Origin of the sequence: Mucilaginibacter kameinonensis (assembly GCF_003675385.1) — a bacterium.
In the GTDB taxonomy this organism is placed as follows: Bacteria; Bacteroidota; Bacteroidia; order Sphingobacteriales; family Sphingobacteriaceae; genus Mucilaginibacter; species Mucilaginibacter kameinonensis.
In genome coordinates this window covers 1-57671 of sequence record NZ_RCWZ01000007.1, presented here as the reverse complement: position 1 = coordinate 57671, position 57671 = coordinate 1, and the positions used below count along the sequence as shown (strand labels likewise).

Annotated in this window: 47 protein-coding genes and 1 tRNA gene (1 of these 48 running past the window's edge); 33 read left to right on the top strand and 15 right to left on the bottom strand. The window is 42.9% G+C overall.

The genetic code is table 11. The features are described 5' to 3' along the window. The 4 genes from ilvC to ilvD form a co-directional block, all read right to left on the bottom strand. A protein-coding gene (gene ilvC, locus EAH55_RS28690; RefSeq protein WP_091213120.1) for a ketol-acid reductoisomerase crosses the window boundary here: on the bottom strand, positions 1 to 24 show its start. 1035 nt of this gene lie to the left of the window's left edge; the window shows 24 of its 1059 coding nt (coding positions 1–24); the start codon lies at positions 22 to 24; its stop codon lies beyond the left edge, outside the window. A gap of 224 nt (positions 25 to 248) precedes the next feature. Beyond that, positions 249 to 851: an acetolactate synthase small subunit gene (gene ilvN, locus EAH55_RS28685; RefSeq protein ID WP_112572997.1), complete on the bottom strand. Its 603-nt coding sequence runs from the start codon at positions 849 to 851 to the stop codon at positions 249 to 251. A gap of 22 nt (positions 852 to 873) precedes the next feature. Continuing rightward, positions 874 to 2610, bottom strand: a complete 1737-nt coding sequence (gene ilvB / locus EAH55_RS28680; RefSeq protein WP_121812708.1) for a biosynthetic-type acetolactate synthase large subunit — start codon at positions 2608 to 2610, stop codon at positions 874 to 876. A gap of 146 nt (positions 2611 to 2756) precedes the next feature. Beyond that, positions 2757 to 4463, bottom strand: coding sequence for a dihydroxy-acid dehydratase (ilvD, locus tag EAH55_RS28675; protein WP_208644975.1), 1707 nt, complete (start codon positions 4461 to 4463; stop codon positions 2757 to 2759). A 704-nt stretch (positions 4464 to 5167) separates the two neighbouring features. Between ilvD and EAH55_RS28670 the strand changes: the two genes are divergently transcribed. Continuing rightward, positions 5168 to 5947, top strand: coding sequence for a Fic family protein (locus tag EAH55_RS28670; RefSeq protein ID WP_121812707.1), 780 nt, complete (start codon positions 5168 to 5170; stop codon positions 5945 to 5947). Between the two features lie 111 nt (positions 5948 to 6058). Next, complete coding sequence (locus EAH55_RS28665; RefSeq protein ID WP_121812706.1) at positions 6059 to 6262, top strand: hypothetical protein; 204 nt, start codon at positions 6059 to 6061, stop codon at positions 6260 to 6262. Between the two features lie 290 nt (positions 6263 to 6552). On the opposite strand, the gene atpC is transcribed toward EAH55_RS28665, so the two are convergent. From atpC to EAH55_RS28650, 3 genes are all read right to left on the bottom strand, one after another. Continuing rightward, positions 6553 to 6804, bottom strand: coding sequence for an ATP synthase F1 subunit epsilon (atpC, locus tag EAH55_RS28660; RefSeq protein ID WP_091174059.1), 252 nt, complete (start codon positions 6802 to 6804; stop codon positions 6553 to 6555). 82 nt (positions 6805 to 6886) lie between these two features. After that, the gene (gene atpD, locus EAH55_RS28655; protein WP_112573005.1) at positions 6887 to 8392 is read right to left on the bottom strand and encodes a F0F1 ATP synthase subunit beta; all 1506 of its coding nucleotides are present in this window, start codon (positions 8390 to 8392) and stop codon (positions 6887 to 6889) included. A 174-nt stretch (positions 8393 to 8566) separates the two neighbouring features. Further along, a complete protein-coding gene (locus tag EAH55_RS28650) occupies positions 8567 to 9553 on the bottom strand; it encodes an NAD(P)H-quinone oxidoreductase (protein ID WP_121812705.1) in 987 nt (328 codons plus the stop codon). A 601-nt stretch (positions 9554 to 10154) separates the two neighbouring features. Between EAH55_RS28650 and EAH55_RS28645 the strand changes: the two genes are divergently transcribed. Further along, the gene (locus EAH55_RS28645) at positions 10155 to 11024 is read left to right on the top strand and encodes a GGDEF domain-containing protein (RefSeq protein ID WP_162997086.1); all 870 of its coding nucleotides are present in this window, start codon (positions 10155 to 10157) and stop codon (positions 11022 to 11024) included. Positions 11025 to 11100: 76 nt separating this feature from the next. Here EAH55_RS28645 and EAH55_RS28640 read toward each other — a convergent pair whose 3' ends face one another. Beyond that, entirely contained in the window at positions 11101 to 13503 is a 2403-nt protein-coding gene (locus EAH55_RS28640) for an ABC transporter permease (protein WP_121812703.1), read from the bottom strand. 200 nt (positions 13504 to 13703) lie between these two features. Between EAH55_RS28640 and EAH55_RS28635 the strand changes: the two genes are divergently transcribed. The 4 genes from EAH55_RS28635 (at position 13704) to obgE (ending at position 16096) form a co-directional block, all read left to right on the top strand. Further along, positions 13704 to 14165 carry a redoxin domain-containing protein gene (locus tag EAH55_RS28635; protein WP_121812702.1) on the top strand — a complete coding sequence of 154 codons (462 nt, stop codon included), beginning with the start codon at positions 13704 to 13706 and terminating at the stop codon, positions 14163 to 14165. Between the two features lie 62 nt (positions 14166 to 14227). Then, a tRNA-Arg gene (locus EAH55_RS28630) sits at positions 14228 to 14301 on the top strand. Positions 14302 to 14398: 97 nt separating this feature from the next. Beyond that, complete coding sequence (locus tag EAH55_RS28625; RefSeq protein WP_121812701.1) at positions 14399 to 14977, top strand: adenylate kinase; 579 nt, start codon at positions 14399 to 14401, stop codon at positions 14975 to 14977. 111 nt (positions 14978 to 15088) lie between these two features. After that, positions 15089 to 16096, top strand: coding sequence for a GTPase ObgE (obgE, locus tag EAH55_RS28620; protein WP_121812700.1), 1008 nt, complete (start codon positions 15089 to 15091; stop codon positions 16094 to 16096). On the opposite strand, the gene EAH55_RS28615 is transcribed toward obgE, so the two are convergent. Both EAH55_RS28615 and EAH55_RS28610 read right to left on the bottom strand, forming a co-directional pair. Next, positions 16089 to 17660 (bottom strand): hypothetical protein, encoded by a 1572-nt coding sequence (locus EAH55_RS28615; RefSeq protein ID WP_121812699.1) that lies wholly within the window; start codon positions 17658 to 17660, stop codon positions 16089 to 16091. The two genes, obgE and EAH55_RS28615, sit on opposite strands and share 8 nt — an antisense overlap. Positions 17661 to 17688: 28 nt before the next feature. Beyond that, positions 17689 to 18450: a WcaF family extracellular polysaccharide biosynthesis acetyltransferase gene (locus tag EAH55_RS28610; RefSeq protein ID WP_244228401.1), complete on the bottom strand. Its 762-nt coding sequence runs from the start codon at positions 18448 to 18450 to the stop codon at positions 17689 to 17691. A gap of 138 nt (positions 18451 to 18588) precedes the next feature. Here EAH55_RS28610 and EAH55_RS28605 point away from each other — a divergent pair, with 138 nt between their 5' ends. Together EAH55_RS28605 and gap are read left to right on the top strand one after the other, a co-directional pair. Continuing rightward, positions 18589 to 19692 carry an MraY family glycosyltransferase gene (locus EAH55_RS28605; RefSeq protein WP_112575034.1) on the top strand — a complete coding sequence of 368 codons (1104 nt, stop codon included), beginning with the start codon at positions 18589 to 18591 and terminating at the stop codon, positions 19690 to 19692. Between the two features lie 90 nt (positions 19693 to 19782). Beyond that, positions 19783 to 20790, top strand: coding sequence for a type I glyceraldehyde-3-phosphate dehydrogenase (gene gap / locus EAH55_RS28600; RefSeq protein WP_121812698.1), 1008 nt, complete (start codon positions 19783 to 19785; stop codon positions 20788 to 20790). 15 nt (positions 20791 to 20805) lie between these two features. Here gap and EAH55_RS28595 read toward each other — a convergent pair whose 3' ends face one another. Continuing rightward, a complete protein-coding gene (locus tag EAH55_RS28595; RefSeq protein ID WP_121812697.1) occupies positions 20806 to 21468 on the bottom strand; it encodes a hypothetical protein in 663 nt (220 codons plus the stop codon). A 198-nt stretch (positions 21469 to 21666) separates the two neighbouring features. On the opposite strand from EAH55_RS28595, the gene EAH55_RS28590 reads away from it, so the two are divergent. The 4 genes from EAH55_RS28590 (at position 21667) to EAH55_RS28575 (ending at position 25770) form a co-directional block, all read left to right on the top strand. Beyond that, positions 21667 to 22101, top strand: coding sequence for a GNAT family N-acetyltransferase (locus EAH55_RS28590; RefSeq protein ID WP_121812829.1), 435 nt, complete (start codon positions 21667 to 21669; stop codon positions 22099 to 22101). Between the two features lie 101 nt (positions 22102 to 22202). Then, the gene (locus EAH55_RS28585; protein WP_121812696.1) at positions 22203 to 23393 is read left to right on the top strand and encodes a phosphoglycerate kinase; all 1191 of its coding nucleotides are present in this window, start codon (positions 22203 to 22205) and stop codon (positions 23391 to 23393) included. 138 nt (positions 23394 to 23531) lie between these two features. Beyond that, entirely contained in the window at positions 23532 to 25247 is a 1716-nt protein-coding gene (locus EAH55_RS28580; RefSeq protein WP_121812695.1) for a GMC oxidoreductase, read from the top strand. 88 nt (positions 25248 to 25335) lie between these two features. Next, positions 25336 to 25770 (top strand): GNAT family N-acetyltransferase, encoded by a 435-nt coding sequence (locus tag EAH55_RS28575; protein WP_162997085.1) that lies wholly within the window; start codon positions 25336 to 25338, stop codon positions 25768 to 25770. Between the two features lie 123 nt (positions 25771 to 25893). Here the strand turns inward: EAH55_RS28575 and EAH55_RS28570 are convergent, their stop codons facing one another. Next, positions 25894 to 27123: an endo-beta-N-acetylglucosaminidase H gene (locus EAH55_RS28570; protein ID WP_208644974.1), complete on the bottom strand. Its 1230-nt coding sequence runs from the start codon at positions 27121 to 27123 to the stop codon at positions 25894 to 25896. A gap of 391 nt (positions 27124 to 27514) precedes the next feature. On the opposite strand from EAH55_RS28570, the gene EAH55_RS28565 reads away from it, so the two are divergent. The 4 genes from EAH55_RS28565 to EAH55_RS28550 all read left to right on the top strand — a co-directional run bounded on the left by EAH55_RS28565 (position 27515) and on the right by EAH55_RS28550 (position 33799). Continuing rightward, on the top strand, positions 27515 to 29386 hold the full coding sequence (locus tag EAH55_RS28565; protein WP_121812693.1) for a CocE/NonD family hydrolase: 1872 nt from the start codon (positions 27515 to 27517) through the stop codon (positions 29384 to 29386). Between the two features lie 97 nt (positions 29387 to 29483). Beyond that, entirely contained in the window at positions 29484 to 29909 is a 426-nt protein-coding gene (locus tag EAH55_RS28560; RefSeq protein WP_121812692.1) for a hypothetical protein, read from the top strand. A gap of 145 nt (positions 29910 to 30054) precedes the next feature. Beyond that, the gene (locus EAH55_RS28555; RefSeq protein WP_121812691.1) at positions 30055 to 32511 is read left to right on the top strand and encodes a TonB-dependent receptor; all 2457 of its coding nucleotides are present in this window, start codon (positions 30055 to 30057) and stop codon (positions 32509 to 32511) included. A 55-nt stretch (positions 32512 to 32566) separates the two neighbouring features. Beyond that, the gene (locus EAH55_RS28550; RefSeq protein WP_162997084.1) at positions 32567 to 33799 is read left to right on the top strand and encodes a PepSY-associated TM helix domain-containing protein; all 1233 of its coding nucleotides are present in this window, start codon (positions 32567 to 32569) and stop codon (positions 33797 to 33799) included. A gap of 269 nt (positions 33800 to 34068) precedes the next feature. Here the strand turns inward: EAH55_RS28550 and EAH55_RS28545 are convergent, their stop codons facing one another. After that, the gene (locus EAH55_RS28545; protein WP_121812689.1) at positions 34069 to 35376 is read right to left on the bottom strand and encodes an alkaline phosphatase family protein; all 1308 of its coding nucleotides are present in this window, start codon (positions 35374 to 35376) and stop codon (positions 34069 to 34071) included. Between the two features lie 110 nt (positions 35377 to 35486). Next, positions 35487 to 36086, bottom strand: a complete 600-nt coding sequence (locus EAH55_RS28540; RefSeq protein ID WP_121812688.1) for a GNAT family N-acetyltransferase — start codon at positions 36084 to 36086, stop codon at positions 35487 to 35489. A gap of 317 nt (positions 36087 to 36403) precedes the next feature. Here EAH55_RS28540 and EAH55_RS28535 point away from each other — a divergent pair, with 317 nt between their 5' ends. From EAH55_RS28535 to EAH55_RS28460, 16 genes are all read left to right on the top strand, one after another. Then, complete coding sequence (locus EAH55_RS28535) at positions 36404 to 36865, top strand: division/cell wall cluster transcriptional repressor MraZ (RefSeq protein ID WP_091213347.1); 462 nt, start codon at positions 36404 to 36406, stop codon at positions 36863 to 36865. Continuing rightward, positions 36862 to 37764, top strand: a complete 903-nt coding sequence (gene rsmH / locus EAH55_RS28530; protein ID WP_121812687.1) for a 16S rRNA (cytosine(1402)-N(4))-methyltransferase RsmH — start codon at positions 36862 to 36864, stop codon at positions 37762 to 37764. The genes EAH55_RS28535 and rsmH overlap by 4 nt, the downstream gene beginning before the upstream one ends. Beyond that, complete coding sequence (locus tag EAH55_RS28525; RefSeq protein WP_112574997.1) at positions 37761 to 38171, top strand: FtsL-like putative cell division protein; 411 nt, start codon at positions 37761 to 37763, stop codon at positions 38169 to 38171. Before rsmH ends, EAH55_RS28525 begins: the two co-directional genes overlap by 4 nt. Then, positions 38161 to 40260 carry a penicillin-binding protein gene (locus tag EAH55_RS28520; RefSeq protein ID WP_121812686.1) on the top strand — a complete coding sequence of 700 codons (2100 nt, stop codon included), beginning with the start codon at positions 38161 to 38163 and terminating at the stop codon, positions 40258 to 40260. The genes EAH55_RS28525 and EAH55_RS28520 overlap by 11 nt, the downstream gene beginning before the upstream one ends. Beyond that, entirely contained in the window at positions 40257 to 41717 is a 1461-nt protein-coding gene (locus EAH55_RS28515) for a UDP-N-acetylmuramoyl-L-alanyl-D-glutamate--2,6-diaminopimelate ligase (RefSeq protein WP_121812685.1), read from the top strand. The genes EAH55_RS28520 and EAH55_RS28515 overlap by 4 nt, the downstream gene beginning before the upstream one ends. A gap of 29 nt (positions 41718 to 41746) precedes the next feature. Further along, positions 41747 to 42988, top strand: coding sequence for a phospho-N-acetylmuramoyl-pentapeptide-transferase (gene mraY / locus EAH55_RS28510; RefSeq protein ID WP_114936291.1), 1242 nt, complete (start codon positions 41747 to 41749; stop codon positions 42986 to 42988). A gap of 93 nt (positions 42989 to 43081) precedes the next feature. Beyond that, entirely contained in the window at positions 43082 to 44473 is a 1392-nt protein-coding gene (gene murD / locus EAH55_RS28505; protein ID WP_121812827.1) for a UDP-N-acetylmuramoyl-L-alanine--D-glutamate ligase, read from the top strand. Between the two features lie 90 nt (positions 44474 to 44563). Next, complete coding sequence (locus EAH55_RS28500; RefSeq protein ID WP_114936293.1) at positions 44564 to 45748, top strand: FtsW/RodA/SpoVE family cell cycle protein; 1185 nt, start codon at positions 44564 to 44566, stop codon at positions 45746 to 45748. A 72-nt stretch (positions 45749 to 45820) separates the two neighbouring features. After that, the gene (murG, locus tag EAH55_RS28495; RefSeq protein ID WP_121812684.1) at positions 45821 to 46924 is read left to right on the top strand and encodes an undecaprenyldiphospho-muramoylpentapeptide beta-N-acetylglucosaminyltransferase; all 1104 of its coding nucleotides are present in this window, start codon (positions 45821 to 45823) and stop codon (positions 46922 to 46924) included. Between the two features lie 54 nt (positions 46925 to 46978). Continuing rightward, positions 46979 to 48337, top strand: a complete 1359-nt coding sequence (gene murC / locus EAH55_RS28490) for a UDP-N-acetylmuramate--L-alanine ligase (protein ID WP_121812683.1) — start codon at positions 46979 to 46981, stop codon at positions 48335 to 48337. Continuing rightward, positions 48330 to 49193 carry a cell division protein FtsQ/DivIB gene (locus tag EAH55_RS28485; RefSeq protein WP_208644973.1) on the top strand — a complete coding sequence of 288 codons (864 nt, stop codon included), beginning with the start codon at positions 48330 to 48332 and terminating at the stop codon, positions 49191 to 49193. Before murC ends, EAH55_RS28485 begins: the two co-directional genes overlap by 8 nt. A 1-nt stretch (position 49194) precedes the next feature. Continuing rightward, entirely contained in the window at positions 49195 to 50538 is a 1344-nt protein-coding gene (gene ftsA / locus EAH55_RS28480) for a cell division protein FtsA (protein WP_112574990.1), read from the top strand. Between the two features lie 130 nt (positions 50539 to 50668). Continuing rightward, positions 50669 to 52276 (top strand): cell division protein FtsZ, encoded by a 1608-nt coding sequence (gene ftsZ / locus EAH55_RS28475; RefSeq protein WP_121812682.1) that lies wholly within the window; start codon positions 50669 to 50671, stop codon positions 52274 to 52276. A gap of 339 nt (positions 52277 to 52615) precedes the next feature. Beyond that, on the top strand, positions 52616 to 53860 hold the full coding sequence (locus EAH55_RS28470) for an aminotransferase class I/II-fold pyridoxal phosphate-dependent enzyme (protein ID WP_121812681.1): 1245 nt from the start codon (positions 52616 to 52618) through the stop codon (positions 53858 to 53860). Between the two features lie 264 nt (positions 53861 to 54124). Next, positions 54125 to 55561, top strand: a complete 1437-nt coding sequence (locus EAH55_RS28465) for a glycoside hydrolase family 125 protein (protein WP_121812680.1) — start codon at positions 54125 to 54127, stop codon at positions 55559 to 55561. A gap of 314 nt (positions 55562 to 55875) precedes the next feature. Beyond that, positions 55876 to 56055, top strand: a complete 180-nt coding sequence (locus EAH55_RS28460; protein ID WP_090529881.1) for a histone H1 — start codon at positions 55876 to 55878, stop codon at positions 56053 to 56055. Between the two features lie 137 nt (positions 56056 to 56192). Here EAH55_RS28460 and dapA read toward each other — a convergent pair whose 3' ends face one another. Continuing rightward, positions 56193 to 57089, bottom strand: a complete 897-nt coding sequence (dapA, locus tag EAH55_RS28455) for a 4-hydroxy-tetrahydrodipicolinate synthase (RefSeq protein WP_121812679.1) — start codon at positions 57087 to 57089, stop codon at positions 56193 to 56195. Positions 57090 to 57671 lie beyond the last annotated feature (582 nt).

Sequence of the window (57671 nt, the reverse complement as noted above, 5' to 3'; positions counted from 1 at the left end):
GCCGCCGAAATTTAGTTTTGCCATTGTTTTTTGATTTTTGTGATCTCACCGATTGCAGGTGATTTCACCGATTTTATTGTATTAGTAATTTAAGTTTTTGTTTCTTTTTATTAATCCCGTCATTGCGAGGCACAAAGCAATCCCCGATTAGCAGATCGCTCTGCACAGTTCGCGATTGCTTTGTGCCTCGCAATGACGGGGTGGTGTTACCTTTTAGCTTTAGCCTTTCGGCTTTCAGCCTTAGGCTCTTACATCGTAAACACCTTCTCGCCCTGGTTCAGATATTCGTTTTCGATTACCTCTTCGCCTGGTTCAAGTCTTTCAAATTCGCGCAGTTTGCTGTTAAAGCCTTCGCTATCTTTAATGATAGCAACGCGGGCACTGCGTACAAACTCAATCAGACCATAAGGTTGTAATATGCTGATCAGGTTATCAGTTTCCTCGCGGTGACCGGTGGTTTCAAACACCGTGTAGTCCTTACGGATCACTACCGCGCGTGCACCGTTTTCGCGTAATAAACGCTCAACGCTAACCTTTTCGGCAATTACATCGGTTGATACCTTATATAACGCTAATTCCTGCCAAATCACATCTTCGTTGGTATGATAATATGCTTTTAACACCTCAACCTGTTTTTCAATCTGGCGGGTAAGCTTACGCACTACCTCTTCATACTCGTTAATCACGATATTGAAGCGGTGAATACTGTCAATCTCCGACGGGGAAGTATTCAGGCTGTCGATATTGATTTTACGGCGCGTAAATATAATAGCTATCCTGCTTAATAAACCAATTTGGTTTTCGGTATATATGGTGATATTAAATTCCTGTTTTTTTTCTGCTTCGCTCATGATTTTGTCTTTTTTAGAGGGCTTACTTTAACCTGATCTCGCTTACACTGCATCCTTGTGGTACCATCGGGAATACGTTATTCTCTTTGGTAACCATTATTTCTAAAAGGAATGATCCCGGTGTGTTTAGCATTTCATTTAATGCAGCAGTCAAATCTGCACGATCATCAACTAATTTGCCCGGGATGCGGTATGCTGCAGCTAATGCTACAAAATCCGGACTTTGAATATCAACAAATGAGTAACGGCGCTGATTAAACAATTCTTGCCATTGTCTTACCATCCCCAGGAAACGGTTGTTAAGGATGATAATCTTTACATCGATACCGCTTTGCATAATAGTACCCAATTCCTGACAGGTCATCTGGAAACCCCCATCGCCAATAATAGCTACTACTGTACGATCCTGAGCGCCAAATTTAGCGCCTATAGCAGCAGGCAATGCAAAGCCCATAGTGCCTAAACCACCGCTGGTAACGTTGCTGCGGGTATTGTTAAACTTAGCGTAACGGCAAGCTACCATTTGATGCTGGCCTACATCGGTAACAATAACTGCCTCGCCTTTGGTGATCTCGTTAAGTTGTTTGATCACCTCGCCCATGGTCATTTCAGGCGTGGTTGGGTTAAGCTCGTTATGGATAACTGCTTCAACTTCCTGACGGGTGTAGTCGTTAAACTTAGCCAGCCATTCAATGTGTTCTTTCTTTTCGATGGCCTTGGTCAGCAACGGAAGTGTTTCCTTGCAATCGCCCCAAACCGGTACGGTTGATTTTACGTTTTTGTCGATCTCGGCAGGGTCGATATCCAAATGAACAACTTTAGCCTGTTTTGCATATTTATCCAGACGACCGGTTACGCGGTCATCAAAACGCATACCTATCGCGATCAATACATCGCACTCATTGGTTAATACGTTAGGGCCGTAGTTGCCATGCATACCCAACATACCTACGTTTAACGGATGGTCTGACGGGATAGCGCCTGCGCCAAGCACTGTCCATGCTGCAGGGATACCGCTTTTTTCAACAAACGCTTTAAATTCCTGCTCGGCACCGCCCAAAATAACACCCTGACCAAACAGGATGAAAGGTTTTTGAGCGCTATTGATCAGCTCTGCAGCCTGTTGAATGTATTGCGGGCGAACAATAGGTTTCGGCCTGTAGCTGCGGATATGATCGCATGGTTTGTAACCTGCAAAGTCAAATAGCTGAATCTGCGCGTTTTTGGTAATGTCAATCAATACCGGACCTGGCCTGCCGCTGCGGGCGATATAAAATGCCTTGGCAATAACTTCCGGAATTTCGGTAGCATCAGTTATCTGGTAGTTCCATTTAGTAACCGGGGTAGTGATGTTGATCACGTCGGTTTCCTGGAAAGCATCGGTACCTAAAAGGTGCGCGAACACCTGGCCGGTAATACAAACCAATGGTGTGCTGTCAATCTGGGCATCGGCCAAACCTGTTACCAGGTTGGTAGCACCCGGACCGCTGGTGGCAAATACCACGCCCACTTTGCCTGATGTACGTGCATAACCCTGGCCGGCGTGAATGCCGCCCTGTTCATGACGTACCAGTATGTGGTTCAGTTTATCATTGTAATCAAACAAAGCATCATAAATTGGCATAATAGCGCCACCTGGGTAACCAAAAATGGTATCGGTACCTTCGGCTATTAATGCTTCCAATAATGCTACCGATCCTGAAACATTTACGGTTTCGGCGGCGGCGGGTGCGGTTAGTGTATCTTGTGCAACTTCCATACCTGTATTTTTTTATATTTATAGCACGTTTTGAGGGTGCTAAATTGATTTTACTCTCTTTGTCTCTAATTTGCTAAAATGAACGCGTTTAACCCGTATTCACTTTATTCATGGCTTTTTTAACGAGCCATTTTGTTCATTATTTACTATTCGTCGGTAACGCAGCCTTCAGCAGCGGTAGTTACGTTTTTAGCGTAACGGTATAACACACCCTTGGTAACCTTCAGCGCCGGTTTTTGCCATGCGGCACGGCGTGCGGCTATTTCTTCTTGCGGCAGCGAAACGTTTATCTTGTTTGCAATAGCATCAATCTCAATAATATCATCGTCTTTCACCATCGCTATAAACCCGCCATCGTAAGCCTCGGGTGTGATGTGACCGACGACGAAGCCGTGAGTACCGCCACTAAAGCGTCCATCGGTAATTAATGCTACTGAGCTACCTAAACCTGCACCAAATATGGCCGAGGTTGGTTTCAGCATTTCTGGCATGCCTGGCGCGCCTTTAGGGCCTACATTGCGGATCACCACAACATCGCCTTTTTTAACACGGCCGCTCTGGATACCGGCAATCAGTTCAAACTCGCCGTCAAACACACGGGCAGGGCCAGTGAAGCGCTCACCTTCTTTTCCGGTGATCTTGGCAACACTACCACCTTCTGCAAGGTTTCCGTACAGGATTTGCAGGTGACCGGTAGCTTTGATTGGGTTTTCAACAGGTTTGATGATCTTTTGAGTTTCAAATTCCAGTGCAGGAATCTCTGCAAGGTTTTCGGCAATGGTTTTGCCTGTAACTGTAAGGCAATCGCCATGCAGCCAGCCTTGCTCCAAACAATATTTCATTACAGCCGGAACACCGCCAATGTTGTGCAGGTCTTCCATCATGTATTTACCGCTTGGTTTCATATCGGCCAGTACCGGGATACGGTTACTTACAGTCTGGAAATCATCCTGGTTTAATTTAACATCAACGCTTTTGGCCATTGCAATAAGGTGCAATACCGCGTTGGTTGAACCACCCAGTACCATGATCACAACAATAGCATTTTCAAATGCTTCGCGGGTCATGATGTCTGATGGTTTAATATCTTTTTCTAACAATACCTTGATAGCTTTACCGGCCGCAAGGCATTCTGCTTTTTTCTCGTCGCTTAGTGCAGGGTTTGATGACGAATATGGCAAGCTCATACCCAATGCTTCGATAGCTGCAGCCATAGTGTTTGCAGTGTAAATACCACCGCATGCACCGGCACTTGGGCAGGCATTTTTAATTACGCCCATGAAATCAACATCATCTATCTGGCCGGCAATTTTTTTGCCTAAGGCTTCAAATGCTGATACTATGTTCAGGTCTTCACCTTTCCAATGGCCCGGTTTAATGGTACCACCGTAAACCATGATTGACGGACGGTTTAAGCGGCCCATAGCCATTATAGAACCAGGCATGTTTTTATCACAACCTGGCAGGGTAATTAAGCCATCATAATATTGAGCACCGGTAACAGCCTCAATTGAGTCGGCAATGATATCGCGGCTTACCAATGAGTAACGCATACCCTCGGTACCGTTGCTCATGCCATCGCTTACGCCAATGGTGTGGAAAATGAGCCCCACCATATCTTCATCCCAGATACCTTGTTTAACCAGTTTTGCCAGATCGTTAAGGTGCATGTTGCAGGTATTACCATCGTAACCCATGCTGGCCACGCCGACCTGTGCTTTGCGCATATCGTCGTCTGTTAAGCCGATCCCGTAAAGCATAGCCTGTGCTGCAGGCTGCGTTGGGTCCTGGGTAAAGGTTTTGCTATACTTGTTCAATTCTATAGCCTTGGTGGTATCTGATGATGAACTCATTTTATTAATTATGTAGACAGTTTTAGTACTTTAATTTTGTTGGTGATACTGGTTTACTTGGTATCGAAAATCAATATATGTAAGGTAGCCATCGCATCAGGCAATAGCAATAGTCGCCACTGATTTTTTGAAATAAGAATTATATTTTAATTAGTTATTATTATTGGAATTTTATTCTGTTTATTTATAATATAAAGATATAAAATTTTTAATGAAATATACCAAAGTTCAAAACGGTATTCGGTATGTTTTTTATGCATGCATAGTAAGTTGTCGATTTTCTGCCTGAAATGGGAAAAAGGAGAGGTGAAGTTAAGAAAAATAGGCTTGCACTCGCACGCTTAAACGTCTGCGCTTGAACGATAGTAAATAGTAGGCGTACACGCTCCCGAGGGATAGTAAGCGTGGACGCTTGATCTGCATTAGTTTTTAAATACCCCTCTTGAGAGGGGGCGCGGAGGATAGCGTGGTAGTAGGGGCGGATACGTCGATCTATCTAAGCAGAAACACACCCCTACACCCCTCTCAAGAGGGGAATCGCACGATCCCCCGTTTTTGTTTTTCAAGTCAATAGTTATCAAACTGGCGCTTAAATACAGGCGCTTATTACTCTTGTTATATTATAATGTATCTACATCACGAAATTATTCCAATTTAGAAATTAATAAAAGTAAGACGTAGCTTTGCTAATCGTTATTCTCCGTATGAAGGATCTCGCTTTTGAAATATTACCCATTGATTTGCTGGATGATTATCTCCGGCAGGCGCCTCAAACTTTGCTTCAAAGTTTTGAGCAATTGGCAGATAGTGAACTATCAAAAGGTTCCTTTAGTTTTTACACTTCTGTTTCGGCAGTTTTCTCATCAAAAATTGAAGGAGTGGATATTGAGCTTGATTCGTTCACAAAGCATAAAATGCTTGGTGTTCAATTTTTGCCAAAATATATCCAGAAAGCAGATGATCTGTACGAAGCATATCAGTTTGCCAAAAAGGCTAAACTCAATTATCATTCAGTTCAGGAAGCCCACCGTTTGCTTACCAAGCATATTTTAAAGGAAGCCCGCCGCGGGCAATTACGTGCCGGCAACATGCCGGTAACAGCCGCGGATGGAAAAGATGAATATATAACCTGCTCTCCGGGCCTGATAAAAGAAAAGCTTGAAATGCTTTTTAGTGATATTACCCTGCTGCTAAAAACAAAATTAACCGCTACCGAAGTGTTCTTTTGCGCTGCTATGCTGCATCTGGTATTTGTAAAAATCCACCCCTTTGAAGATGGTAACGGGCGCATGGCGCGCTTATTAGAAAAATGGTTTATAGCCGAAAAGCTTGGCCCGAAAGCCTGGTTTCTGCAATCAGAAAAATACTACTACGATCATCATCGGGATTATTATCACAATATCAGGTTACTCGGGCTTGAGTACGACCTGTTAGATTACTCGGCGGCTTTACCTTTTTTGCTGATGTTGCCTGATTCTTTTTAGCTTATTTTTATTCTGGCTGTTTAAAGAAAGTGCCTGATCCTGAATTATAAAAATAGGATTTGAATTTATTTTTTTTATACCTTTATACTAATCTAAATCTTATCAGCCTGAATGAAAAAACTCCTGCTTGTAGCCCTGCTGTTTTTGACGGTAAATCTTTCTGCTCAAACAAAAAAGAAACCCGTTGAAACAACTTCTGTAAGTAAGTCAGCTTTTATTTCTGCTGCTAAGACTACTATCGTAATTAAAGGAAACATTAAAAATTTTATTGGTGATATAGCTGGTATCCCGCATTATGTAGCCATTGGGTGCTGATGGAAAAATAGGGAAGAATAACAGTGCAAGGCTGTTTTACGGTGATGCGCTTATTGCCTGGGCCTGACAAGGCTTTGAAATAATATTTATGAACGTCGTCATGTATTGTGAGGTACGAAGCAATCCCCAGGGCAATTACAGGGTAGTTTTTTGCATGGGCCACTCTGCTAATAGGAGATTGCTTCGTACATTACAATAATGATGTTTACGTATAGCCCCGAAAAAAGGGTACAAAAAAGCCCGGATAAAACTTATCCGGGCTTTATAATTTTAATAAAATTGCTTATCGCTTATTTGTGCTGAATGCCTTCGGCTAAAACAGTTACTTTATTGTTTAATGCTTCCACAACACCGCCTTTAATAAAAAACACTTCTTCTTTAGCTGCACCACCGCGTACGGTAAGTTTGCCATCCTGAAGGGTGGAAATAATAGGGGCGTGGTTGTTCAGTATTTCAAATAATCCCAAAGCACCAGGTAAGGTTACCGAGGTAGCCTCGCCTTCGTAAACTTTTTTATCGGGAGTAAGAATTTCTAATGTCATGCTTTTTTAGATTCAAGATTTAAGAACCAAGAGCCAGGGTTTTGCTGTTCTTGATTCTTGAATCTTATTTTCTTGCTTCTTATTAAGAGTTAGCTTCAGCCAACAGCTTTTTGCCTTTTTCGATAGCATCGTCAATGCTGCCAACTAAGTTGAAAGCTGCTTCAGGGTACTCATCAACTTCACCGTCCATGATCATGTTGAAACCTTTGATGGTATCTTTAATGTCAACCAGTACACCTTTTAAGCCGGTGAACTGCTCGGCAACGTGGAACGGCTGTGACAAGAAACGCTGAACACGACGAGCGCGCGATACAACTAACTTATCTTCTTCAGAAAGCTCATCCATACCTAAGATGGCGATGATATCCTGAAGCTCTTTGTAGCGCTGTAAAGTTTCTTTAACACGTTGAGCTGTATTGTAGTGCTCATCACCTAAAACAGCTGGGCTAAGGATACGTGAGGTTGAATCCAATGGATCCACCGCAGGGTAAATACCAAGCTCGGCAATTTTACGTGAAAGTACGGTAGTAGCATCTAAGTGGGCGAAGGTTGTAGCCGGCGCCGGGTCAGTCAAGTCATCCGCAGGTACGTAAACGGCCTGTACTGAAGTGATTGAACCACGTTTGGTTGAGGTGATACGTTCTTGCATGGTACCCATCTCGGTAGCAAGCGTTGGCTGGTAACCTACCGCTGATGGCATACGACCTAATAGCGCTGATACTTCTGAACCTGCCTGTGTAAAGCGGAAGATGTTGTCGATAAAGAAAAGGATATCACGGCCTTTACCATCTTCATCACCATCACGGAAATACTCGGCAATAGTTAAGCCTGAAAGGGCCACACGTGCACGTGCACCCGGCGGCTCGTTCATTTGGCCGAACACGAATGTTGCTTTTGAATCTTTCATGGCTTCGGTATCTACTTTAGATAGATCCCAGCCGCCTTCTTCCATTGAATGCATGAAAGCGTCGCCATATTTTATAATGCCTGATTCAAGCATCTCACGTAAAAGGTCATTACCTTCACGTGTACGCTCACCAACACCCGCAAATACAGATAAACCTGCATAAGCTTTAGCGATGTTGTTGATCAGTTCCTGGATCAATACTGTTTTACCTACACCGGCACCACCAAACAGACCGATTTTACCACCTTTTGCATAAGGCTCTAAAAGGTCGATAACTTTAATACCTGTAAAAAGTACTTCAGTTTCGGTAGATAGGTCTTCAAACCTTGGAGGGGTTGCGTGAATAGGACGACCATTTGATTTGTCAAGATCAGCGATACCGTCGATAGCATCACCTACCACGTTAAATACGCGGCCTTTGATGTTGTCGCCTACCGGCATTTTGATAGCAGCTTCGGTATCTAAAACCTTCATACCGCGTAACAAGCCGTCAGTCGAGTCCATCGCGATAGCACGTACACGATCTTCGCCTAAGTGCTGCTGAACCTCTAAAATAACTTTTTGGCCATTGTCTTTAGTGATCTCTAACGCGTCATAAATTTTAGGAAGATGAGCGTCATCAGCGAAACTTACGTCAACTACCGGACCAATGATCCTTGAAATTTTTCCAATGTTTGGCATATATAACCTGGTGTTTTTTAAAAAATGCTTTTACTGAACAGCTACATACATCATTTGTAACAGGAATGTATAAGATGCTATTTCAGAGGCGCAAAGTTAAGATTTCTATCCAATTATTTAAATACTGAATCAAGTTTTTTAAACGATAATTTCAACATTGTTAATTAGTTGGTTTTAATGTTCAAAACTCAGCACAATTTTGCCTGTATGTGTACTGCTTTCCATTAACTTATGAGCGGCGGCGGCATCCTCAGCGCCAAATGTTTTATATATCACCGGTTTTATAGCTCCCGATTCAATCAGCGGCCAGATTTTTTGCTCCAGGTTTTTAGCGATCGCGGTTTTAAAAGCAACTTCTCTGCTCCTTAACATAGAGCCCGTAATGATGAGCCTTTTGGCCATTACTTTACTCAAATCAAGCTTCACTTCGCGGCCATTCATGGCGTTGATCATAACCAGGCGTCCTTCAATAGCCAGTGAATCGATATTACCGGGCATATAGTCGCCGCCGATCATGTCCAGGATCACGTTAACGCCAACGCTATGGGTTAGCGATTTGATCGCATCTTTAAAATTAGTTGTTTTATAGTTGATGGCTTTATCTGCGCCAAGCTGCTCACAAAAGCTGCATTTTTCATCAGAGCTCGCTGTTACATAAACGGTGCTGCCCAAAGCTTTGGCCATTTGAATAGCCGTAACACCAATGCCGCTTGATCCGCCATGTATCAACAGCGATTGGTGGGGTTGAAGCTTACCACGATCAAACACATTGCTCCACACGGTAAAAAATGTTTCAGGCAGTGAAGCAGCCTCAGCAAAGCTTAAGTTAGCAGGCACGGGCAGGCATTGGCCTTCGGGCGCTTTGCAATATTCGGCATAACCACCGCCTGTAACCAGTGCGCAAACCTTATCGCCTGGTTTCCATTGGATAACGGCATCGCCCACTTCGACAATTACACCTGTCACTTCCAGTCCGGGGATATCTGCAGACGCTCCGGCAGGCGGGGGGTAGTTCCCTTTGCGCTGAAAAATATCGGGCCGGTTAACACCTGCCGCCATTACTTTAATCAGTACTTCGTCGGCTCCATATTGGGGTTTGGGCCTTTCGGCAAGCTGTAAAACTTCCGGGCCGCCGGGTTGAGTAATTACTATTGCTTTCATTTTGTTAAATATCAGCATTAGTAGGAGTTATTTGACTTTTATGTCGACATTCATTTAGAGTAATTATACAAGCATATTAAACAATAGTATTAATTAAATTGTATAATTAAATTAATTGAGTTAAATTTGTTTGTTATTAAATTTTAATAACAAGAAAGCCCCCGGAGTCGTTACCTCCGAAGGCTTAAAATACAATGGCTTCGACGCCTCTAATGGAACTCAGACCTCTGATATGATATCGAAAGCTAAAAAGGCCTTCTTGTTGTATTGGAGGTTTTCCTTTGTATCTATAACAAATGTAGATAAACATATCCGTTTCCAAAAATTTCCTCCTAATAATATTAGCTAAATATGCGTTTTTAGCAACACTTTATTGTGGTACTTTACTTTTTGCTGACTAATTATAAATTTAGTTTAATAGTGTTTCAAAAAGACACAGGTAGCCGATGCTCTATTTGGCCTGCCCTTCATAATTGCGCAAGGAAAATATCTTATTCTTATAGCTATAAGCTGGATATAGGCTTCGGATTAAAACTAATTGTTATAAATTTATATCATCTTAAATTATTAGAAAGTTTGATTGTTTAACAGCTCAAATATCGTGGAACCCCGAAAACTCATAACATCACTCGGAGTAATACTGACAACTATTACCGGTGTGATTTTATTTTTTACAGAGTTTGATAAAATTAAAGGTTTCTTTTTTCCTGCCGGGATAGCTATTAGTGTTCCATTGTATGTTTTTTCGTTATTAGGTATTGGTATACTGGTGTTTTACAGCGTATATATCTTTTATTTCAAGGAAGTTACCAGTCATAAAAAAACCAAAACCGAATTGGAAAATGTGAAGGCGCTATTACTGGATTCGGAAAGAATGCGCTTGATTGATTTTGTGACCGGAATAGCCAATCAGGAAAAATTCAAAATAGATATCCAAAACAGGCCCAAAGAATTATTTCATCTGATCTTGATAGACTTAGATGGTTTTGGTGAGATAAATAAGAAACAAGGGTTTCAAAAAGGTGATGAAGTGATCAGGACAATTGCTCAGGACCTGTTTGCCAGGATGAGGAGGGATGAAGAAATCTACAAAAGGGATTATAAGCTTGAAAATAACTTCATGAAACGCATCTACCGAAAATATACAGGAGGAGATGAATTTATTTTTCTGATAAAAGGTCCGCAATATGAGTCTGTTGGTTTTTTAGCGAGGATTCAAAAGCAGTTGGAAGAGCTTAATACTGAATCTCCTGTTTTTTTAAGTTACAAAATAACCTTTCACGGCGCTATCGTGCCACTATATCCGTCAGATACCTATGAGCAAGCTTATGATAAGTTGCAAAGAGGGTTTGTGCAGGCTGCCGAAGAAAGTAACGGGCTACGGGTGTATTGGGATAAAAGTGAAGAAGATACATTTGTGAAATACAAATCTTTGTATGATAATGCAAGAAGGATTTTTAAGATCCAATAATTGGGGAGATGTTAGTTTGCTGCCCGTACTGCCACTTTTTACATAGGCACATAAGCAAAAAACAACCTCATATTACTTAATCCCCATCCCTCAAACTCTGAACCGGGTTAGCAGCGGCGGCCCTGAATGATTGGATGCTGATGGTAGCAAAGGCAATTAGTATCGCTCCCGAACCAGCTAATATCACCATCCACCATTGGATATTTTGGCGATAAGCAAAACCCTGTAACCACTTGTTCATGGTTAGCCATGCCAACGGCGCAGCTATGGCGAATGATATGATCACCAGTTTTACAAAATCTTTTGATAGCATGGTTACAATGGCAGTGATGCTTGCACCCAGCACCTTCCTGATGCTAATTTCCCGGTTGCGTTGCTCGGCGGCATAAGCCGCGAGGCCAAACAGGCCAAGGCAGGCAATTACAATGGCCAAGCTCGTAAATGTTATAAAAAGCTGGCCCATGCGTTGCTCGGTACGGTAAAGGGCATCGAAATCGGCATCCATGAACGAATAGTCAAAATGCTCATTTGGGGCAATGGTTTTCCATTTTTTTTCTATCCCCGCCATCAGGGCGGGCAGGTTATGGGTGTTTACGCGGATACTTAAACGCGCCAGCCAGTCGTTATCAAGCGCCATCACCAGCGGGGTAACATTATCGCGTAGCGAGCTGAAATTGAAATCTTTTACTACGCCTATCACATGATATTTTTTGATATCCTTGGCTATACCAGTAGTAACGGTTTTACCAATGGCATTATCGCCATAACCAAATACTTTCGCGGCGGTTTCATTGATGATCATCCCTGTCGAATCAGTTCTGAATTCTCCGGAAAACCCGCGGCCTGTTTTCATTTGCATGCCCATGGTGCCAATGTAGTCTTCATCTATTTTCCAGAATTGGGTAGATTGCCCTTCTTTCTTCTCGCCCGGCGATACGTAGTTTAAAACTTTGTTGTTGGCTGTAGGCAAAAAGCTGGTTAGGGTGGCGTTAACAACCCCGGATAACTTTTTAATTTCCTGTTTCAGTAGTTCGGGATGTTCAAGCGTGTTAACATTATTAAGGATAAGCACCTGGTTGCGGTTAAAGCCCAGGTCTTTGTTCCGGATATAATTAAGCTGATTATAAATAACCAGGGTGCCTATCACCAAAAATATTGAGATAGAAAACTGGAAAACCACCAGCGTACTCCGGAAGGCACCGCCTTTAAACCCTGTAGAGATCTTTCCTTTTAAAACGTTAATGGGCTGAAAGGCCGAAAGGAAGAAAGCAGGATAAGAGCCCGCTAAAATGCCAACGATAATAACAATGGTTAATAAGGAGGGAAGAAGCCAGGTTATGGTCTGTGCATTTATAGTTAATTGTTTGTTTGATAAATGATTGAATAAAGGCAATAAGGCCCAGGCAGCCATCACTGCTATAATGGCCGCAGTGAAAGTCACGATCAGTGACTCGGCAAGGAACTGGAAAATGAGGTGACTGCGGGATGAGCCTAACACTTTGCGTACACCAACCTCGCGGGCGCGGTTAGCCGAGCGGGCTGTAGACAGGTTCATGAAGTTAATACAAGCTAAAAGGAGGATGAAAACCGCCACTGCTGCAAAAATGTAAACGTACTGGCTGTTGCCGTTTGCGCCCAGTTCCATTACCCGGTTTGATTTAAGGTGGATATCTGTTACTGGCATCAGGCCCAACTTAAAGTAATTACCGCCTGCGGTAAATTTGCTGTAGTTCATGGTGCTTGAACCTTTGAGGCCCTCTTTCATCACGGCATTAAGCTTTGATTCGAGGCGGGGAACATTTGAACTGGGTTTAAGCAGCAAATAGGTGGCAAAGGCGGTTAACCTATTCCACGGAGCATCATTGCTAACCGGCCCGGCCGACAGTAAAAAGTTGGCCCTGAAATGTGATTGTACCGGCATATCTTTCATTACCCCGGTTATTTTGAGCGATGTGTTACTTGTTACCAAAAACAAAGTTTGCCCAACCACATTGCCGCGGTTAAAATATTTTTGAGCCATCGACTCAGCAATAACCACCGTGTTAGGTTCTTTCAAAGCTGTTTTTGCGTCTCCGAAGAGTAAGGGGAGGCTGAATACATCAAAAATATTGGGCTCGCTGTAAAAAGTTGAGCCATCTTCCCGCACAATTTCATCACCTTTTTTAAAACGGATATTGAGTGCAGGTGTTACGCGCACTGCTGTTTCAACTTCCGGGCATTCGGTTTTTAAAACGTTGGCAACCGGGATGGCGGTTATGGCATATTCGGTAAGCGTACCGCTAAACTTTAGGTCGGTATTTACCCGGTATACACGCTCGTGTTTGGTGTTATACCGGTCATAACTTAATTCATCTACCACATAAAAGGTAATAAGCAAGCAAATGGCCAAGCCCAGTGCCAGGCCTAAAATATTGATGAAAGTGAATCCCTTATTTTTAAGCAGACTGCGAAAAGCGGTTTTAAAATAGTTCCTGATCATACCATAAAGAGGTTTATGTCATAAAGCTATAACTAAATTTTTAGTTATTCAAGATAATTAACTAATTATTTAGTTTTAAGATTATTTAATCAAGCTTTATATAAAGGAAGCAAGCATTTAAACATCTTAATGTTAAAAAAGAACATGAGTTTACTTAACTCGTTTTATTTTCCTTTTTTTGTCACAAACAAGCAAATACTATGTCATTACAAATTGGCCAGCCGGCCCCTCAGTTTATTTTAATTTCATCAGCATTAAAAAGTGTTTCATTGGCCGATTTTAAAGGTCGCAAAGTGGTTATCCATTTCTTTCCTCTGGCTTTTACGGGTGTTTGTACCACGCAGCTTTGCACCATGCGCGATAGCTTTGGCTATTATGATGGCTTAAACGCTACTATATTGGGCATCTCTGTCGATTCGCCTTTTACCCTGGCTAAGTTTAAAGAAGAGAACAATTACCAGTTCGATCTGCTTTCTGATTTTAACAAAGAGGTATCTACTGCTTACGGCGCTATTTACGACCAATTTGTTATGGGACTTAAGGGCGTAGCCAAGCGTGCAGCCTTCGTAATTGACGAAGAGCAGAATATCATTTACGCCGAGGTTCTTGAGGATGCCGGACAGCTGCCTGATTTTAAAGCTATTGCAGAAATTGTAAAATAATTTTGAATAAAAATTTGCAACGAAAGTTTTAAAACCTATCTTTGCATTCCATTTCGGAACAGGCACTCGTAGCTCAATTGGATAGAGCATCTGACTACGGATCAGAAGGTTAGGGGTTCGACTCCCTTCGAGTGCACAACAAAGCCTGCAGCCCGGGATTTTTCCACCGCAGGTGCAAATTAACTGTAAGCCTTTCTGTTGTATTACCGAAAGGCTTTTAATTTATCAAGAGCATGCTAAATCTGGTTTTGTTTGGCCCTCCCGGAGCCGGGAAAGGTACTCAATCGAAAAAACTTATTGAAAAATACGATTTGATCCACCTTTCAACTGGAGATTTGTTACGTGGCGAAATTGCACAAGGTACTGAGTTAGGTTTGGAAGCCAAAAAACTGATGGACGACGGAAAACTCGTTCCGGATGCTGTAGTTATTGGCATGATCAGCAATAAGCTTGACGCTAACAAAGACGCTAAGGGTTTTATTTTTGACGGCTTCCCGCGTACAGTTGCGCAGGCCGAAGCTTTAGATCAATTACTGGAATCAAAAGAATCTGCCATTTCGGGTATGATAGCACTTGAAGTTGGTGATGATGAATTGGAGCGCCGCTTGTTGGAGCGTGGTAAAGAATCTGGTCGCCCGGATGATGCCAATCCCGAAGTGATCCGCAAACGAATTAAAGAATACAATGATAAAACCGCTCCTGTAGCTGGTTTTTATCAACAACAACATAAGTTTACAAGTATAAACGGTGTGGGCTCGGTTAATGAGATCTTCGCTGAAATTGTTGATGTAAACGAATCATATAAAAAATAGTCTTAAAGTCTTAAGACCGAAAGTCAGTAAAGTCCGCAAGTTAGGAACGTTAAAAATTCTTAATTTTGCGGACTTTACTGACTTTCGGACTTTCCGTCTAAATCAAAAATTATGTCTCAGGGTTCAAATTTTGTTGATTATGTAAAAATCTGTTGCCGCTCGGGCCACGGAGGTGCCGGTTCTGCCCATTTGCACCGTGATATATTAACTTCAAAAGGTGGTCCTGATGGCGGTGACGGCGGCAGGGGCGGGCACGTTATTGTTAAAGGTAACGCCCAGCTATGGACTATGTTGCACCTCAAATATCGTAAACACGTAATTGCAGGTGATGGCGATTCGGGAGGTAGCTCATTACGTTCGGGCAAAACCGGTCGCGACGAGATATTGGAAGTGCCCCTTGGTACAACCGTGAAAAATGCCGAAACCGGCGAAGTGCTTTTTGAGATAACGCAAGACGGCGAAACAAAAATTCTTACTCCGGGTGGCCGTGGCGGTTTAGGTAACTGGCATTTTAAAACATCAACACTACAAACACCCCGTTTTGCCCAACCCGGCGAAGATGGCCGTGAAGACTGGAATATCCTTGAGCTTAAAGTATTGGCCGATGTTGGTTTGGTAGGTTTCCCGAATGCGGGTAAATCAACCCTGCTTTCGGTAGTTTCTGCTGCTAAGCCCGAAATTGCCGATTATGCTTTTACTACGCTGGTGCCTAATTTGGGTATCGTATCATACCGCGGAGGCCGTTCCTTTGTAATGGCCGATATCCCGGGCATTATTGAAGGTGCATCGCAGGGAAAAGGTTTAGGACTTCGGTTTTTAAGACATATCGAACGTAACTCGGTATTGTTGTTTATGGTACCTGCCGATACATCACGTAGCATCAAAGAAGAGTATGACATATTACTGCGCGAATTGGAAGAATACAACCCCGAACTAATGCACAAGCCCCGTGTGCTGGCTGTAACCAAAACCGATATGCTTGATGATGAACTGCAGGCCGAAATGAAAAAGGAGATCCCTGATGGCATACCCTTTGTATTTATATCATCTGTGGCCCAGAAAAATATCGATCAGCTAAAAGACCTCCTTTGGAAAGAGATCAATGCCAGCGTTATTTAGCTTCCCACAAAATATAATCGTTACTCAGCATCGTCATTTTAAAGCCCTTATATCCCGGAAAGCATTTGCGCATAATGGTTGATTTTGGGCCGAGATAATTGGATGGCAACACAATGTATAACGGGCCGGCGTGGCCTTTGTATACATAATCATCATAATCAATTGCTACTTCGGGGCCGATATCTTCAACCGTTATGGTACGGTTATGTTCAATCTCCAGGCTAAGGTCAGGGCTGTTAAATACAAAAATGGCATTGGTGTTTTGTTTATCCAGATTGCGGATGTAATTTAACGATGGCTGGTCAATAAAAAGCTGCGCTATTCCTGAATACCCTCTCGCGCTGATATTTTTATTTTGGAAATAGCTCGGTACAAAATATTTATAGCTTGAATAGGCTATTACAAAGCACACAAAATAAAACAGGTATTTGAAGCCTCTTTGCAGTTCGCTTACCAGGTAAATGATGCCCGGAGCGGCAATAAGTCCTATTAATCTTAAGTGCCTTGCCTCGTATGAGATATTGGCCTGCCTCAGGAATGATTGCCCAAAAAACAGCACCGCTACCACATAAAACACTGTTAATAGCAGTGCGTAGTGTTTGTACGGTACTTTTTTCACAACAAACCTGATCAATAAAATGCTCAATAAAGCGCAAACCAAGACAATTATTACACCCCAAACGTAGGAGAACATAGGCGTATCGTCATGGAACAGCAATCCGTTGGTTAAATCATCTATAGAAAAGGCTGTTAATATTGGCGATGCCAGCGGAAAGCCAAAAGTTTCCCAGGCCAGCTTGACGCTCCCGTGTACTGTTGATGGGTTGCCGCCCTTAGAAAGGTAAAAATGATTGATGGTAAGTAATGAAAGTATCGCGGGGATACCTATCCAGATGCCGTTTTTTATCCAGGTAGCAAGGTCTTTTGTTCCTATGGAAAACCTGATCCATAAAAAGCAACAGGCGGCGGCCAGCATCCATAAAAATGATGATTTACAAATAAAGCCAATGATGCCGGCAGTAAACAGGAATACCGCCATTTTCAAACTGATTTTTTCAAAGGCTACGCATCCGTATAAAAACCAGCCTGTATACCCTAAAAGCAATACCTCACCTCCGTTATAAAATACATAAGGCGTAAAAAACGATACCTGGATAAATATGAACAGCACGCTTAAGGCCGATATCATAGGCGTAAAGCCGGCCTTTTTAAAGAAGTAGTAAAAGCCAAAAATTCCCGATAACGAAAATAACAGGGTTACTATAGAGGAAGCACGCCCGGTATTAACACCAAAAATCAGCTTAAAAAAATAAGGTACCAGGTATTGCCCCGGTGACCACCATGCTAAAAATTCAGATGTGTTTTTGCTGATATCGTTTTGGTTGGGTTTTACACTGATATTAAAAGCCGAGCCCAGTTCCATCGAGCGCATTACCTGGAAGCCTTTGCTTGGGTCAGGGTAGATGGCTGCCGGGGCGATGATCAGCATGACGCCCATAATGAAAACAATCCCGCTGACAACCAATAGAATGATTTGGTGGGCTTGTAGTTTTTGTTTCAGCATATAGTTATTTTAAGCAGATGATGTATAGTTAACTGATTTCGCGTGTCCGGATCTTTATCGCGGGATTACCCTGGTAAATACCGTACGCGTCAAGATTGTTTGTGGCGATGGAGCCACTGGTAAGTACCGCGTGCGATGCCGCTGTTATGCCCGGGTTTACCATGGCCCCGGCACAGATCCACACACCATCCTCCAAAATTATGCCTTTGGTTATCAAGTCAAAGGATTTTCTTTTGTAATTGTGGCTGCCGGTCAACAATATCGCCCCCTGCGACAAGCATACATTTGCCCCGATATCAATCAGCACCAGGCTATCTATCCATACGTTTTCGCCAACCCAGGTTTCATCGCCTATACGGAGGTTCCATGGATATTTAATATTTACGCAAGGTTTAATAGTAACGTGCTTACCTATCCGTGCTCCAAACAGTTTCAGGCAAAATACCTTAAATGCGCTTGAAGGTATAATGCTGGTTTTAAAAAATACAGCATTAAAATAATACCATAAAATACGTTTTAAAGCATTGCCGCCGGGATTATAAGGATAGTTATTATAGATTGAAAGGTCAGTTTTTAGCATCTGCGCCGGTAAGCTTATCGTACATTTAGTCCAAATATACAGGCTAAGCGCTATAATTTTGCAGGGAATAATATTAAAAGTGGTATGATGGCAATATGCTTTGTTAACAAATTCATAAAGGAATGCAGGTGGCGGATTAGATAATAGGAATTTAGTAAACTGCGTTGAGGTTTGATTTGAAAGCATTGCCCGGACGGTGTGCTTTACCATTTAGCTACAGTATTAAAGTTGTTACTGGAAAAATCTCAATTATTTTAATCATTAGTTAACCTTTTACGGCCATCTCCGTATAAATGCGTTGTAAACCCCTAAATGAATAGACCGGTCACTAAAACACATTTATAGCATATGCTTGAATTTCTACGCTCTTATCATTTTGTTTATAATGTGCTCATAGTCGTATTTTCAACACTGGTAACACTACTATGTATACCCTCAATTTTACATGTTGCGCGTGCCCGCCATTTGTATGATGATGTTGGCCATTTCAGGAAACAGCATGATCAGGGTATTCCGCGTTTGGGTGGTGTGGCTATTTTTGTGAGTTTTACCATTACCGCTTTACTGTTCAGCATCATTGATAAAGCGCTGCCGGTTAGTTACCTGCTAACAGCTTGTATCATTTTGTTTGCCATGGGATTAAAGGATGACTTGTCGGGAGTTAATTCCAGTACAAAGTTCTTGATCCAGTTTGTAGTTGCCGCTATATTGGTTATTCCCGGAGATATCCGGATCAGCAGCATGTATGGTGTGTTTGATATTTTTGCCCTGCCATATATTCCGAGTGTAATACTGTCTATATTGGTTATTATGCTTGTCATCAATTCATTTAACCTTATTGATGGTATTGACGGACTGGCTGCAACAACCGGCATTATTGCCAACAGTACTTTTGCTGCGCTGTTTATTTATATGCAACAGTACGAGCTGGCGGCAATTTCACTTGCTATGGTGGGGGCGGTACTTGGTTTTTTACGTTTTAATATTACACCCGCTAAAATATTTATGGGTGATACCGGAGCCCTGCTTATCGGCCTGGTAACGGCAGTAATGGCTATTAAATTTATTGAGTTAAGTAAGATCTCAACCGTTAAATTACCTTTTATATATACCGCTCCGGCCTTAATTGTTGCCATACTTATAGGCCCTGTTTTTGATACGCTAAGGGTTTTTACTATCCGTATCTTAAACGGAAAATCGCCGTTTGATGCCGACAGGAACCATATCCATCACCGCATATTAAAAATTGGTTTAACACATTTGCAAACCACTATGGTTTTAGCGTGCCTGAACCTTGTTTCGATAGTAATGGTGTTAATTTTCAATGGTTTAAATAACTCCTTGCTTATCGTATTGATATTTTTATTATCGCTATCCTTTAACTGGGCAATTACCTATTTTATCCGTTTAAAAAGACGCGGGTTCCTGATGTTCCGCAATTTTGGCGATTGATGCTCAATTGTAAGCTGCAGGTAGTAATCATACAAACCTGGAAATTAACCATCCATCTTCATTAACTTTGTTGCACTATAATACTTTGCAATGAAGATAGCTATAAACGGGTTTGGCCGCATTGGCCGCATATTTTTAAGGAACATTCTATCGCATCCCGAAATACAGGTGGTTGCTATAAATGACCTTACCGACACGCAAACTCTTGCCCATTTATTTAAGTATGATTCTGTTCACCGCGGATTTAAAGGCGAGGTTAGCGCTGATGATAACGGCCTTATCATTAACGGTAACCACATACAGGTACTTGCCGAGCGTGACCCGCTTAACCTACCCTGGAAAGCACTGGATATCGATCTGGTTATCGAATCTACCGGTAAATTTACTTCCAGAAAAGGCGCTGAAGCTCATTTAACTGCCGGAGCGCGGCAGGTTATTATATCTGCCCCATCAACCGATAAAAATGTACCTACTGTTGTACTTGCAGTGAATGACGGCCAGGTTGACCTTCAGTCGCCGATATTGTCAAACGCTTCATGCACAACCAACAACGTTGCCGCGATGGTGAAAATCCTTGACGAAAACTGGGGTATTATTGATGGTTATATTACGACTGTGCATTCCATGACCGGCGATCAGAACCTGCATGACGCGCCACATAAAGACCTCAGACGGGCACGTGCCGCATCTGCCTCTATCATACCTACAACCACAGGCGCTGCCAAAGCCATAACAGCTATATTCCCTCATTTGGATGGACGGCTGGGTGGTGCCGGCATTCGTGTACCGGTGCTTAATGGTTCGTTAACAGATTTCACCTGCAGCCTTAAAAAGCAACCTACCATAAACGAAATTAACGAGGCTTTTAAACAGGCGGCTGATGGGCCAATGAAAAACGTACTGGAATATACTGAAGATCCGATTGTGTCAACAGATATACTGGATAACCCGCATAGCTGCGTTTTTGATGCGCAACTAACCTCTATAGTAGGAGGGCTTGTAAAAGTTGTTGGCTGGTATGATAATGAAATGGGCTACAGCAGCCGATTGGCCGATCTGGTAGTTCAGATAGCCGAATTGAAAAAGCAGCCGGCCTAAGCCGGCTGCCTGCAATTATTTATTGTAAACAACTTTAGCGGTTGCAGATGTTGGATCTGTGTTTTTGCCGTTCATATAATAGTATGAAGAAAAGCTAATCACATCAGTAGTTTGTTTTAGGATATCATTTTGTGCTTCAATAGCAAGGTCTTGCTGTTTATAGGCTTTTGAAAATTTTATTGCCCTTTCTAATACCAGTTTGGTAAGCTGTTTACCATTAACAGTTGAGGTTGAAGCCGATTTTATAACCACATTGTTAAGGTTATCATCAAGATAGTTAGTAGCTACCTGGTTATCTTTGTTAACAGTAGTAAAGTCAAAATTGGCCAGTCCTGATTTTGAAAAATCTTCCTTGAAATGTACTGCTGATGACTTCTGATAATCATCAGCGTTTAGAATCAAATTAACGGTTTCGGTATAATTTAGATAAAGCGTATTGTCGCTTACCTTGGTAGTTACTATCTGGTCGGTTATATCAAGCTTTACTGTACCGGCTGCCGGAATGCTTGTATCCGTATTTGAGCCTCCGTCGGTACCTGAATTTGAACCGGTGTTTGTGCCTGTATTGGTACCCGTAGTTACACCAGTAGCACCTTTTGCTACTTCGGGTACGATATCAGTTTTTTTACAGCTGGCGAAAACGGTGATAAGGAAAATGTAGGTAATATATTTTTTCATTTTTGTTGTGTTGCTAATTTTCTTCTTTCAGAGGCAACAACTATGCCTTACTCCTGATTTGTTTAATAGTAAGTAATAAGCAAATCCTTTTAATTGAAGGTTGGGGTTAGTGGGCGAGGCAGCGAAACATTAACCTGCAGTTATTATTTTTATGGGATAAAAATTCCCCATTCGGGGAATTTTGCCAATTTTGCGGCTATGGTCAGGTTTATTAAAGTTGATGAGTTGCTTCATGTACGCAACGAAGTGCTGCGTGAGGGCAGACTTACCCTTGATGAATGCCGTTTTCCTTCAGATAATACTGAAGGCAATTTTCACCTTGGTTATTTTGTTGATGACGAGCTGGCCTGTGTGGCTTCTTTTCACCCCCAAAGCTATGGTGAATTTAATGGCGTGGGCTACCAGCTGCGTGGTATGGCAACAATAGAAAAGTACAGGGGGAAAGGTTTCGGTAACCAGCTGGTTAACTTTGCCCTGGTATACCTGCGGGGGCAAAAGGCAGATTACCTTTGGTGCAACGCCCGTAAAAACGCGATACGCTTTTATAGTGGCCTTGGCTTTGAGATTGTTTCGCCCGAATTTGAGGTTCCGGGCATAGGGCCTCATCATGTAATGTATGTTAAAATAAGATGAAATTTCGGCGGAATGAAACAGCTTTTTTCCATTTTAGTTAAGTATTTTGAATTAAAATGCTCAATTTGCGCCCGTTCATAACAAATGACCCTTTAATAGATATGAAAACAATAGATCAAATTAGTTTTGCCGGCAAAAAAGCCCTCATCAGGGTTGATTTTAACGTGCCTCTTGACGAGAATTTCAATATTACCGACGATAACCGTATGACGGCTGCTTTGCCGACCATTAAAAAAATATTAAAAGATGGTGGTAAAGTTATCCTGATGTCGCACCTTGGCAGACCGAAAGATGGTCCTACTGATAAATATTCTTTAAAGCATATCGTATCCCATTTATCAGATCTGCTTGGTCAGCAGGTTCAGTTTGCTGATGATTGCATCGGCGAGCAGGCTGTTGAAAAATCAAAAGCACTTGGTAATGGCGAAGTTTTGTTATTAGAGAACCTTCGTTTTTACAAAGAAGAAGAAAAAGGTGATGTTGCCTTTGCCGAAAAATTATCAAAATTAGGTGATGTATACGTGAATGATGCATTCGGTACAGCTCACCGTGCGCATGCTTCAACTGCTATCATTGCCCAGTTTTTCCCTGAAGCTAAATACTTCGGTTACCTGATGGCCGCGGAGTTGAACAATGCCGAGAAGATCCTGAACAATGCGCCTAAGCCGTTTACAGCTATTATGGGTGGCTCAAAAGTGTCTGATAAAATTGAACTGATTGAGCGTTTGCTTGATAAAGTTGATAACCTGATCATTGGTGGTGGTATGGCTTATACCTTTGCTAAAGCTGATGGTGGTAACATTGGTACTTCATTGGTTGAGATGGATAAACTTGATCTTGCATTGAGCTTAAGGCAAAAAGCTAAAGACAAAGGTGTAAACCTGCTATTGCCTTTAGATAACATCATCGCCGATGCTTTCTCAAATGATGCCAACACAGATATTGCTAAAACCGGCGAGATAAAAGATAACTGGATGGGTCTTGATATCGGTCCTGAAACTGTTGCTTTATTCAGCAAAGTAGTTGAAGAATCAAAAACCATTTTATGGAACGGCCCAATGGGTGTTTTTGAAATGGAGAAATTTTTAGGTGGTACTAAAGCCATTGCCGAAGCGGTAGCTAAAGCTACTGAAAACGGTGCTTTCTCACTGATTGGTGGTGGCGACTCTGCCGCTGCGGTTGCCAAATTTGGTATGACCGACGAGGTAAGCTACGTATCAACCGGTGGTGGTGCTTTGCTGGAGTACATGGAAGGTAAAGAATTACCTGGTGTAAAAGCAATAAACGACTAATACATACTAAAACGAATAAAAAAGCTCCGGTCACCGGAGCTTTTTTTGTTTAAACACTACCGGCGATCAACTTATTCTTTATAATTATCTTAACTTCAAATTGAGTTTTTCAATATTGTCTTAAGCCAATTATAAAGTATGGTAAACATTAACTCCGTAGGCACGGCTCAGCATACTTTTGATGCTATCGTTATCGGATCGGGAATTAGCGGGGGATGGGCTGCTAAGGAACTGTGCGAAAAAGGGCTAAAAACGCTGGTGCTGGAACGTGGCCGGAATGTTACGCATTTAAAAGACTATCCAACCGCTACTAAAAATCCCTGGGATTTCCCTCACCGCGGGCATTTACCTGAGGCTATAAAAAATGAAAACCCGATAGCCGGAAGGTGTTACGCCTTTAGCGAAGCAACAACCCATTTCTTTGTTAAAGATAAAGAGCACCCATATGTTCAGGAAAAACCGTTCGACTGGATCAGAGGGTACCAGGTAGGCGGGAAATCATTGCTGTGGGCCAGGCAAACCCAACGCTGGAGCAAGTTTGATTTTGAAGGCCCGGCAAGGGACGGATTTGCTACTGCCTGGCCTATTAGTTACCAGGATATTGCGCCATGGTATAGCCATGTAGAATTATTTGCTGGTATTGCCGGCAACAAAGACGGCCTGGAAACACTGCCCGACGGAGAGTTTTTACCACCATGGGAAATGAATGTGGTTGAAAAACATATTCAAAAGAGGATCATGGACGCATATAAAGACCGGCATGTTATCATCGGCAGATGCGCCCATTTAACTAAACCGCAGCACATTCATTTACAACAAGGCCGGGGCCAATGCCAGGCCCGGAGTTTGTGTGAGCGTGGTTGTCCGTTTGGTGGATATTTTAGCTCTAATTCTTCAACCTTACCCTGGGCGGAAAAAACAGGTAATCTTACACTCCGGCCTGATTCTGTTGTGCATTCCATTATATATGATGAACAAAAGGGAAAGGCAACTGGCGTCAGGGTGATAGATGCACATACCAAAGTAGCAACCGAATATTATGCCCGCATCATTTTTGTAAATGCTGCCACCCTAAATTCCAATCTTATTTTATTGAATTCAAAATCATCCAGGTTTCCTAACGGATTGGGAAATGATAATGATTTGCTGGGCAGGTATATCGCATTTCATAATTACCGAGGATCGCTGACTGCAACTATCGACGGGTATCTGGATACCTATTATTATGGCAGAAGACCGGCGGCGGTTATGATGCCAAATTTCAGAAACGTTTATAAACAGGAAACCGACTTTTTAAGGGGATATATGACGTTTTATACCGCCACAAGAAGTAGTTGGGGACATGCTGTTGACGGCGATCAGATTGGAGCAAACTATAAAGAAAATATCGCCGAACCCGGAGGCTGGAACGTGTACATGATGATGCAGGGAGAAACCATTCCCAAAGCTACGAATAGGGTGAGCCTGAGTAAAGACCAGAAGGATGAGTGGGGGATATCATTATTATCCGTTTCGGTAGATTATGACGATAACGATGTAAAATTATTGAACGATTTTTTGCAGCAGGGAGCTGAGATGCTTGACAAGGCCGGTTGTAAAAATATAGCTCCTAATGATAATAAACAGGCCCCTGGGCTGGATATTCACGAGATAGGGGGGATAAGGATGGGAACCGATCCGCAAACATCATTGTTAAACAAATGGAACCAACTGCACACATGCCCAAATGTGTTTGTAACCGATGGCGCCTGTATGACATCTACCGGGACTCAAAACCCTTCGCTCACTTTCATGGCCCTCACAGCACGGGCCGCAAACTACGCGGCAGATGAATTGCGGAAAAACAACATATAGTTTTTTTGATAATTTGATATGTTGTAGGTTTATTAAAGAAGCGAAGCGTTTCGATCTTCGATAATTATAAATAGTATTTTCGCTGGTATTGAAATCAAATAATTTACATATCCGGCCATTTAATGAAGCAGATCGTGATAAGCTTAGAGAAATCTACTTGCTTTGCCGGATCCAGGTTTTTCACTGGGCGGATAGTGCCTTATTTACATTAAACGATTTTGATGCCCATACCAAGGACGAAGATATATGGATAGCCGAATGTGATAATGAAATAGCAGGCTTTATGGCAGTTTGGTCGCCCGATGCGTTTATTCATCATTTATACGTTGATGCTGCTTATAGGGGAAGAGGTATTGGCAAGGCCCTGCTGGATTTGGCAGGTCAAACTTATCCTTCGCCGCTCAGTTTAAAATGCCTTGTTAAAAACGAGGCAGCGTTGCAATTTTACCGGGTTTTGCGTTGGCAGGTTGTGGAAGAAGGCCACGATGCTTTAGGCAATTATTTTTTAATGAAAAGCATATAATAAAAGGGCGTTTTCGGATAGAAAACGCCCTTTTATTATATGAACGGCTATTCGAAGTCTCAGACTTCGGATGACTATGCCTGTAGTCTAAGACTACAGCACTGGCTTTTGTTCTGCCTCCAGTTATTGAATTTTAACAGAGGTTACCACATCATTCGCGTTAGGCGATAGTGTGGTGAAATTAGGTGTATTTGCGGTCCGTGTCCATGAAGTACCAGTCGAATTATCGTTAGAATACATGGTTACCGTCCATCCTGTAGGAATTTTCATCGATGAAGCCCAGTTATCCACAAAGCCATAAGCCTGCAGTTGGGCAAGGGTATAGGTACCTTTAGGTATGGCGCTTGTAACTGTGCCCCCGTAATTGATATCCTGGTAAAAAGTTACTCCTGTAGTACTTGTTCCTGTATAAACTGTAGGCTTACCGTACAGCGCGTTTGATACGCTTGTCAGGTAAGTGTGCGAGTCGGCATTGGGAAGGTTGTAATACAGGTAAATACCATAATTGTTATTAACTGTTTGTGTAGCCAGTGATGCGGCAGTTGATGAGCTGGTGCTTTGAATGTCAATAGCGGCAGGGCCAAGGTTGGCGGCAGTTAATCCCGGAACGTTTGGCACTGAGTAGGTGCCATAAATAGCGTTCCAGCTATAGTTTACCTGCGAACCAACAGTTACACCATTATAGCTTAAACGTGAAGCTGCGGGTCCATAGTAATAAAAAGAAATGATTTTGGTAGGCATCAGGTTGCGAAGCGCGGTAACCAAATAAACAAATGAGCTTGCATTTGGCTGCCCGGTACCATTGGTGCCATAATCGGCATATTCATCGTCAAAGTCGATACCATCAAGACCGTAGGTAGTAACCGCGTTGCTTAGTTGCTGAGCGAAATCATTTGCGGCGGCCTGAGTTGGAAAATTGGAAATACCTGCCCCCTGGTGGTTACCCAAAATAGACAATAGTACTTTAATACCTTTAGCCTGTAAGCTTTGAATGTAAGTGGCTTTGTTGTTAAGTACATTGGTTACCTGTGGATTAAAGTACAAAACTGCCTTTTGAGTACCTGTGTCATAATTGATATTAGCCGCGAATATGATAGCGATATCAAAAAGTTGCTGCCCGGTTGACAGGGTGTAGTTGCCCACATTACGAATGTCGTTGTTGTTCACTTCCACGTAGCAAACACCTTTTGGCCCGGCTACGCCAATGGCATTGGTGCTTAGTTTTGAAGAGCCACCGGCTGCGTCGGTTGGTAGCGCGGCTTTTTCCTTTTTACAGGCGGACGTGACAAGCATTACAACACCGAGTAAGGCGGTCAGTGTTTTTGCAAGGGGCAGATTAAAATTTGTTCTCATAATTGTTGTGTTTGTTAAATTGTTTATAAAAGATAAATTGTTTTAGCATTTTGGTTCGCGTAACATCAGCCCATAGCACAGCCATAGGGATTTACTATCTCTTAAAAAAAGCTGTTTAAAATATTTAGGTTACCGCCGCGTTTTAGGTCCCCGCGTTGGTGTTATATCGGTTCAAGTGTATAGACCATTAAACGGGGGAAATTGCCTACAGGTTTTAATTATTATTTTATAAAAATTCCACCATAGTTAATAAAAGTATTTTTTACACTTACTTTTAACTTTAACAAAAACCTTTATTCTGTAACAAAAAAGCGGCTTTTATTAAATTAGGGTATCGCCTGTTGTCCTTTTTATTTTATTCGGCTACATTTGATTGACTGACAAAAAATTTATGAAGAAAACTTTACTGCTCGCTTTTTGCCTTTTGCTTTCCGCATTAGGTATTTACGCTCAACCCAAAGGGCCCGATGCCGATTATATCAAAGCCAATTACCAGAAATACGAATACCAGATCCCGATGAGGGACGGTAAAAAACTATTTACCTCGGTATATGTGCCAAAAGATCAATCAAAAAAATATCCCTTCATGATGGACAGGACCCCGTACAGCGTTGCGCCTTATGGCTCAGAACTGTATAAAGGTAGCCTTGGCCCATCGCCTCTATTTGCGCATGATGGTTACATCTTTGTTTACCAGGATGTACGTGGCCGCTGGATGAGTGAAGGTATCTACGAAGAAATGACTCCCGAAAAGGAAGATCACAAAACCAATAAAGATGTTGATGAAGGAACCGATACTTATGATACCATTGATTGGCTGCTGAAAAACATCCCGAACAACAATGGCAAAGTAGGGGTATGGGGCATTTCATATCCGGGCTTTTATACTACAACTGCTTTATTAAGCCGTCACCCGGCTTTAGTTGCAGCGTCGCCGCAGGCTCCAATTGCCGATTTGTATCGTGATGACGCTTTTCACAACGGCGCGTTTATGCTGGTTGCCAACTTTGGTTTTTATCCCGGCTTTACCAACAGACAGGATGATAAACCAACCCAGCGTCGCGGCAAAGGCTTTGATGCCGGTACCGAGGATGGCTATGACTTTTTTATGAAGATGGGTTCGATGAGAAACTCAAATGTTAAGTATTATAAGGATACCATCCGTCTGTGGAACGAAATGCTTGATCACCCTAATTATGATCAGCACTGGAAAGATCGTAACGTGTTATATCATCTCCATGATATCAAAACAGCGGTATTGGTAACCGGTGGCTGGTATGATGCCGAAGATTTATACGGCGCTATCAATACCTATAAAACATTGGTAAAGGAAAATCCTAAAACCCCGGTTTACTTTGCCATGGGGCCTTGGGTACACGGAGGCTGGGCCCGGGGCGAGGGTGATCATCTGGGCGATGTTGGCTTTGGTGGCTCTACCGGTCCGTTTTACCGTGAAAAAATTGAGTTCAATTTCTTCAGTCACTATTTAAAAGGTACTGCAGATTTCGACCTGAAGCCGGTATCAACTTTTGAAACCGGTGTTAACGAGTGGAAAACATATAATACCTGGCCACCAAAAGAAGCTACCGAGAAAAGCCTGTACCTGCTGCCGGGTGGCAAATTATCATTTACCGCACCAACCGCTGTAGCTGATAGCCATGATGAGTTTGTATCTGATCCTAATAAACCAGTGCCCTTCATCAACAGCATTGATATGGATATGAAGCGCGAATACATGACCGCCGATCAGCGGTTTGCATCACAGCGTCCGGATGTGCTTACTTATGAAACCGGTTTGTTAGATAGGGATGTAACTATTGCAGGTAATATCTGGGCTAATCTTAAAGTATCAACCACGGGTACCGATGCCGACTGGGTAGTTAAGGTGATTGACGTTTATCCTGATTCGACAAAAAATACCAAATGGGCAGGTAAAGATGTTTACCTGAGTGGTTATCAGCAAATGGTACGCAGCGAAGCTATGCGCGGTAAATTCCGTAATGGTTTTGATAAACCTGAGCCTTTTGTGCCCGGTAAAGTAACGCCGGTGAACTTTGAGCTGCAGGATGTGCTGCACACTTTCAAAAAAGGCCACAAAATCATGGTGCAGGTACAAAGCACCTGGTTCCCGCTTATCGACAGGAACACACAGCAGTTTCAGGATATCATGAAAGCAAAAGATACCGACTTTAAAAAAGCCACTCATAAGGTTTATACTTCAAAAACAACCCCGAGCTATTTAAAGGTTAGGGTTATTGAATAAAATACTGCAATGTAAGCGTAACAGCCTCATGTATTTACATGGGGCTGTTACGTTTTATACCACGGCGCCGTAAAGGTTAATAGTTAAACCTATAACCATGCGTAAATACTTTGTCTTTTTTCTGATAGCTTCAGCCTTATTGAGTTGTAAAAAACATAACCAGCAAGCTGGCTGCCCAAGCCAGGCCTGCACGCAGGAATTTGCTTCAATAACCGTGCACTTTGTTACCAAAGATGGCCTGCCTACACCAGGGAAAAATGTAACTGTGATAAATTTACGAACTCACGAGGCTATAATTGCCAAAGGTAACGGTGGTGCTGTGATACCATCTATCGGTCCTAACTTATTTACTATTGCTACTGATAATAATAAAAGTGAATTTTCGACTGAAGGCGATGATGTAGAACTTACTGCAACTGACGTAGTAACCAATATCACCAAGACCGCCACGTTTAAAATTTCGGGTGGCTGTAATTGTCATATCTCCAAAATATCCGGCCCGGATAAAATAGTTTTTGACTAATAGTTTCCTCATTTAATTAACGGCTGCGTAATAATCATTGCGCAGCCTTTTTGCATTTACTGTTATTTAAACTAATTATAAATAAAACTTGCAGAGAGGAAGTCTTTTTATATTTTTGCGCTTAATTAGACTTAATCTAAATAGAATGTTAAGTAACCTTTACTACTCCCTGCGCGCAATCCCTCTTTTAATTTTATTCCTGTTTTTAAATGTATCAGTCCTGAAAGCTGAAGACGAAGGCAATAACGGCAAAATAACCGGTGTTGTTAAAACCAGCGATGATAAACCGGCTTCATTTGTAAATGTTGCCATTAAAGGATTAAACAAAAGTACTACCACTACAGACAACGGATCCTTTGCCTTCCATAACGTTAAACCGGGCACTTATACCCTGGTTACTTCATATGTAGGCACCAAAACCGAAGAACAAACCGTAACTGTTACCGCAAATAAAACTACTGTGGTATCTTTTAAACTTAATGAAAGTTCGGCCCAGTTAGATGAAGTTGTAGTTTCGTCAACCAAAACTATCAACCGTAAAAACTTAAACATTGGCAAAATGAACGTATCGCCAATGGACCTACCACAAAGCGTTACAGTAATAGGCCGCGATGTACTTGATCAGCAACAGTCATTACGTTTAAGTGATGTTATAAAAAATGTGAATGGCGTGTATTTATATAGCAGCCGCGGTAATACCCAGGAAACATTTGGTGCCAGAGGTTATAACTTTGGAAGTAACAACATGTTTAAAAACGGTTTCAGGGTTAACTCTGGCGTTGTGCCCGAGATCAGCTCACTGGAGCGTGTAGAAGTATTGAAAGGCAGTGCAGCATTACTATACGGAAACGTGGCTCCCGGCGGTATCCTGAATATGGTAACCAAAAAACCTTTATTTGAGCAGGGCGGCCGGGTGTCTATGACTTATGGCAGCTATGATCTTTACCGCCCGTCGTTTGATGTTTATGGCCCTATATCTTCCAAATTAGCGTACCGTGTAAATGGTACCTATGAAAATGCTAAAAGCTACCGCGACAACGTAAAATCAGAAAGGGAGTATATCAACCCTTCATTCCTGTATAAAATAAGCGATAAAACAACCTTGATTATTGAAGGTGATTACATTAACTATGATTTTACCCCCGATTTCGGAACCGGACAAATCAACAACGTTATTGCCAAAGTTCCGCGTAATAGGTATTTGGGTGCTTCATGGTCAACCGGTAATACCAAACAAACTACTGCAACAGCAACTATTAACCATCAGCTCAATAGCCTTTGGAAGTTAAGCGGCGGTTTTTCATACCAACACTTTAACCGCTCATACCAAACAACTGAGCGTGTATTGCCAGATGCCAATGGCGATTGGGGCCGTACGCTGAACAAGGCTAAAACACTTGAAGATTATTACACAGGCCAGTTTAACATTACCGGGCAGTTTAATACCGGCATCATTAAGCATAATATTTTGGCCGGTGTTGATGCAGATTGGTACAGAAATACGGCATATACGTATGTTGCAACTGTAAAAGGGGTTTCAAGCTATCTTGACCAAAATAATACTTTTCAATCGGTCGTATATGACAAGATCAACATTTTTGATTTAAATAAATATACCCTGCGTACCGATATGCCTACAATGAATGCTCTTTATAGTGTTTTAACGCCAACCAACCGTTTTGGGACATATTTTAACGATCTGGTAAGTATATCGGAAAAAGTAAAAGTGTTAGCTGGTGTGCGTTGGTCGTACCAATACGCGTCGCCGTCATCAGTTGTAAACTATGGTTCATCAACCGCTGAGGCAAAAGGTAAAGAAGATAAAGCATTTTCACCGCGTGTAGGCATCGTTTACAAGCCAATAGCTAATACTGCCCTGTTTGCAAGCTACTCTAATTCTTTTGTAACTAATACTGGCACCGATATCAATAACAATCCTCTTGACCCTTCAATGATCGACCAGTATGAAATTGGTGTTAAAAATGATTTCCTGAATGGTAACCTGTCGGTAAACGTAACGGCATACCGAATTAAAAATAATAACCTGGCCCAAACAGCACCATTTGCTGCTGATGGGGTTACACCTAACATCAACACCAATATTAAAGTACTAAGTGGTGAAACAAGGAGCGATGGTGTGGAACTTGATATCGCCGGTCACCCGGTAAAAGGCCTGGACGTATTGGCCGGTTATAGTTATACCAATGCCAAGTACACTAAAACCGGAACCGCGATTGGCAGCAACATTGCAGGGCAGCCATTGTTGAATACTCCAAAGCATACCGCCAACACCAGCGTATTTTATACTTTTTATAACGGCGATTTAAAAGGCTTTAAAGTAGGTGCATCGGTTTATTACCTGGGAGATCGTGTTGCGGGTAATGCAAATACAGTAGGTCAAACCCAAACTATATCAAGGTTAGTTAATGTACCGGGCTTTACCACGGTTGATGCTTCGGTAGGTTATACTTATAAAAAGATCTCTGTCATTGGTAAGATCTCTAATATTGGCAACGTGCTTAATTACAACGTGCACGAAAACTATAGTATTAACCCTATACCGCCAAGGCAGTTCTTAACTACATTGAGTTATCGATTTTAATTAATTGAATTTAACCGGGCATGGGAACATGCCCGGTTTTTATGCTTATAAACTGATGAAAGTATTTTTCCGCACCATCCACCTCTACTTAAGCCTTGCGGCAGGAGTAATCATTTTTTGCTCGTGCTTAACCGGTACCATGCTGGTTTTTGAAAAGGAAATTCAGCAGGCACTTAATCCGCAGCGATATTTTGTAAAACCCGAGGATAAAAGGCTGCCGATATCTGCGCTGACCGCAGGCGTTTTAAAGCAGATCCCTAAATCAAAACTGGCAACTGTCACTGTTTATGAGGACCCGGAGCGTACTGTAGAGGTTGCCCTCATTGTACCCGAAAAGAAGGATAAGAAAGCAGTTGGTGCTCCCAAAGCCGAAAAACATGCCGGCGCGCATACCAAAAAGGATGCTAAGCCAAAGGATGCGGAACGTTCAAACCTTACCGCTTTTGTAAACCCGTATACCGGGCAAATAGTTGATCAGTTTAACCGCAGGCAAACTTTTCTGTATTCGGTAGAGATGTTTCACCGCTATTTACTGGGCGGTAAAAATAGCCTGGGCGATTGGGTGATCAGTCTCTCAACCTTGTTTTTCCTGGTGATTTTGATAACCGGTGTAATACTCTGGTGGCCTAAAACCAAGGTCATTATGAAGCAACGTCTTAAAATAAAATGGGGCGGCAGTGGCAAGCGGTTAACGCACGATCTACATATTGTTACCGGTTTCTATACTTCTATATTCTTGATCATTATTTCGGCATCCGGGTTGGTCATGACCTTTAAATGGGCAAACAGCACTTTGTTTTTCCTTACCAATTCAAAAGTTGTTGCCAAGGAAGATATCAAAGCCCCGCTTTCGGCTTATCAGTCAGGGGTTACCGCCATCTCTCCAGAAACCGCTATTGGCGCATTAGGTAGTAAAATAACTGATGCTGAAAATTTCACTATCCGTTACCCGAAGGATACAGCAGCGGTTTATACTTTTAATGTGCTCAAAAAAGGTTCAGTTGAACTTGCTACGGATACTTATTATATTGATCAATACAGCGGCAAAATAGCAGGCTCAGCTTTATATGCTGATAAAAGCCTTGGCCAGCGTATCAGAGGGGTTATCAAACCCATTCATACAGGTTCTATTTATGGCTGGCCTACCCAGGTTTTAGCCTTTTTGATCACCCTGGTTTCACTCATTTTCCCAGTAACCGGTGTAATGATGTGGCTTAACCGTACGAGCAAGAAAAAGAAAAAACAGGTTCGCGGCAGGTCGAAGGTATTGCCTGTTGAGGTTGCTTAAGCAAGAAAACGTAAGCATATAATAAAGTCACGTCATTGCGAGGTACGAAGCAATCCCAAACTATGCAGGGTGGCTAATCACTAAAACGCGATGTCATTTCGAACGAACCCCGCGGTAGCAATTGTGCGCAAGGGGTAAGGAGAAATCTTATACGCCCTGCATACTTTGCAGGCATGATGTATAAGATTTCTCTTTCGCCCCAATGCTCATTCTACCCGTGCTCTATCGAAATGACATTTCTCTTTAATGCACAGATATTTTTAAGCCACTTACTTCAACAACCCAGCCGGAATCTTTCCATCCACTTTTGGAAATGGAATACCCATGAGTTTAACCAAAATCGGCGTCATATCGCGCAGGTTCATTTCTTCTATCACTGCACCTTTACGGATGCCTGGTCCGTAAGCTATCAGTCCGGTGCGGATATTTTTTGTATCAGGAAAATGGCCATGTGTACCGCCCTTACCAGGCTTTACAGCATTGCCTGTAATAGTTGAACTAAATGCTGCGTCATGCTCGCCGGTAATTGCGAAAGCTACATTTGGGTTATAGCCGCCTTTGTTTAACTGTTCTCTGCTGATGATGCGGTAATATTGCTTCACGCTGTCGGGCTGGGCTTCCAGTATTGTTTTTACTTTATTAGCTGTAGCTTTATCAGCAGGATCTTTCAGGTACAGGTAGGCAGATCCACCAACTGCATTAAATTGCGCTTTCCAATCGCCAGTTTTCAGGTCGGTGATTAATCCGGCTTCTTTTAGCCACACATTGGGCGAGATCGTTTTCTTTACATCATAAAATCCGTGGTCGCCGCCAATAAGCAATACGGTGCTTTCCCATATACCGACAGATTTCAAAGCATCAATGATAATGCCCACCGCAGCATCCGCGTCGGCAACGGCTTCCTGTACCCGTGCCCCGGAACGTCCTTCGGCATGCTCGGCTCCATCAACAGAAAATACGTGAATGGTCATCAGTTCAGGCTTGCTTTTTTTGATCACGTACGCGGCAATTTTGGCAATGTTCTGATTTTTTCCTGCATCTATTTTGTCGACACCGCCAAACACTTCTTTTTTCACTTCTGCATAAAAGCCCTGCGGTAAAGAATATTGCTCACGCACCGCGTCGCCCAGGCTACCTATGTCGGGAATATTGTAATCGACAGGGGCATTGGCAGATACAGGCCAGTAAAGCGAAGCAACCGTCATGCCTTTGTCTTTGGCCGCTTTCCAAATGGTAGGTGCGTGGATAGAGCTATCCTGCCAGTAAGGCTGTTGTGGTGCACCATCGGGAGTAAATATGTTGTTGTAATATATGCCATGGTTAGCGGGTTGCACACCGGTAACAATGGTGGTATGCGAAGGATAGGTCATGGAAGGGAATACGCTGTTTACGCCTTTGGTGTAAGCGCCCTCTTTCATCAGCGCGTGAAGGTTAGGTGTTTGCCATTCGCTGTCCAGATAAAAATCCGGGCGAAACCCGTCGATGGTTACGAAGATAACGTGTTTGGCAGTCTGCGCCATCATTTGTCCTGTTGTGATAAACAGGGCGAGTAATGCTAAGGATAATTGCTTTTTCATGGTAGATATGTAGAGTTTCCGGGGAATTAAAAGCATTTAGCAACCGGAATGAAACGGCGGTAAAAGTGCCCCTAATTTTGTTAACTCCCTGTGAAGTTATAGTTACGTAATCAGCCTAACGGCTCCCTAACCATGATCCAGTAAGGGCAGCCGGTAAGCGGCTCAGCTACCTCTTTTGTTATTTGATACCCAATCCGTTCATAAAACCGGATATTGCGTGGGGTAAACGTTTCAAGACAGGTTGGTATGCTGTTTTTATCTGTTTCGTTAAGTGTTGTTGCTAATAGGCTTGTTCCCAAACCTTTCCCTTGGTGATCGGGCTTGATCCCGGCTATTGATAAATACCATGCGTTTTGCAACGTAGGGTCAAGTTGTTCGGTCATGAAGGATACTATGGTTGAATAGGCTTTAAGCGCCGGTTCGCCCATGCAGGTTTTTATAAACTCTTTCTTTAACAGGTTTTTTTTATTTTCTGTGGCCTGGTCTAACGGTCTGCTCCAAATGGCCGCGCCGTAAGGGATATCGCCAGCGATGGTCAACCTGCCGTACTTTTCACCTTCTGTCATGGAGTAATCCATGTATCGCATTAATATTTCCTGCTTGTCGTCTTCGTCGCCATAACCACCCCGTAACAATTCTACATAAAATGGGTCGGGAATGAGTGCTTCATATAAGGCTAAGGCCAGTTCTTTGTATTGATAGGTGTACATGCGGTTTGTTATATTCAACGGCTTAATATACAAAATATTAAAGCCATGCTATCTGTTGCGTAGTAGTGGTTTGTCTGTAGTGTGCTTTCGCGATAATTGGTTTTTTCTCCCACTTTTTAATCTATCAGTATTTATAGCTAAAACCCAATGTAACTATCTGTTTATTAGCGGTTTTTATCGGGGGTGAAATTTCTGAAAAACTTTAAAAAACATAAAACAGAGCCACCTAAAAATTGTTGAAAACTTTTAGTGGGGGAAAGTGGTAGAAAGTGGTAAAAGTATTTACTTTTACGTTACAAAATTGCCCAAGTCATACAATGTCGTTTTTAACCGGTGAATTTGAGTGTAAGCTTGATCCTAAATTTAGGATGATGATCCCGGCTGGCCTTAAGAAAAAGCTTCCTGAATTGGAATCTGAAGGCCTGGTGATCAATCGCGGGTTCGAAAAGTACCTTGTCATATACACTAAAAAGGAATGGGATAAACGACTTGAAGATTTGAGCAAACTTAATGAATACGAAGAGGATAATATAGCCTTTATACGATATTTTACCCGTGGCGCCACCGAGCTTATGCCCGATGCTGCCGGTAGGGTATTGTTGCCGAAATTCCTATTGGAATACGCAGGTATAAAAGGTGATGTTGTGCTGGCTTGTCAGTTAAATAAAATTGAGGTTTGGGATGCCGAAGCGCACCGCAAACTGATGGATGATGAGCCAAAAAGCTTTAGTGCGCTGGCAAAAAAAGTAATGGGTGGTAAAAATAAGGAGCAGGAATGAGTGAGTACCATGTACCGGTAATGCTGAAGGAGTGTATTGATGGGCTGAATATTGATCCGGACGGTACTTATGTGGATGTGACTTTTGGTGGCGGCGGGCATTCGCGCGAGATATTAAAACACCTGGGGCCAAAAGGCAGGCTGATCGCTTTTGATCAGGATGCTGATGCGCAACGGAATATTATTGATGATGAGCGTTTTGTTTTTGTAGATCAGAATTTTAGATATCTCAAAAACTTTTGCCGTTTACATGGTGCTATCCCTGTAAATGGTATACTGGCCGATCTGGGTGTGTCATCGCACCAGTTTGATGAGGCCGATCGCGGGTTTTCCATCCGGTTTGATGCCGAGTTGGATATGCGCATGAACCAGTTGGGCGAGCTGACTGCTAAGGATGTGGTAAATAATTATTCGGTTGCCGACCTGCACCGGATTTTTGGCATTTACGGAGAAATCCAGAATGCCAAATCATTGGCCGAAACCATTGCTACTGCAAGGTTAAACGTGCCGATAGTTACCATTGCCGATCTGAAAAATGTGATCAGTAACCGCATCCCGAAAGGAAAAGAAAATAAATACCTGGCGCAAGTGTTCCAGGCATTACGAATAGAGGTTAACCAGGAGCTGGAAGCATTAAAGGATTTTTTAATGCAATCGGCAGATGTTTTAGCGGTTGGCGGCAGGCTGGTGGTGATGTCATACCATTCGCTGGAAGACAGGCTGGTAAAAAACTTCATAGCCAAAGGCAAGTTCAGCGGCGAGGTGGAGAAAGACCTTTATGGAAACGATAATAAACCGCTTGATGCTGTAAGTCGCGGGGCTATAACAGCATCGGCAGAGGAGATAACCAAAAATAACAGGGCACGGAGCGCTAAATTAAGAATAGCTGTAAAAAAATGACCAATCGTTTACGTACAGAAATTCAGGAAGAAGAGGAAGTAGAAGAAGTTGTTGAAGAAAGGCGACCTGCAAGGGAACTGCCCGATAACTTTTTTACACAACTTTTTACCAAGGGCTTTCTTACAACCGAGAAGGCTACCAATGCTTTGCCCTTTGTTTTGTTTTTAGCCTTTTTAGGGATGGTGTACATTGGTAACATGCACTATGCCGAAAAATCGGTACGTGAAATTGACGCGCTCACCAAGGAGGTTAAAGAGCTGGGCTGGGATTATAAATCGACCAAGGCTGATATGGCATTCAAAAGCACGCTTACCGAAGTGGCCAAGCGTGCAGATACATTGGGTTTGAGTCAGTCGGTTGATCCGCCGGGAAAAATAACAGTGAAGGAGGTGGCAGATGGGAATTAGGACTAACATACTGGCCAGGGTTTATTTAGCCTTTGGTCTTGTTTTGCTTTTAGCCATTGCCGTTGTTGTGCAGCTTTGTCGCCTGCAATATGTTCAGGGCGATAAATGGAAAGCTATGGCTGCCGATCTTTCCGCTCAATACCAAACTGTTGAAGCGGCAAGGGGTAATATTTTTTCTGTTGATGGAAGTTTGCTGGCTACTTCGGTGCCGGAGTACGAGTTGCACATGGATATGCTGGCCGGTGGTATTGCATCGGATACGGCTTTTAATAATAATATCGACCTGCTGGCTGCAAAGCTGTCAGGTATGTTTGGTGATAGGTCTGCAAGGGATTATTCGCGCGTATTGCGCGAGGCCCGCAGGGATAGCTCACGTTATGTGCTCATCAGGCGTAAGGTATCTTACCAGGATTTGAAAAAGATCCGCCAGTTCCCGGTGTTTAACATGGGTAAGTACAAAGGCGGATTGATCGTTATTCAGAAAAATAAAAGGATCTTGCCATTCCAGTCGCTGGCGGCACGTACCATCGGTTACAAAAACGAAAACGTTAAAAACCCGGTTGGTTTGGAAGGAGCTTATGCTTCATATATCAACGGCGAAAGCGGCAGGCGTTTAATGCAGCGGATTCCGGGCGGCATCTGGATGCCGGTTGATGACGATGATGAAATAGCACCTAAAGACGGTGCTGATATCATTTCAACCATCAACGTAAATTTCCAGGATGTGGCACAGGATGCATTGAAGAAACAACTGGTTAAAAGCGCTGCTGATCATGGTTGCGTGGTGCTGATGGAGGTATCAACCGGTGAGATCAGGGCGATTGCCAATTACACGCGCACTAAAGATGGCGATTACAAGGAGCAGATGAACTACGCTATCAGTAACGCTATCGATCCGGGGTCAACCTTTAAGCTGGCATCGTACATGACCATGCTCGATCAGCATAAGATTGATACCAGCACCATAGTTAATGCCGAGGGCGGTAAATATAAGTTCCCGAAAGGGCCAACCATTACCGATACCGAACATGATAATTATGAAATGTCGGTTAGGCGTGCTTTTGAAGAGTCATCAAACGTGGCGGCGGCAAAATTGGTTGATAAATTTTATCATAATAACCCATGGCAGTACATCAACAAGCTGTACAGCTATCACCTGAACGAAAAGCTTGGGCTTCAAATTCAGGGCGAAGGCAGGCCGGTAATTAAAAATCCATCGAACCGCAGCTGGAACAAAAATTACAGCTTGCCTGAGATGGCTTACGGCTACGAAATGAATATTACGCCGCTGCAAATGCTGGCTTATTATAACTCGGTTGCTAACAACGGTAAAATGATTGCCCCGCTGCTGGTTCGCGAGATCAGGAGATTGGGCAATCCAATTGAGCAGTTTCAGGCAAGGGTAATTGCCGAGCAGGTTTGCTCAGAGGCTACTTTGGGTAAAGTAAGGGGTATGCTTGAGGGGGTGGTAATGAATGGTACCGGTAAAAATGTGATTAAAAACAAGCTTTACAGCGTAGCCGGCAAAACGGGTACTGCACAGGTTGCTAACGGAACCAAAGGTTATAAGGATAAAAAATACCAGGCTTCGTTTTGCGGTTATTTCCCTGCCGATCATCCTAAGTACTCGATGATTGTGGTGATCAATAACCCAACCCAGGGCGATTACCTGGCAGCGAAGGTTGCTGGCCCGGTGTTTAGGGAAGTGGCAGACAGGGTTTATGCTAATGACCTGGATATTAACCAGAATTCACAGACCCATTATGTAGGCAATACGGTATTGCCGCAGGTGAAACAAGGTAATATGAAAGCCTTGAAAAAAGTTTATTCAAAACTGGGCGTTAAACCTTTGTACGCATCAGCCAACAGCACAGTTGATACAAGCAATGGTATTCCGTTTGAGGAAGTAAAATATAAAAATGGTACTGTGCCGGCGGTAACGGGCATGGGGCTTAGCGATGCGTTGTACGTAATGGGTAACGCGGGTTATAAGGTAACTGTACGCGGAAGCGGTGTAGTTGCCAATCAATCGGTTACCGGTGGAAGTGTTATACCAAAAGGATCACGAATTTTATTAGAGCTGCAATGAGGTATTTAAGCGATGTAATTGATGGACTGGCCTTCACTGAGTTGCAGGGAAGCGCCGATGTGGAGATCACAGCGATTGCTTTTGATTCAAGAAAAGTAATCCCGGGGGCGATGTTTGTTGCTGTTAAAGGTACTGTTGTTGATGGGCACGATTATATCGATCAGGCCATTAAAAAAGGTGCTGTAGCGGTAATTTGCGAAGACCTGCCTGCTCATACCACCGGCGAGGTTGATTTCCTGATGGTGGCCGATTCGGCTGTGGCTTTGGCTATTGTAGCTGCTAACTTTTACGATAATCCATCGGCTAAATTAAAATTGGTTGGGGTAACAGGCACTAATGGCAAAACCACTATCGCTACGTTACTTTACCAGTTGTTCCGCGATTTGGGTTATAAATGCGGTTTACTATCAACTGTTGAAAACCAGATCAACGGCAAGGTGATCCCATCAACCCATACCACTCCCGATCCGGTTGAGCTAAACAATCTGCTTGCCGAAATGGTGGACAGCGGTTGCGATTATTGCTTTATGGAAGTAAGCTCGCATGCCATTTCACAAAAACGTATTGAAAGCCTGGTTTTTGCAGGTGGTGTGTTCACCAATTTAACGCATGACCACTTAGATTATCATAAAACCTTCCTGAGGTATTTGAATGCCAAGAAGGAATTTTTTGATGGCTTGCCGAAAGAGGCTTTCGCGCTTACCAACAGCGATGATAAAAATGGTAATGTAATGCTGCAAAATACAGCGGCGCACAAAAAAAGCTATGGCCTTAAAACTATGGCCGATTACAAAGCCCGTATCCTCGAAAATCAATTCAGCGGTTTACTGCTGCAAATTGACGGCGAGGAGGTATGGTTTAAAATGGTGGGTACATTCAATGCTTATAACCTGTTAGGGGTTTATGCTACCGCGATGTTGCTTGAACAGGATAAAGCTAAAGTGCTTACCAGCTTAAGCAAACTGACCGGCGCCGAAGGCCGCTTTGAATATATCACCGCGCCAAACAAAGTAGTAGGTATAGTTGACTATGCCCACACGCCGGATGCTGTTCAAAACGTGCTGAGCACCATTCATGATATCCGTAAGGGTAATGAGAAAGTGATCACAGTAATTGGCTGCGGCGGCGACAGGGATAAAACCAAACGCCCTATCATGGCTAAAACCGCCTGTGAATGGAGCGATAAGGTAATCCTGACATCAGATAATCCGCGTACCGAAGATCCGGCGCAGATCATCAAAGAAATGGAAGAGGGTGTTGACCCGGCATTTAAAAGGCATACGGTTAGCATCATCGACAGGCACGAAGCAATCAAGACTGCCTGTATGCTGGCTAACCCGGGTGATATTATCCTGGTAGCGGGTAAAGGGCACGAAAAATACCAGGAAATAAACGGAGTGAAAAACCACTTCGATGATATGGAAGAGTTGGAGAACCGGTTTAAAGATTTGGTGTAAGAAGATACTATTAGTAAAAGAGAAGAGCAATGTTGTATTACCTGTTTAACTACTTAAGCAAAAATTACAGTATCCCGGGGATAGGTGTATTTCAATACATCACCTTCAGGATGGCGATGGCTGTAATTACATCATTGCTGATCACTACGGTTTATGGCAGGAGGCTGATTGATTACCTGCGTTTTAAACAGGTTGGCGAAACCGTAAGAAATTTGGGACTGGAAGGGCAGATGCAAAAATCGGGTACTCCTACAATGGGTGGTGTCATCATTTTGCTGGGTATTTTAATACCAACGCTGCTGTTTGCCAAGCTTGAAAACGTTTATGTGATCCTGATGATAGTTACCACAGTTTGGTTAGGCGCTATCGGCTTTTTGGATGATTATATTAAAGTATTTAAAAAGAATAAGGAAGGTTTAGCGGGAAGGTTCAAGATCATTGGCCAGGTTGGTTTGTCGCTTATTGTTGGGTGGACAATGTATTTCAACAGCAGCATCATCATCCGCCAGGAGGTGGTTTTGCCGGTAAAGGACGATGCCCCGGTTGAGTTTCATATGAAACGTAATACTCCGGTTTATACGCAGGATGTGCATTCTACCAAAACAACCATGCCGTTTTATAAAAACAATGAGTTTGATTATGCCAAGGTGTTAAAGTTTTTAGGGAAAGGTTACGAGCAATACGCGCTGGTGGTGTTCCTGTTTTTTGTGATCCTGATCATCACGTTTATATCAAACGGAGCAAATATAACCGATGGCATTGATGGCCTGGCGACGGGTACTTCTGCTATTATAGGTATTACGCTGGCTATACTGGCCTATGTATCGGGTAACACGGTTATTGCCGATTACCTGAATATTATGTACATCCCTAACTCGGGCGAGCTGGTAGTTTTTGCCGGTGCTTTTGTTGGTGCGTGCGTAGGCTTTCTATGGTATAACTCATACCCGGCACAGGTATTCATGGGCGATACCGGCAGTTTGGCCATAGGCGGTATCATCGCGGTGTTTGCTATCATGATCCGTAAGGAATTGATGCTGCCGTTATTGTGCGGTATTTTCCTGGTAGAGAATTTTTCGGTGATCATCCAGGTGTCATGGTTTAAATACACCAAGAAGAGATTTGGCGAAGGGAAAAGGGTGTTTTTAATGGCCCCGCTTCATCACCACTATCAGAAAAAAGGGTTCCATGAAGCAAAAATTGTTACCCGCTTCTGGATCATTTGTATCATACTGGCGATAGTGACGGTGATAACGTTGAAACTTCGTTAGAGGTTAGTGATTGGAGATTAGAGGTTAGGAAAGAAGAAATTGGAAAATGGAACCGGTGGAGTGAAAAACATCGGTGAAATCAAAAAAGTAAAAATGGATCAGGACAATAAAATATCAAACCAATCAACTCCCTCTCCTTCGGATGGGGCTGCGAGGTTAGTTATCCTCGGTGCAGGAGAAAGCGGTGTTGGTGCTGCATACCTTGCGCAGCAGCAGGGCTTTGATGTTTTTGTGTCGGATTTTGGCGGCATTGCCGATAACTATAAAAAACAGCTCGAAGATTGGAAAATTCCTTTTGAAGAGAAACAACATACAGAAGAACTGATCCTGAATGCGGCTGAAGTGATCAAAAGCCCGGGTATTCCGGATAAGGCGCCGATCATCAAAAAGCTGCACGAAAAAGGAACGCCTGTAATATCGGAGATTGAGTTTGCCGGGAGGTACACTGATGCAAAGATCATTGGTATAACAGGCTCAAACGGTAAAACCACTACCACCAGCTTAACCTATCACATTTTAAAAGATGCGGGGATGAACGTTGGTTTGGCGGGTAACATCGGCAAAAGTTTTGCCTACCAGGTTGCTACCGAAAAGTTTGACTGGTATGTGCTGGAGCTAAGCAGCTTTATGCTTGACGATATGTTCAGGTTTAAGGTTGACATAGCGGTACTACTAAACATCACACCCGACCATTTGGACAGGTATGATTATAAACTGGAAAACTACGCAGCATCCAAATTCAGGATAACGCAGAACCAGACCGCCTCCGATTATTTTATTTATTGTGCCGATGATCCGGAAACAATAAAGGGAATGAAAGAGCGAACGTTCGGGGCACAGCTGTTGCCGTTTTCCATACAGCAAAAATTTGAACCGGGCGCATACCTGGATAGCAACGACAATATTGTCATTAACACAACACAAGAACATTTTACAATGTCAATTCAAGATTTAGCCCTGCAAGGCAAGCACAACATTTACAACTCCATGGCATCGGGTATTGTAGCAAAGGTGTTGGAGCTGCGTAACGAAACGATGAGGGAGAGCATGGGCAACTTTAAAAGCATTGAGCACCGCCTGGAGTTTGTTGCCAATATCTCCGGCATTCGCTTTATTAACGATTCAAAAGCTACCAACGTTAACTCAACCTGGTATGCCTTGGAAAGTATGACCAGCGATGTAGTGCTGATTTTAGGTGGTGTTGACAAAGGAAATGATTACAGCATGCTTAATGATTTGGTTAAGCAAAAGGTAAAAGCCATTGTTTGTTTAGGAAAAGACAATAAACGCATTCACGAGGCTTTTGATGATATGGTTGAAATTATAGTAAACACATCATCGGCTCAGGAGGCTGCAACCGTGGCTTATCACCTGGCAACCAAAGGTGATACGGTATTACTGTCGCCGGCCTGCGCCAGCTTCGATCTTTTTAAAAATTATGAAGACCGTGGCGATCAGTTCAAAGCGGCAGTGAAGGAATTGTAAAACAGTTCATAGTTGATAGTTCATGGATCATAGCGAAAAAATCTAAGCCATGATCTATGAACTATCAACCATGAACCAAATAAAAAGGAAATGCATAGGATATTAAACAATACAAAAGGGGATCGCTGGATATGGCTCATAGTCATATTGCTTTCTGTTATATCCTTGTTGGCGGTATACAGCTCGGTGGGTACGCTGGCATTTAAGCAAGGTAAAGGAGTTGAGATCATCCTCATGAAACACGTGTTCATGATAGTGGGCGGTATTGCGCTGATGTATTTTTCGCACAAGCTTGATTATCGCTATTACGCCGGTATCTCTAAAGTGATGATGATTGTTACCATCCCCTTGTTGTTGTATACGCTGGTTTTTGGTAGTCATATCAACAACGCAAGTCGCTGGATAGCCATCCCCGGAACCGGGTTAAGCTTCCAGACTTCGGATTTGGCTAAACTGGCATTAATAACTTACCTGGCCCGTACGTTATCGCGCAAGCAGGAAAATATTAAGGATGTTAAAGAATCCTTTTTGCCTATCATGGGCTCGGTTTGTGTGGTGTTTATCCTCATTGCATTGGCCAACCTTTCAACAGCATTGATGTTGTTTGGAGTTAGCATATTACTATTGATCATTGGCCGTATCAGTATCAGGCAGATAGCCATCACTTGCGCTGCAGGCTTTATATTGTTATTGGGCGTTATATTTCTTGGTCCGAGGCGGCATACTTACGTATCGCGTATGAAGGTGTTTATGCACCCCGAACTGGCTAAGGCTGATAAATCGTTCCAGAGCGACCATGCCAAGATTGCTATCGCTACAGGTGGTTTATTTGGCAAAGGCCCCGGGAACAGTACCGAAAGAAATTACCTGCCCGAATCATACTCCGATGAAATTTACGCCATTATTGTTGAAGAGTATGGTTTGGTAGGTGGTATAGTTGTGGTAGGAATTTATTTGTTCCTGCTATACCGATGTATCAAGATTATAACCAAAGCGCCAAAAGCCTTTGGAGCGTTACTGGCCTGTGGTTTAAGTTTCAGCTTAACCATACAGGCTTTTGCCAATATGGCTGTAGCTGTTGGTTTAGGGCCGGTAACAGGTGTGCCATTGCCGTTGGTAAGTATGGGCGGTACATCGATATTGTTTACCAGTATAGCCTTCGGTATTATCCTGTCGGTAAGTAAGGATATTGAAGAGCCTAAAAAAGATAAGACTATAAAAGAAGATAACGCAGGACCGAATAAAATTATAGTAGGAGAGATCAGGACGGCGTGAGTCGGTGATTAGTGATTGGAGATAAGAGATTAGTTGTAAAACAAGGTTAGGAATTAAGTTAAAGACGAAAGCATGTCAAAAAGGATAATCATAAGTGGTGGCGGAACAGGAGGACATATCTTCCCGGCTATCTCTATTGCCAATGCTTTAAAAAATATTGATCCCAATACCGAGATCCTGTTTGTAGGTGCTAACGGGCGTATGGAAATGGATAAAGTTCCGGCGGCGGGTTATAAAATTATCGGTTTGGATATCCAGGGAATTCAGCGCGGTTCTATTGTTAAAAACCTGATGTTCCCTGTTAAACTGGCTAATAGTGTGCGAAAGGCTATCAAAATCATTAAAGATTTTAAGCCCGATGCCGCGGTTGGCGTAGGTGGATACGCTTCGGGGCCGCTATTATATGCCGCGTCGCTGAAGGGGATCCCATACCTCATACAGGAGCAAAACTCGTATGCTGGTATTACCAATAAATGGCTGGGTAAACATGCCCAAAAGATCTGCGTGGCCTTTGATGGTATGGAGAAGTTTTTCCCTGCCGATAAGATTATCAAAACCGGTAACCCCATCCGTAAGGACGCGGTGAACATTGCCGGTAAACACATGCAGGCTTTGGAGTTGTACCATTTGTCGCACTTTAAAAAAACGATACTGATAACTGGTGGCAGCCTTGGGGCACGTACGCTAAACAACAGTATTATGAATGGTATTGATAAACTGTTGGCTGCCGATGTACAGGTGATATGGCAAACCGGCAAGTTTTATTATAAAAGCATCATCGAAAAGCTGGGCGAAAACTATCACCCTGATCTTCAGATCAGGGAGTTTTTAACCCGGATGGACCTGGCTTATGCCGCTGCCGATATTATTATATCAAGGGCAGGGGCCGGCACTATTGCCGAGCTGTGCGCCATTAAAAAGCCGGTGATCCTGGTGCCTTCGCCCAATGTGGCCGAAGATCATCAAACTAAAAATGCTTTGGCGCTGGTTCATGAAAACGCGGCCGTTTTTGTGGCCGACCGGGACGCCGAAGCAAAGCTGGTTGAAAGGGCACTTGAATTATTTGAAGACCGCGACCTGCAGAAAAAATTGAGCAATAACATTGGTAAAATGGCCATGCCAAATGCCGATGAAGTTATAGCAAAGGAACTTATCCAAATAATAAGTAACAATTAAATGATGGTCCTCCTCTTCCAAAGGGAGGAGGGCCTTTTTTAAAACAAATTAAAAATGGAACTGCACGATATTAAAAGAGTTTATCTCATAGGCATAGGCGGCATCGGTATGAGCGGTCTGGCACGCTATTTCCATCATTTGGGTTGCATTGTTTGCGGATATGATAAAACGTCGACTGATTTAACAAACCAGTTGCACAACGAAGGCATCCAGGTTGTTTTTGAAGACCATGCGGATTATATCCCCATGAGTTTCCAGAAGCCGTGCAGCGATACATTGATCATTTATACACCTGCGGTGCCAAAGGATTCACATATCGTTAACTATTTTAAAAGCCACGGCTTTGAGCTGTTTAAGCGTTCGCAGGTTTTAGGTTTGATCAGCAAGAGCTCGTTTACCATCGCTGTTGCCGGAACGCATGGCAAAACTACCACCTCAACCATGGTAGCGCATTTGCTAAAGGCATCGGGTAATGATTGTTCGGCATTTTTGGGCGGTATATCATCAAACTACCAAACCAATGTGCTGTACGGTAAAAACAATGTAATGGTGGTTGAGGCCGATGAGTATGATCGCTCGTTCCTTACGCTGTTTCCTGATGTGGCTATCATTACATCAATGGATGCCGATCACCTGGATATTTATGGCGATCACGCGCATCTGACCGAGTCGTTTAAGCTATTCGCCTCGCAGATAAAACCGGGCGGTACGCTGGTGCACAAAAATGGTTTGCCGTTAGATGGTGGTTATACTTACGCTTTTGAAGATGAAACTGCCGACGCGCATGCTTCAAACGTGAGGATCATTGACGGCGATTTTTACTTCGACTACAACAGTGCCGCGGTAAATATCACCGATATAAGAATGGGTATAGCAGGCACTCACAACGTGGAGAATGCTGTAGCTGCCATTGAAGCTGTGTTGAAGCTGAATATTTCGCCAGAGAATATTAAAGCGGCGCTGGCATCATTCAGAGGTGTTAAACGCAGGTTTGAATATATTGTTAAAACACCAGAGCATATCTACATTGATGATTATGCGCATCACCCTGAAGAATTGAGGGCATGCATATCATCAATTAAGAGATTATATCCGGCTAAAAAATTAACGGCCATATTTCAGCCGCATTTATTTACCCGCACCCGCGACTTTGCCGATGGCTTTGCCGAAGTGCTGGACATGGTTGATGAGCTCATATTGCTCGAAATTTACCCGGCGCGCGAATTGCCGATAGAAGGAGTTGACTCGCAGATGCTGCTTAACCGCATGCAACTGCAAAACAAAAGGATACTAAGTAAAGAGGCCGCGGTAGCCGCAGTAGCTGCCGAAAAGCCCGAATTGCTGTTAACTGTAGGTGCCGGTGATATTGACACGCTGGTGCAGCCATTAAAACAAGTATTAAGTAATGAATAAAAAACTCATTTGGAAGCGCCTGCTGATAGGTTGTGCCTGGGTAATATGCCTTGGTGGCCTTGTGGTGCTCATGAGTTTTATTGAAACAAAAAAAGCGGGTGTAAAATGTACTTCGGTAAATGTGAGCATTCCCGGCGGTCAGTATTTTATTGACAAGCAGGAGGTTGATCATATTATTGAAGTTACCAGTCACTCGCTGGTAGGCAGACGTATCGAGAATATTAATATCCAGGAGCTGGAGGATAAGCTTAAGGCCAACCCTTTTATTGAGTTTGCCAAGGTTTATACCGAAATGGACGGGGTATTAAGGGTTGAGGTAAGCCAGCGCCAGCCAATACTGCGGATCATGAACCGTTATGATATGGATTTTTATGTAGATCAGCATGGTTTAAAAATTCCGCTATCATCAAACTTTACCGCAAGGGTATTGGTGGCAAATGGTTTCATTGACGAGTTGTTTACTAACCGTGTTGATTCATTGCATACCAGGTTGGCGAAAGATTTGTTCAGGGCAGCAGATTATATCCGTAAGGATTCGCTTTGGGACGCGCAGATAGCACAGATGTATGTGAACAACGAGCGTGAGATTGAACTGATCCCGAGGGTAGGCAACCAAAGGATCCTGATAGGTAACGCGGATTCGCTTAACGTGAAGCTGAACAACCTCCAGGCTTTTTACAAGCAGGTGTTGCCAAAGGTAGGCTGGAATACTTATAAAGTGATCAATGTAAAATATACCAACCAGGTTATTGGTATAAAAAATGAAAATATAAAAGCAGATTCGATTAAAGCGGCTAAGACTGCCAAAGCGGATTCGCTCAGGACGAAAAGGGATACATCTCAAATTAAATTGTAATATGGACAAAAGCTCAACTCAGGAAAAAAGTTCGCCAATTGTAGTAGGATTGGATATCGGGACTACCAAGATATGTGCCATTGTTGGGCGCAGGAGCAAGAACGGGAAGATTGAGGTTTTAGGAATTGGCAAGGCCGAATCTGCGGGTGTGACACGCGGCGTGGTTTCAAATATAGATAAAACAGTACAGGGCATTCATCAGGCGGTGGATGTGGCAGGCTCGCAATCAAATGTGGAGATCAGGGTAGTGAACGTAGGTATTGCGGGGCAGCACATTAAAAGTTTACAGCACCGTGGCTTAATAACCCGTCGCGATCTGCAATCAGAGATCGGTCGTAAGGATATTGATAAACTGATAGAGGATATGTATAACCTGGTGATGCCTCCGGGCGAGGAGATTATCCACGTATTGCCGCAGGAATTTACGGTGGATAATGAGCCGGGCATCAAAGACCCTATAGGTATGGCGGGTGTTAGGCTTGAGGCTAACTTCCATATCATATCTGGCCAGGTAACCGCTATCAAAAACATTGTAAAATGTGTTAACAAGGCCAGCCTGGAAAGCCAGGAACTGATCCTTGAACCGCTGGCATCTTCAGAATCTGTTTTGAGCGAAGAGGAAAAAGAAGCCGGTGTGGTTTTGGTTGATATTGGTGGTGGTACAACCGACGTGGCTATTTTCCACGAAGGCATCATTCGCCATACAGCCGTGATCCCTTTCGGTGGTAATAGCGTAACCGAGGATATCCGCGAAGGATGTTCGGTAATGCGCAACATTGCCGAGCAACTGAAGGTAAGGTTTGGATCTGCCCTGGCCGATGAGAACAAGGAAAATGAGATTGTATGTGTTCCGGGTTTACGTGGCAGGGAGCCTAAAGAAATTTCGGTGAAAAACCTGGCTTATGTAATCCAGGCCCGTATGGAAGAGATCGTAGAGCATGTTTACTACGAGATCAAATCATCAGGGTACGAGAAAAAGCTGATTGCAGGTATCGTGATAACCGGTGGTGGCGCACAGCTGAAACACTTGCGTCAGTTGGTTGAGTTTGTAACCGGTTTGGATTGCCGTGTGGGTTACCCTACCGAGCACCTGGCTAAAAACGAAGTGTTGCCAAAAGGAACATACGAAGAATTGCAAAGCCCAACTTTTGCTACCGGTATTGGTTTGCTGATTAAAGGTATCCAGAAAATGGAATACATGAATGAAGCTATCCCGGCCGAGGTTAAAACGGCTAAGCCAAAATTTGATACAAAAAGTAAAGAAGGTGGTTTGTTAGACAGGCTGCTGAAAAAGAGTATAACATTTATTAAGGATGACATTAAGGATGAGGACTTTCTGAAATAATATTTATTCACAAGGAGTAAACTTATTCACATTGCTCACAAATGTGGATAAACCTTGTTGAAAAAGTGTTATTATTACGATGGTAAAATCTAATGTTGGGTTGAATTACATATAGCTGAAAACGAAGATTATGCATTTTGAAATGTTAAAAGAAAAATCGTCAATCATCAAGGTAATTGGTGTTGGCGGTGGTGGTGGTAACGCGGTAAACCATATGTACAGGCAAGGAATTACCGGTGTTGATTTTATAATATGCAACACTGATGCCCAGGCATTGGAGCTGAGCCCTATACCTAACAAGGTGCAATTAGGTGCCAGTTTAACCGAGGGCATGGGTGCAGGCTCAATACCCGAAGTAGGCAAAAATTCGGCTATTGAAAATATCGACGATATTAAACAGATGTTGGGCGTTAATACCAAAATGTTGTTCATTACAGCTGGTATGGGCGGTGGCACGGGTACAGGCGCAAGCCCTATCATTGCCAAAGCAGCGCGCGAAATGGATATATTAACGGTGGGTATCATAACCACGCCTTTCTCTTTTGAAGGTAAACGCCGTAAAATGCAGGCTGATGCAGGTTTGGAAGAACTGCGTAAGTATGTCGATTCGTTCCTCGTGATCTCGAATGACAGGCTTCGCCAGATTTTTGGTAACCTGACCATGAGCTCGGCATTTGCACAGGCTGATAATATATTGACTACGGCGGCCAAAGGGATAGCCGAGATCATCACCTTACCGGGTTATATCAACGTCGACTTTAAAGATGTGCGCACGGTAATGAAGGATAGCGGTGTATCTATCATGGGCAGCTTTAGCGCCGATGGTGAAAACCGTGCCCTTAAAGCTGTTGAAGGTGCACTGGCGTCGCCATTGTTGAAAGATAATGAAATTGAAGGTGCAAGGTATATATTGCTGAACATCAGCTCGGGCCTTAAAGAGGTTACCATGGATGAGATCAGCGTAATTACTGATTACATCCAGGAAGAAGCAGGCTTAGCTGCCGACCTGATCTGGGGTAACTGTATCGATGAAAACCTGGGCGAGCAATTATCGGTAACTATCATTGCTACCGGTTTCCAAACTAAAGATGAGCGCGAAAAAGAAAACAGCAACAAGAAAATAGTTTCGATGCTGGTTCCTGAAGAACCTCAACCAGTGCGCCCGGTTAATGAGTTTATTAAACCTGTTAAAGCGGATGCTCCTGCCGAGCCTTATGCTAAAGCCCCTAAAGAGGATGCTAAACAAGCCGGTTTATTTGACATGTTTTCCGGTAGCCGCCAGGAAGAACCTGCTGTTGTAAGGCATAGCTTAATGCATGAAGATTTGGAGGCTGATAATGAGCCGGATACTGCTGGTTTTACTTTTAAAATGAGCGAACCGGTAAGCTACGAGCAACCTGTAAGGGAACAACCACGCATGCCAGAACCCGAGCCAGAGCCTACTCCGGCACCGCAACCGGTTGGTGCTGATGACAACAAAACCAACGAATCGATAGAAGAGCAGTTGAAAAAATCGCGTGAGCGCATTATGAGACTGAAAGACCTGAGCATGAAACTGCGTACAGGTAATATCCAGGAGTTGGAAAATGTACCGGCTTACAAACGCAAGGAGATTGCATTGCAGGATACCCCTGCATCTGACGAAAGCCAGATTTCACGTTTTTCCCTGATGCAGGATAGCGAAGGTAACGTAGAGATCAGGAATAATAACTCGTATTTGCACGGCAACGCGGACTAAGGAGAGAGGCAAGACTGTTAGAGTCAAGAAGCAAGAAAAAATAGAAAGACCACAACAATTGAATGGGAGATCAACAAAGGAATAACATCTGAGCGTTGATCTCCTTTTTTTTGTTTGAATACTTTTATTGCTCCTGATTCGTTAATCTGATTTTCCTTTTGTTATTTCTTGAGTCTTGAATCTTTATATCTGGGTCTTGAATCTCACCATCTTGGTTCTTGACTCTTAATATCTTGCTTCTGTTCTCTCAGGTTATAACCTATTCTAAAAAGTTATAGCTATTGTTTGAAGGTGTTTTTACGGCTATATTTGCATTTAAATTTATAAAAACAATTCATTTTGGATTTATTTGACAAAATAACAAAAAGCTTAGGTGGGCCGATAGGTCAGCACCAGAAGTGGTCGCATGGTTATTTTTCTTTTCCTAAACTGGAAGGCGAAATTGGCCCTCATATGCAGTTTAATGGAAAAGAGCATTTGGTTTGGAGCCTGAACAATTACCTTGGCTTGGCTAACCATCCCGAAGTAAGACAAGCCGACGCGCAAGCCGCCGCCGATTACGGTATGGCTTACCCAATGGGCGCGAGGATGATGTCAGGAAACTCAATCCATCACGAGGAGCTTGAGAATGGCTTAGCCCAATTCGTTGGTAAACAATCAGCTTTTTTGCTTAACTACGGTTACCAGGGTATGGTATCTATCATTGATGCTTTGGTTGATAGGAATGATGTTATTGTTTATGATGCCGAATCGCACGCTTGTATTATCGATGGCGTACGTTTACACATGGGTAAACGCTTTGTTTACCAGCATAACGATATTGAAAGCTGCGAAAAACAGCTGGAGCGTGCAACCCGTTTAACAGAGCAAACCGGCGGTGGTATATTACTTATTACCGAAGGTGTTTTTGGTATGTCTGGCGCGCAAGGCAAGCTTAAGGCAGTTGCCGATCTTAAAAAGAAATTCAACTTCCGTTTACTGGTTGATGACGCTCATGGTTTTGGTACTATGGGTAAAACCGGTGCCGGCACGCATGAAGAACAGGATTGCATGGACGAAGTGGATGTGTACTTTGCTACCTTCGCCAAATCAATGGCCGGCATTGGTGCTTTTGTAGCTGCCGATCAGGATATTATTCACTACCTGCGCTATAATATGCGTTCGCAAACATTTGCCAAAGCATTACCAATGCCAATGGTGTTAGGTTTGAAAAAGCGTTTCGAAATGCTGAAAAGCCAGCCCGAGCTTCGCGAAAAATTATGGCTGATTGCTAATACCCTGCAAGCCGGTTTAAAAGAACGTGGCTTTGACCTGGGTGCTTCAAACACCATGGTTACCCCGGTATTTTTAAAAGGCGACTTATTTGAAGCGACAGCACTAACCCGCGATCTGCGTGAAAACTATGGTGTTTTCTGTTCGATAGTGGTTTACCCGGTAATCCCTAAAGGATTGATCGTGCTAAGGTTAATCCCAACAGCATCACATAGCCTGGAAGACGTACAGCGCACCCTTGACGCCTACAGCGCTATCGGCGAAAAGCTGAAAGCTGGGTATTACAAAGAGAACAAACTGGAAATTGCCTAACAGCATTTGATGATATATTTAAAAGCCCCGGAGATATCCGGGGCTTTTTTTGTGTTTTAGAATCTGATGTAGAGACGCATTATATGCGTCTCCTGTGAGCAAGGCCGCTATAGTAAATAGACACGTAGTTGCTTGTCCTGGCGGAGACGCATGTGATGCGTCTCTACATTTAAAAACCTTGTTAAAACGTTTTCTAAATTATTTTAGCAAGCTTTTTTGTTTAACTAAAACCTTTTCTATTTTTACGCCTACCATATCAAAACCATGAAATTAACCAGACGACATTTTATAAAAATCAACAGTGTTGCGGCAGCCGGTATCGGCTTGGGTATAACCCCGGTATTTGCTTCGGCTTTGGCCCCTGCCTTCGAAAGTCAACGCCCGAAACTGGCCGACCGTAAATTTACCAGCAAGGCTGTTGAAGCCATCATTAAAAAGGTTAAAGCCGATATCAAAGACCCTGAAGTTGCCTGGCTTTTTGAAAACTGCTATCCAAACACTTTAGATACTACGGTAAACTATTCTGAAAAAGATGGTAAGCCAGATACTTTCGTGATCACTGGTGATATAAACGCTATGTGGATGCGCGATTCATCGGCACAGGTTTGGCCGTACCTGCCGCTCATTAAAAATGATCCGGCGCTTAAAAAATTAATCCAGGGCGTATTAAGTCGTCAGGCTAAATGCGTGATCATTGATCCTTATGCAAACGCCTTTAACGAAGGCCCAACCGGTAGTGAGTGGGATAGCGACCGTACTACCATGAAGCCCGAGTTACACGAGCGTAAATGGGAGATCGATTCACTTTGTTACCCTGTAAGGCTGGCTTACAACTACTGGAAAATAAGCGGCGATACCAGTTTCTTTGACGAAAATTGGCAAAAAGCAGGTAAGATCATCCTGGCTACTTTTAAAGAGCAGCAACGTAAGGACGGGAAAGGTCCGTACTTTTTCCAGCGTAAAACCGAAACACAAAGCGATACTGCCCCTAACAGGGGGTATGGTAACCCGATTAAACCAGTTGGCCTGATCTGCTCTATTTTCCGCCCGTCGGATGATGCCACTATTTATCCATTCCTGATCCCATCAAACTACTTCGCGGTAGCAAGCTTAAATCAAATGGCCGAAATGTACAGCACTATCGGCCATGATAATGCTACAGCTGATGCCTGCAAAACCTTGGCAGCAGAGGTTCAGGCGGCACTTAAACAATATGCGGTTGGACATCATCCGCAATTTGGACAGGTGATTCCGTTTGAAGTTGATGGTTATGGGAACCAGTTGTTCATGGATGATTCAAACGTGCCGAGCTTGTTGGCTTTACCATATCTTGATTCGGTAAAGGTTGATGATCCGCTATACCAAAGCACTCGTAAGTTTGTATTGAGCGATAGCAATCCTTACTATTTTAAGGGCACAGCTGCTGAAGGTATTGGCGGTCCGCACGTTGGTATTGGCTATATCTGGCCAATGGCAATTATTATGCGCGGCATCACATCAACCGATAAAGCGGAGATTGTACAGTGCATTAAATGGCTGAAAAGTACCCACGCGGGCACCGGTTTCATGCACGAATCGTTCAATAAAGACGATGCAAAGGACTTTACCCGTAAATGGTTTGCCTGGGCTAACACTTTATTTGGCGAATTGATACTAAAAGTGCACGAGCATTACCCGGATATACTGCAGCAGACTTTTTAAACCTGTAAATATATTAATACCTGAAAGTATTTTAAATACTATGTTATAGTTGTATAGATAGCTATAGATATTATTTATACTTCGATATGATTTGTATTTTAATTATTAATCAAACTTATTTTAAAATATAAGTTTGATTTAAACTTTTTAATAGAAAATAAGAGGTGGCTCATAAATAGAAACTGGCAAAAATGTGGAAAAAAACCACTGCTAAGGCCGTATTTTTTGGCTTCAAAAGTTTTTAATTAACAAAAAACATTTTAGCTTAGCTTTAATTAAAACAATAAACCTCAAAATTTAAAAGGAGTAATTAAATGAAAAAATTTACTGAAGTAAAAGAGCTTGTAGCTGCTTTAGAGGCTGATGCCGACAAATTCTACAACAAAGGAAACAGCGCTGCCGGTACACGTGTACGTAAAGGCATGCAGGATCTAAAAAACCTGGCACAGGCAATCCGCCTTGAGGTTCAGGAAGCTAAGAATAAAGAAGCTTAGTAAGATTTTTTATCATCTTATTCCAATAAAAAACCCGGTCCATGGACCGGGTTTTTTATTTATAGATACTTTTCCTTTAAGGCTATAAAAAAACGTCGTACCTCGCAATGACGCTTATAGAGAATCCTTATCGCTTTTTACGCTTTTACCGCTACCGGGGCAAGCTTTTTAAGCTCTGTAGCAATGGCATCAGCCGTTTTTTCGCTTACTTGTACTAATGGTAGCCTAACTGTATCACCACAGATGCCCAATTGTTTCAACGCGGTTTTAACACCGGCAGGGCTGCCTTCGGTAAACATTAATCGGGTAAACTCTATCAAATCAAAATGTGCAGCATGTGCGCCTTTGTAATCGTTGCTAAGCAAGAGCCTGACCATGTCAGATAACTGACGGGGAAGGGCGTTACCAATAACAGATATTGCACCTACACCGCCTAAAGCCATCATTGGTAAAGTAACCGGATCATCGCCTGAAATAAACAGGAAATCTTCAGGTTTATCACGCACCAGTTGGTTAAACAGATCGAAATTGCCTGATGCTTCTTTGATACCTATGATGTTTTTAAACTCTTTTGCCAGGCGTACCGTTGTTTCGGCGCTAATCGTGCTGCCTGTACGGCTTGGTACATTATATAATATTATAGGCAATTTACTATTTAGCGCAATTGCTTTATAATGCTGATAAATGCCCTCCTGGGTAGGTTTGTTATAATGCGGACTTGCTGAAAGTATAGCATCATAACCATCAATATCAAATGATTTTATTTGTTCAACAACTTCATGAGTATTATTACCACCTATACCGGCCACCAGGCCAACGCGCTTATTTACCACTTCGGCAGTGAAAGCCCAAACTTGCTTTCGTTCAGCCTCGCTCAATGTGGCGCTTTCGCCGGTTGTACCTAACGATACCAGGTATTCCACCCCGCCATCAATCAAATGTTCAATCAGGTTTCTCAACCCGTCGTAGTCAATTTGACCATCCGCATGAAAAGGGGTTACCATAGCTACCCCTGTTCCGTAAAATATATTCATGAGTAAAATTAAAAGGATGCTAATATAGTGATTAGTGATTGGAGATTAAGGTTTTATTAGAGGTTTATTTTTGATAAAAGTGCCTTGGCGTTGTTTAAAGTTAGATTTTGGGGCGGGGAGGTTTGTCTGAACCTGAATTTATAGAATTAAAGAATTTCCAGAATACTATGAAATTCGATAAATTCTCTTAATATTCTCTTTTGGTGCAAGTGTTGTGTGGTTGTCTGTGGGTATGCTCACTTGTGTCTATCCGAAAGCACAAGTCTCCAATCTCGCATTCTTTGGCTCAAGACTTGCGCTAAATTGAAATTCGCTAAATTCTCTTAATTCGTTTAATTCGAGTTCAGACAAAAATAAGCTGTAAACTGAATTGGGGCGTTCCCGTCAGCTGACGGGCGGGCTTTGCGCTCATACTGCACAGGCATTAGCCACAGGCCGGTATCCGCTGCAATCCCTAACGCGAAAAATCAAAAAAAGTAAAACAAAGTATTTCAAAGTGCATTGCCCTCTAACCTCTAACCTCTAACCTCTAACCTCTAACCTCTAACCTCTAACCTCTAACCTCTAACCTCTAACCTCTAA

What these genes read in the sequence shown, in the direction of transcription:
- EAH55_RS28670 (WP_121812707.1), top strand. Translation starts at nt 5,168, where the DNA reads ATGAAGGATCTCGCTTTTGAAATATTACCCATTGATTTGCTGGATGAT.
- EAH55_RS28610 (WP_244228401.1), bottom strand. Translation starts at nt 18,450, where the DNA reads ATGGTAAAGCACACCGTCCGGGCAATGCTTTCAAATCAAACCTCAACG.
- EAH55_RS28625 (WP_121812701.1), top strand. Translation starts at nt 14,399, where the DNA reads ATGCTAAATCTGGTTTTGTTTGGCCCTCCCGGAGCCGGGAAAGGTACT.
- EAH55_RS28650 (WP_121812705.1), bottom strand. Translation starts at nt 9,553, where the DNA reads ATGAAAGCAATAGTAATTACTCAACCCGGCGGCCCGGAAGTTTTACAG.
- EAH55_RS28525 (WP_112574997.1), top strand. Translation starts at nt 37,761, where the DNA reads ATGACCAATCGTTTACGTACAGAAATTCAGGAAGAAGAGGAAGTAGAA.
- ilvB (WP_121812708.1), bottom strand. Translation starts at nt 2,610, where the DNA reads ATGGAAGTTGCACAAGATACACTAACCGCACCCGCCGCCGCCGAAACC.
- EAH55_RS28500 (WP_114936293.1), top strand. Translation starts at nt 44,564, where the DNA reads ATGCATAGGATATTAAACAATACAAAAGGGGATCGCTGGATATGGCTC.
- EAH55_RS28565 (WP_121812693.1), top strand. Translation starts at nt 27,515, where the DNA reads ATGAAGAAAACTTTACTGCTCGCTTTTTGCCTTTTGCTTTCCGCATTA.
- ftsZ (WP_121812682.1), top strand. Translation starts at nt 50,669, where the DNA reads ATGCATTTTGAAATGTTAAAAGAAAAATCGTCAATCATCAAGGTAATT.
- EAH55_RS28520 (WP_121812686.1), top strand. Translation starts at nt 38,161, where the DNA reads ATGGGAATTAGGACTAACATACTGGCCAGGGTTTATTTAGCCTTTGGT.
- EAH55_RS28590 (WP_121812829.1), top strand. Translation starts at nt 21,667, where the DNA reads ATGGTCAGGTTTATTAAAGTTGATGAGTTGCTTCATGTACGCAACGAA.
- EAH55_RS28595 (WP_121812697.1), bottom strand. Translation starts at nt 21,468, where the DNA reads ATGAAAAAATATATTACCTACATTTTCCTTATCACCGTTTTCGCCAGC.
- obgE (WP_121812700.1), top strand. Translation starts at nt 15,089, where the DNA reads ATGTCTCAGGGTTCAAATTTTGTTGATTATGTAAAAATCTGTTGCCGC.
- EAH55_RS28615 (WP_121812699.1), bottom strand. Translation starts at nt 17,660, where the DNA reads ATGCTGAAACAAAAACTACAAGCCCACCAAATCATTCTATTGGTTGTC.
- EAH55_RS28580 (WP_121812695.1), top strand. Translation starts at nt 23,532, where the DNA reads ATGGTAAACATTAACTCCGTAGGCACGGCTCAGCATACTTTTGATGCT.
- EAH55_RS28585 (WP_121812696.1), top strand. Translation starts at nt 22,203, where the DNA reads ATGAAAACAATAGATCAAATTAGTTTTGCCGGCAAAAAAGCCCTCATC.
- EAH55_RS28550 (WP_162997084.1), top strand. Translation starts at nt 32,567, where the DNA reads ATGAAAGTATTTTTCCGCACCATCCACCTCTACTTAAGCCTTGCGGCA.
- EAH55_RS28540 (WP_121812688.1), bottom strand. Translation starts at nt 36,086, where the DNA reads ATGTACACCTATCAATACAAAGAACTGGCCTTAGCCTTATATGAAGCA.
- mraY (WP_114936291.1), top strand. Translation starts at nt 41,747, where the DNA reads ATGTTGTATTACCTGTTTAACTACTTAAGCAAAAATTACAGTATCCCG.
- EAH55_RS28545 (WP_121812689.1), bottom strand. Translation starts at nt 35,376, where the DNA reads ATGAAAAAGCAATTATCCTTAGCATTACTCGCCCTGTTTATCACAACA.
- murG (WP_121812684.1), top strand. Translation starts at nt 45,821, where the DNA reads ATGTCAAAAAGGATAATCATAAGTGGTGGCGGAACAGGAGGACATATC.
- EAH55_RS28665 (WP_121812706.1), top strand. Translation starts at nt 6,059, where the DNA reads ATGAAAAAACTCCTGCTTGTAGCCCTGCTGTTTTTGACGGTAAATCTT.
- EAH55_RS28560 (WP_121812692.1), top strand. Translation starts at nt 29,484, where the DNA reads ATGCGTAAATACTTTGTCTTTTTTCTGATAGCTTCAGCCTTATTGAGT.
- atpC (WP_091174059.1), bottom strand. Translation starts at nt 6,804, where the DNA reads ATGACATTAGAAATTCTTACTCCCGATAAAAAAGTTTACGAAGGCGAG.
- EAH55_RS28515 (WP_121812685.1), top strand. Translation starts at nt 40,257, where the DNA reads ATGAGGTATTTAAGCGATGTAATTGATGGACTGGCCTTCACTGAGTTG.
- ilvD (WP_208644975.1), bottom strand. Translation starts at nt 4,463, where the DNA reads ATGAGTTCATCATCAGATACCACCAAGGCTATAGAATTGAACAAGTAT.
- EAH55_RS28605 (WP_112575034.1), top strand. Translation starts at nt 18,589, where the DNA reads ATGCTTGAATTTCTACGCTCTTATCATTTTGTTTATAATGTGCTCATA.
- EAH55_RS28635 (WP_121812702.1), top strand. Translation starts at nt 13,704, where the DNA reads ATGTCATTACAAATTGGCCAGCCGGCCCCTCAGTTTATTTTAATTTCA.
- EAH55_RS28460 (WP_090529881.1), top strand. Translation starts at nt 55,876, where the DNA reads ATGAAAAAATTTACTGAAGTAAAAGAGCTTGTAGCTGCTTTAGAGGCT.
- EAH55_RS28535 (WP_091213347.1), top strand. Translation starts at nt 36,404, where the DNA reads ATGTCGTTTTTAACCGGTGAATTTGAGTGTAAGCTTGATCCTAAATTT.
- EAH55_RS28555 (WP_121812691.1), top strand. Translation starts at nt 30,055, where the DNA reads ATGTTAAGTAACCTTTACTACTCCCTGCGCGCAATCCCTCTTTTAATT.
- ilvN (WP_112572997.1), bottom strand. Translation starts at nt 851, where the DNA reads ATGAGCGAAGCAGAAAAAAAACAGGAATTTAATATCACCATATATACC.
- dapA (WP_121812679.1), bottom strand. Translation starts at nt 57,089, where the DNA reads ATGAATATATTTTACGGAACAGGGGTAGCTATGGTAACCCCTTTTCAT.
- ftsA (WP_112574990.1), top strand. Translation starts at nt 49,195, where the DNA reads ATGGACAAAAGCTCAACTCAGGAAAAAAGTTCGCCAATTGTAGTAGGA.
- gap (WP_121812698.1), top strand. Translation starts at nt 19,783, where the DNA reads ATGAAGATAGCTATAAACGGGTTTGGCCGCATTGGCCGCATATTTTTA.
- rsmH (WP_121812687.1), top strand. Translation starts at nt 36,862, where the DNA reads ATGAGTGAGTACCATGTACCGGTAATGCTGAAGGAGTGTATTGATGGG.
- murC (WP_121812683.1), top strand. Translation starts at nt 46,979, where the DNA reads ATGGAACTGCACGATATTAAAAGAGTTTATCTCATAGGCATAGGCGGC.
- EAH55_RS28485 (WP_208644973.1), top strand. Translation starts at nt 48,330, where the DNA reads ATGAATAAAAAACTCATTTGGAAGCGCCTGCTGATAGGTTGTGCCTGG.
- EAH55_RS28640 (WP_121812703.1), bottom strand. Translation starts at nt 13,503, where the DNA reads ATGATCAGGAACTATTTTAAAACCGCTTTTCGCAGTCTGCTTAAAAAT.
- atpD (WP_112573005.1), bottom strand. Translation starts at nt 8,392, where the DNA reads ATGCCAAACATTGGAAAAATTTCAAGGATCATTGGTCCGGTAGTTGAC.
- murD (WP_121812827.1), top strand. Translation starts at nt 43,082, where the DNA reads ATGGATCAGGACAATAAAATATCAAACCAATCAACTCCCTCTCCTTCG.
- EAH55_RS28465 (WP_121812680.1), top strand. Translation starts at nt 54,125, where the DNA reads ATGAAATTAACCAGACGACATTTTATAAAAATCAACAGTGTTGCGGCA.
- EAH55_RS28570 (WP_208644974.1), bottom strand. Translation starts at nt 27,123, where the DNA reads ATGAGAACAAATTTTAATCTGCCCCTTGCAAAAACACTGACCGCCTTA.